Source organism: Amycolatopsis sp. NBC_00348, assembly GCF_036114655.1.
Taxonomy (GTDB): domain Bacteria; phylum Actinomycetota; class Actinomycetes; order Mycobacteriales; family Pseudonocardiaceae; genus Amycolatopsis.
The window spans coordinates 6,017,168-6,074,146 of the sequence record NZ_CP107994.1 but is presented as its reverse complement, the minus strand read 5'-3'; the positions used below and the strand labels follow the sequence as shown (position 1 = coordinate 6,074,146).

The following is a 56,979-nucleotide window of genomic DNA, read 5'->3' as shown; positions in this document are numbered from 1 at the left end:
GAGGCGCAGCCCGGCGAGGGTGGGTGACAGGCTGCCCTGGACGTCGCCGGCCGTCACGGCCAGCGGACGGGTGAGCCGCGGCTCGATCTGCCCGCGCAGCTGCTGCTCGGCGGCGGCGCGGTCCATGCCGCCGACGTCGACCCCGGCGACGGTCACGCCGCGCGGGACGCTGCCCTGGCTGACCATCAGGTCGACGCCGTAGACCACGACGAGCAGCCCGAAGACGCCGCCGGCGATCCAGCCGGCCTTGCGCAGGCTCTTCGGCCGGTTCGCCGGAGCTTCGGGTTCGGGTTCGGTGTCGGGGCGGACGACCGGCAGGACGTCCGTCTGCTCACCGTGTGACTCGGGCCAGCGCGGTTCGTACGGCAACTCTCCACCCCTTCAACGCGGCGCCCGATCGCGCCGGTGACGAGGTCAGCGTACGTGGCACCCGGACAAGCCGTACGACTCGCCCTAACGGGGGATGAACCGGTCACTCGGCCAGGGGTCGTGAGTGCGTAACAGTGTTCTAACACTGTTACGCACTCACGACCTCAGCGGGCGTCGGGCTCCGGGTTGTGGCCCGCGCGGGCCAGGAAGTCGAAGTCACAGCCTTCGTCGGCCTGGGTGATGTGCTCGGCGTAGAGCGCTCCGTAACCGCGCTCGAACGGGGGCGCCGGGGGAGTCCACGCGGCCCGGCGCCGGGCCAGCTCCTCATCGGACACCTCCAGCCGCAGGACCCGCGACGGGACGTCCAGCGTGATCAGGTCGCCGTCGTGGACCAGGGCCAGCGGGCCGCCCACGTGGGACTCCGGGGCCACGTGCAGCACGCACGCGCCGTAGCTCGTGCCGCTCATCCGGGCGTCCGAGATCCGGACCATGTCGCTGACCCCGGCTTCCAGCAGGTGCGAGGGGATGGGCAGCATCCCGTACTCCGGCATCCCGGGGCCGCCGAGCGGGCCCGAGCCGCGCAGCACCAGGACCGAGTCCGCGGTGATCGCCGGGTTCTCGATCCGCTTCTTCAGGTCGCGGTAGTTCTCGAAGACCACCGCCGGGCCGGTGTGGGTCAGCAGGTGCGGCTCGGCGGCGAGGTGTTTGATCACCGCGCCGGACGGCGCCAGGTTGCCGTGCAGGACCGCAACGCCGCCCTCGGCCGCCACAGGGTTGTCGCGCGGCCGGATGACGTCGTCGTTGTGCACCGACGCCGCGGCCAGGTTGTCGCCGAGCGTCCGGCCGGTGACCGTGAGGCGGTCGGGGTGCAGCAGGTCGGTCAGCCGCGACAGCAGCCCGGGCAGGCCGCCCGCGTAGTAGAAGTCCTCCATCAGCCAGTCGCCCCCCGGGCGGATGTTGGCCAGCACCGGGACGTGCCGCGCGATCGCGTCGAAATCGCCCAGCGACAACGGGATCCCGCTGCGCCCGGCCATCGCGATCAGGTGGATCACGGCGTTGGTCGAGCCGCCGAGGGCGAGCACGGTGGTGATCGCGTCCGCGTACGCGCGCTTGTCGAGGACCTGCCCGATGCGCAGGTCCTCCCAGACCATGCCGACGATCCGCGCGCCGCTCGCCGCGGCCATCCGGTGGTGGGCCGAGTCGACGGCCGGGATCGACGCCGCGCCCGGCAGCGTCATGCCGAGCACCTCGGCGGCCGACGTCATGGTCGACGCCGTGCCCATCGTCATGCAGTGGCCGGGCGACCGGGCGAGCCCGCGCTCCAGTTCGGACATCTCGGCGTCGCCGATCCGGCCCGCGCGCTTCTCGTCCCAGTACTTCCACATGTCGGTGCCGCTGCCGAGGACCTCGTCGCGCCAGTGCCCGCGCAGCATCGGCCCGGCCGGGACGAAGATGGCGGGCAGGCCCGCGCTCGCCGCGCCCATCAGCAGCGCCGGCGTGGACTTGTCGCAGCCGCCCATCAGCACCGCGCCGTCGATCGGGTAGGACCGCAGGATCTCCTCGGTCTCCATGGCGAGGAGGTTGCGGTAGAGCATCGGGGTCGGCTTCTGGTAGGTCTCCGAAAGCGTCGCGACCGGGAACTCCAGCGGGAACCCGCCGGCCTGCCACACCCCGCGTTTGACCTGCTCGGCGCGTTCGCGCAGGTGCATGTGGCACGGGTTGATGTCGCTCCACGTGTTGAGGATGCCGATCACCGGCTTGCCGAGGTGCTCCTCCGGGTTGTACCCGAGCTGACGGCTGCGGGCGCGGTGGCTGAAGTCGCGCAGGTCGTCGCCGCCGTACCACCGGTGGCTGCGGAGCTCCTCGGGCGTCTTTCGGGGACTCGGGTTCATGTCGACCAGTATGGCATCTGATATATGATCCGGTGGGGCTGGTTGAATGGGCTCCGACACGACCGAGGGAGCCGCGCCATGACCGGGACGTTCAGCCTGCCCGCATCCCGGACCGAAGTGGTCCTGGAGGAGATCCGCCGTGGCATCCTCACGCGCGAGCTGCTCCCCGGCCAGGCACTGGTCGAAGCCGAGCTGGCCGCGCGGCTGGGCGTGTCCAAGACGCCGGTGCGCGAGGCGCTCAAGGTGCTGTCCAACTCGGGCCTGGTGACGTTCAGCCCGTACAAGGGCGCGTCGGTCTGCGTGGTCGACGCCGATCTGGCCCGGTCCGTCTACGACGTGCGGATGGTGCTCGAGCCCGAAGCCGTCCGGCGCACCGTCGAGCGGCGCGACGCCGACCTGCTCGAAGACGCCGCGGACGCGCTGAAGGAGGCGTCGGCGGCGATCGCGGACAAGGACCAGGTCGCGCTGAGCCTGCTCAACCGCCGCTTCCACCGCGCGCTCTACCGCGGCTGCGGCAACCCGCTGCTGGTCTCGATCCTGGACGACCTCAAGGACCGCGCGGCCCTGATCAGCGTCGTCGGCTGGGAGGCCAACCCCAGCTGGAAGAAGGAGTGGACCGAGCACCGGGCCGTGCTGGCCGCGGCCAAGAAGGGCGACGCCGAGGGCGCGGCCGCGCTGCTGCGCGACCACATCGGCGGGTTCCTGGAACGGATCCTGAAGGCCATCGAGTGAAGCTCCTCCTCATCTCCGACACCCACCTCCCGGGCCGCGCCCGCGTCCTGCCCGAGCAGGTCTGGCGGGCGGTCGAGGCCGCCGACGTCGTCGTGCACGCGGGCGACTGGGTCGACGTCGCCCTGCTCGACGAGCTGGAAGCGCGCAGCAAGCGCCTGATCGGCGTCTACGGCAACAACGACGGCCCGGCACTGCGCGAGCGGCTGCCGGAGATCGCCCGCGCCGACCTCGACGGCGTCCGCCTGGCCGTCATCCACGAGACGGGTGCGAAACAGGGCCGCGAGCAGCGCTGCGACGCGCAGTTCCCGGACACCGACGTCCTCGTGTTCGGCCACAGCCACATCCCGTGGGACACGGTCGCGCCGTCCGGCCTGCGCCTGCTCAACCCGGGCTCGCCCACCGACCGCCGCCGTCAGCCGTTCTGCACCTACCAGACGGCCCGGATCTCGGAAGGTGCGCTGACGGACGTCGAGCTGCACGAACTGCCCCCGAGGGGGTAGGAAGGTCCCATGGATCCGGCGTGGGCGTTGCGGGAGATCGCGTTCCAGCTCGAACGCGCGGGGGAGCCGAGCTACCGGGTGCGCGCGTTCCGCAACGCGGCCGCCACCGTCGACAAGACCGACGCCGACCGGCTGGCCTCGATGGCCGAGAACGGCACGCTCACCGCGTTGCCCGGGATCGGGAAGGCCACCGCAGGCGTCATCGAAGACGCGTTGGCCGGCCGTGATCCGGCCTACCGCGAGAAGATCGTCGAGGCGAAGCTGCCGGACGGCGAACCGCTGCGGTCCGCGCTGAAGGGCGACTGCCACACCCACTCCGACTGGTCGGACGGCGGCAGCTCGATCGGCGAGATGGCCGTCGCGGGCCGGGAGGTCGGGCACGAGTGGATGGTCCTGACCGACCACTCGCCGCGGCTGACCGTCGCGAACGGGCTGTCGCCGGAGCGGCTGCGGACGCAGATGCAGATCGTGGCGAAGGCCAACGAGCTGATGGCGCCGTTCCGGCTGCTGCAGGGCATCGAGGTCGACATCCTCGACGACGGCGCGCTCGACCAGGAGGAGGAGCTGCTCGGGGAGCTCGACTTCGTCGTCGCGAGTGTGCACTCGAAGCTGCGGATGCCGGCGCGGGACATGACCCGGCGGATGCTCGCCGCGGTGCGGAACCCGCACGTCCGGGTGCTCGGGCACTGCACCGGGCGGCTGGTCGTCGGCCGCGGCCGGCCGGAGTCGGAGTTCGACGCCAAGGCCGTGTTCACCGCGTGCCGCGAGAACGGCGTCGCGGTGGAGATCAACTCGCGGCCCGAACGCCTCGACCCGCCGATGAAGCTGCTGCGCCTGGCCGCGGAGCTCGGCTGCGAGTTCGCCATCGACAGCGACGCGCACGCGCCCGGCCAGCTCGACTGGCAGGGTTACGGCTGCGAGCGGGCGATCAAGGCCGGGATCGGGCCCGAGCGGATCATCAACACCCGCTCGGTGGACGACTTGCTCAGCCGCTGACCGAGATGTCGGCGACCGGGTGCCGCGCAGGGTCGAGCCAGCGCATCACGGCGTCGAGGTCGGCGCCCGGGATCGAGACGCAGCCCGCGGTCGGCTTCCCGTTCGAGACGTGCAGGAAGAACGCGGACCCGGCGCCCGGCACGGCGGGCGAGCGGTTGTAGTCGAGGACGACGGCGTGGTCGTAGACCGGGCCCGCCTTGCCGAGATCCTCACCGGCGGCCTCGTTGAACGGACACGTGCCGGGAACGCAGGAGAAGTGCGTGTTGTAGTACGGGGACTTCACATCGGACACCCACCAGTCCGACGTCGTGACCTGCCGGTACGGCAGCCGGGTCCCGTTGTTCGGCTGGATCCCGAAGGCCTCGGTCAGCTTCCACACGCCGGCCGGGGTGTGCGACGTCGACTCGCTGGCCTGGCCGACGCCGTCCTTGCCGACGAACGCGCTGACCGGACCGTAGGCCCTGGACCAGCCGGTTCCGGTGCGCTGCCAGGCGGTGAGGACGGCGGTGGTCGCGCTCGCGGAGTCCGCGACGACGGTGACGACCTGGCCCGCGTCGCCGCGGAAGGACAGCGGGACCGCGTCGGCGGGGGTGGCGGCGGTGCTGGTCAGCAACGTGGCCGCGACCAGTGCGGCCACGACCAGCGTGGCGCCGAGGAATCTCCTGCCCATGCCGGAGACCCTAGCGGCGCCACGCGGGTCGCGCACCTACGTCAGTTGATGGTGTAGGAGTCCCCGTAGACCTTCCACTTCAGCGGGGTGTGCAGGTCGAAGTTGCCCGCGTTGAGGAACGTCACCTGCTCGGTGTCGATGCGCGAGGTGTCGGAGTGGGCTTCTTCCTCGTTCATGACGACCTTGCGGGCGGCGAAGAACGCCTTGAGGTAGGTCGCCTCGTCGCCACCCTGTGCCGGCGGCTTCGCCTTCTTGATCGCGGCCGAGCGGATGCCGCCGAAGCTGCTGTGGTCGGTGCCGGGGCCGTGCATGACGATGGCGTCGTAGTAGGCGAACTGGCCGAGGTTGCTGAGGCCGTCCGTCTTGCCCTGGCTCACCGCGGGGTTGAAGTAGACGCGGTCGCGCTCGTTGTTCTGCGCGGTCTGGAACGCGGTGGTGGCCGCGGCCGACTTCCACGCGCTCTCGAACGCCGAGCCGAGCCCGCTGTGCGAGTCGGTGCCGTTCACCTTCTTCAGTGCGGGCAGGTACTTCGCGAGCGGGTTGTTCGGGACGGCGTCGGTGTAGGCCTGGACGAGCTCGAGCATGTCGCCGGTGCCGGAGCAGAAACCGATGATGCCGGCGGTGTACCCGCGGCCGTCACCGATGTCCTCGATGTACTTGTACTGCGCTTTCCAGTCCAGGGAGGAGTTTTCCGCGCTGGAGACCAGCTTCATCGCGATCTCCTTCTTGGCCGCGACGGAGAGGTCGCCGGTCGCCTGCACCGAGGCGCTCTGCGCGGCCAACGGCGCGGGGGCGGCCGAGGAGAGCGCGGGCGTGGTGATCACGAGGGCCGCGACGGAGGCCGCGCCGAGCGCGCCGATCAGGACCGGCCGCAACTTCTTGCTCATGGGGGAAAACCCTTTCCGCAGAACGTGCCGTGGGGGATCACGGCGTCTCGGGCATGGCGGACAGCACCCGGAATTCGACGGCCTTCGGCTGCCGGAAACGGGTTGCTGGGTGGTGCTGCGGCGTAGCGCCACGGTAGCGAAGGGTCAGCACCGCCACAAGGGGGGACGAAGTTGTTTGCAAATAGGGAAAAAAGCCCGGGGAAAGTAGACGATTTCGGTGTGGTCAGCGGGCGCCGGCGAAGATGCGGATGACGTCCGGCAGCACGTTCACCGGGATCGTCGGGTCGATCGCCCGCTGCACGCCCAGGCCGATCCCCAGGCTGAGCAGGGCCGTGGCGGCGTCGTCGGCCGACATCGGGAGCGTGATCCCGAACCGCTCCGCGTACCCCGAGAGCAGGCCCGCGATCGTGTCGCGGATGGTCTTGTCCCGCGCGGCCAGCTCGGCCCGCACGTGCGGGTTGCGCCGGGCGTTCGTGGCGAACTCGACCTCCAGTGCCGTCCACGCCTCGTCGCCGATGCTGCGCTCGGCCCACGCCTGGAACGCCGTCAGCAGGTCTTCCATCCCGTCGGCGCCGACCAGCGCCCCGGCGATCGCCTCGACCTGCTCGTCGTGGATCCGGTCGAGCACGGCGAGGCAGAGCTCGTCCTTGTTGCGGAAGTTCGAGTACACCGCGCCCTTCGAGTACCCGGCCTCGTCGGCGACCTTCTCCAGCGACGTCACCGAATAGCCGTCACGCAGGAACAGCTCCCTGGCGGTCTCGATGAGCTGTTCGCGGGTGCGCGCCTGGCTTTCCGCGCGGGTGAGTCGGGCCATGCCACCACTGTAGCGAGTCGCGGAATCGGGGTACCAGCAGTATCGAAATACTGTTAGTCTTCGAAAATGGAACAACGCGACTTCGCGGTCCTCGTCGTCGGTGCCGGGGCGTCCGGGCTGGGTGCCGCCGTCCGCCTCGGCCAGGCCGGGGTCGACGACCTCGCCGTGCTGGAGAAGGCGTCAGAGCTCGGCGGGACCTGGCGCGACAACACCTATCCCGGCTGCGCCTGCGACGTGCCGTCCGCGCTCTACTCGTACTCCTTCGCCCCCAATCCCGAGTGGACGCGCGCGTTCGCGGGGCAGGCCGAGATCAAGGCCTACCTGCGTGAGACGGCTTCGCGGTTCGGGGTCACCCCGAAGATCCGGTACGGCGTCGAGGTGACGCGCGCGCAGTGGAACGCCCGTGCGGCGCGCTGGGAGCTGGAGACGTCCCGGGGGCCCTACACCGCAAGGATCCTGGTCGCGGGCACCGGGCCGTGGCACGAGCCGCTGATCCCGGACCTGCCGGGCCTCGGCACCTTCCCGGGTGAGGTCTTCCACTCCGCGCGCTGGAACCACGGCTACGACCTCGCCGGCAAGCGGGTCGCGGTGATCGGCACCGGCGCGTCCGCGGTCCAGTTCGTCCCGGAGATCGTGCCCGACGTCGAGCGGCTGCACCTGTTCCAGCGCACCGCGCAGTGGGTGCTGCCCAAGCCGGACCACCACGTCCCGGGCGTCGAACGGGTGCTGCTGCGGCGGTTCCCTTTGCTGCAGAATGCGTTGCGCCGCGTCGAATACGGCGCCATGGAGACGCTCGGGTTCGGGTTCCGGCACCCGTGGCTGCTGCGGCAGGTCCAGAGGCTCGGGCTCGCGCACTTGCGGCTGGCGGTGCGGGACCCGTTGCTGCGCCGGAAGCTCACGCCGGACTACACGCTCGGCTGCAAGCGCCTCCTGATGTCGAACACGTACTACCGCGCGCTCACGAAGTCCACAGTGGACGTCCACACGACGGCCGTCTCGTCGGTGTCCGGAAACCGGGTGGTGGGCGCGGACGGTTCGGTCGCGGAGGTCGACGCGATCATCTTCGGCACCGGCTTCCACATCCTCGACATGCCGGTGTCGGCCCGCGTGTTCGACGGCGACGGCCGCAGCCTCGACGACCACTGGAAGGGCAGCCCTTCGGCGTACCGCGGGACGACGGTGGTCGGGTTCCCGAACCTGTACCTGCTGCTGGGGCCGAGCCTCGGCACCGGGCACACGTCGGCGTTCATGATCCTGGAGGCCCAGCTGCGGCACACGGTCGCCGCGGTGACGCGCACGCTGCGCTCGGACTGGGCGTCGGTCTCGGTGCGGCCCGAAGCGCAGGCGACGTTCAACGCCGAGGTCCAAGCGGCCCTGCCGGGCACGGTCTACCAGTCGGGCGGCTGCTCGAGCTACTACACGGACGTCAACGGCCGCAACAGCTTCAGCTGGCCGTTCTCCACGAGCCGGCTGCGGTCACAGGTGGGCTCGTTCGAGGAAGCGGACTACGAGATCACGCCCGCGCAGGTCACCGGTCGTGAGTGTTTAGGAGGGTTAGAACCCTCCTAAACACTCACGACCGTCAGTCCCACTCCCAGACCATGCCGTAGACGCCCGGCTGTGCGTCCAGCACCGCGATGTGGCTGGTCAGGCTCGGGCCGACCGGGAGCTCCGGCTCGCCGACGACGTCCGAGGAGCCGTCGCGGGGGCGGTGGTAGCGGTAGCAGCGCACTGGCACCGCCGCCGGGTCGAAGTGCGCCTGCAGCACCAGCTGCCGCGCCGGGGCGCGGATGCCGAACTGCAGGTAGCTCGTCTCCGGCGGCTCGCCGTCGTAACCGAAGTCGAAGTCGAAGACGTACGTCTCGCCCGCGCGCAGCGGGTAGTCGAACCGCAGCTCGACGGCCAGCAGCTCGGACGACGGGTCGCGGCGGATCCGGCCGGGGCGGCAGCAGTGCGCCGAGCGCAGCGCCGGGTGGTGGGCGCCGCCGGTCTGCGGCCGGAAGAACGACACCCAGCGGTCGACGCCGTCCTCGCGGCTGGTCACCACCATCTCGGTGCGGACCGATCCCTCGGTGCGGTCCGCAGTGAGCGTCGCCCGCTGGTGCACCGACGCGATCGCGAGGCGCGCGTTGCCGTCGAGGTCGATGCCGTCGCACGAGCCCAGCTCGGTCGGCTCGGCGCCGAGCGCGCTGGCCAGGCTGACGCCGCCGGGAAACGGCTCGGCCCTGCGGGCGCGCGGGCGGGCCGGCGTCACCAGGGCGGTGAGGGCGTCGGCGGGCAGGCCGAGACAGCCTTCCGCGACCCGCACGGCGTGCAGCGAACGTCCCCCTTCAGGGTGACGGCGGCCGCGTCGCCAATAGCTCAGCGTCGCCAGGCTGACCTGGGCGCCGCGGATCGCCATCCGCCGCTGCAGGCCCTCCAAGCTCAGCCCGCGATGCCGGATCACCAGGTCGAAGGCCACGTCGAACGGCCCTTCGCGGACGGCCGCGGCCGCCTCGGCGGGCAGGTCCGCGTCGGCCGGCTCAAGCGCACTCGCCTCCATGCTCACCTCCGATCGGGTAAGCATGAGTACTCGGCGCAGCCGACGCAACGAGGCCTGCCACCAAAGTAGGGGGCAGGCCTCGCCGGTCACCGAGCGCGGATCAGCTCACGGTGAGCGCGGTGTCGTCGACGACGAACGACGTCTGCAGGGACTGGTCCTCGATCCCGGCGAACTTGAGCGTCACCGTCTGGCCGGCGTAGGACGACAGGTCGATCGTCTTCTGCGCGTAGGCCGAGTTGCGGTCGAGGTTCGAGTACGTCGCCACCGCCGTCGAGCCGGCGGACACGACGAGCTTGTCGTAGACGACGTTCTCGGTCTCGGCGGTCCCGACGCGCAGCCAGAAGGTCAGGCTCGCGTGGCAGCCCGCGGGGATCGCCACCGACTGCGTCAGCGTGTCGGTGTGGGTCACGCCCTGGCCGCCGAGCCACGACGCGTAGCTGCCCGAGCGCGCCGGCGCCTGGCTGCCCCACTGGCCGATGGTGGTGTTCGGGTCGGACCACGACGTCTTGCCCGACTCGAAGCCCGGGTTCAGCAGCTTCTGGCCGGTGCAGTTGCCCGGCGGCGGTGTGGTCGTCGGCGGTGTCGTGGTCGGGGGCGTGGTCGTCGGGGGCGTGGTGGTCGGGGTCGAGTCGGTGCACGTCGGGTCGCCCGACTGCGCCGGCACGCTGACCGCGTTCCAGGCCGCCTTCACGGCGTTGAACTCGGTGCAGCTGTTCGGGTAGAGGTTCTTCGCGGCCTGCAGCGTCCACGTGCGGTAGCGCACGTACGAGCTGCCGGACGTCTTGAGCTGGACGGCGCCGTGCATGATGTTGATCGCCTTGCGGATGCCCAGGCCGGCCACGGTGGTGTTGTTGCAGGTCGGGCTGGTCGGCTGGCCGTTCGTCGGGTTGCTGCCCTCGGCGAGCAAGTAGAACCAGTGGTCGCCGGGCCCGGCCGCCTTGTGCACCTCCGCGTTCGGGGTGGAGCTGGAGTAGCAGTTCGGGTCGCCGACCTTCGACGGGTCGTACATGTAGCGGATCGCGCCGGTGCCGACCAGGTTGACCTCTTCGCCGATCGCGTAGTCCGGCGGGTCGTACTGCGACGGCTCGTTCGCGTAGAACTCCGTCGCGGTGCCGAAGGTGTCGGCGATGAACTCCTGCGTCCCGCCGCCGGAGAAGCCGCCGGAGCCGGAGTAGTCGTCGACGCCGTGGCCCATCTCGTGGCCCAGGATGTCGAGCGAGCCGACCCATTCGCCGCTCGGGTTGTGGCCGAGGTTCACGTACGCCGGGCGCGAGTTGTAGTAGTAAGCGTTTTCGTCGTCGAGGCCGACGCGGATCTTCCAGGCGCCGCCGTTGCCGGTGAAGCCGTTGCGGCCCACCCACTCCGACAGCATCTTCTTCTCGGTCTGGGTGACGAACAAGGCGTCCGCGCAGCCGGTCTCGATGTTCGTGCCGGTGCCGTTGCCCCAGCTGTCGTCGGTCCCGGTGAGGATCGAGTCGCTGCTGTAGTTGCGGCAGTCCAGGTTGGGCGTGTTCGGGTCGGCCATCGAGTAGGTGCTGCCGGACTTCGTGGTGTTCAGCGGCAGCGGGGCCGGCCCGTTCCACTTGCCGGTGCCGGTGCCCGCGGCGACGTGCTGCACGGTCCGCAGCACCCGGCCGTCCACGGCGTCGACGTAGACGCTCAGGCTGCTCGGCTCACCGTGTTCGTCCGTGCCTTCGACGTTGCTCTCGTAGGCGAGGCGGCCACTGCCGTCGGCGACGACGACGAGCTTCCCGCCGGGCAGGCCCTTCGGCCCGCGGACCTGCTTGGCGGCGACGGCGTCCGCCTGGGCCGCGGTGAGCTTGGCGCCGCGGACGTTCAGGTCGCCGAGGGGCTGCTGCTGGGCGACGGAGGTGGTCTTCACGGTGCCCGCGGAGTCGGTGGCGATGACCAGGTCGCCGCCGATCACGGGCAGGCCGTCGTAGGTCCGGTCGTAGACGACGTAGGACAGGCCGGACGCGGACCGCACGTCCCGCTGGACGAACTTGTCGTGCGACCCGGCGAACAGGGCGGCCGGGCGGGCGTTGACCAGGCCGGCCGCCGCGCTGGTGGCGTTGGCCTGGGCCTGCGCGGCGGACACCGCCGGGGGTGGCGTGGGGTCGGGCTGCGCGGGCGCGGCGACGGCGATGCCGACCACGACCATGCCCGCCGCCGTCGCCCCGCCGAGCGCGGCGAACCGTTGGGGCAATCTCATGACGCTCCTTGGACAAACTGGGGAAAGGGGAGGTTCCGCGCAGAACCCGGTCGACGCTAGACGCGGCTCGGGAGCGGCAGAAGATCCATCACACCCGCAAAGTTTCACGCCACGGCACTGTGAAACCGCGTGAAATCCGGTCACGGCACAGATCGCCGCGCCGCGCACCCCTCGTGTGATCCAGTTCATTTCCCGGACCGGGTGATTTGTCTCATTCATCCCCCGTGCGGGCACCTGGTCCACCTGCTGGTGGGCTGACCGGAGTTCTTCGGTGGACGGCCCGCTCCGGGCCGTCCACTGAGGACGGTCAGAGCGTCTCGAAGCGGATCCCCGCCTTGGTGAGCCGGTCGATCAGCGCGTCGCCCATCGCGGCCGCCGTGGTCACCTGGCCGGCCGTCTCCGGGAGGTCGTCGGTGGCCAGGCACAGCGCCGACTCCGCGAGCATCTTCGCTGTCTCGTCGTAACCCGGGTCGCCGCCGGACACCTCGGTCACCACGCGCCGGCCGCCGCCCTCGCCGATGAACCGCACCGAGAACCACGACCGCGCCCGGCGCTCCGGGCTCGGTCCGCCGCCGGGCGCCAGCAGCCGGGACAGCGCCCGCCGGGCCGGCGGGACCTGCGCGGCGGCGAACAGCGCGCCGACGCCGACCGCGCCGCCCGCCAGCACCGGCAGGTGCTTGACCGCGGCGAAGTGCCGGTAGGTGAAGTCCGGGCCGTAACGCTCGACCGCGGCCGCGGACCGGCGGACGATCTCGGGGTCGATCGTCGGCAGCGGCACGGCCCACCAGCCCGCGCCGGCCACCCGGTGCGGCCGGCCGAGCGGGGCCCGGGCGAACCGGCCCGTCGGCCGCGGTTCGGCGGCCGCGCGCTCGCGAGCCGCCCGCGCCCCGGCCGGCATCCGGGACATCACGGTCAGCGCGCTGAGGAACGTGCCGCCCGACGGCATCCCGCTCGCCCGGACGTAGCCGTCGACGCGCAGCGGCACGCCCTCGGGCAGCTGCCGCACGGTGAACCAGGCGCCGAGGTCGTGCGGGATCGAGTCGAACCCGCACGCGTGCACCAGCCGCGCGCCGGTCTCGCGGGCGCGTCGATCGTGCTTGAGGTACATGAGGTCGGCGAACTCGGGCTCGCCGGTCAGGTCGACGTAGTCGGTGCCCGCCTCGGCGCACGCCGCGACCAGCGGCTCACCCTGGTTCAGGTACGGCCCGACCGTCGTGATCACGACCTTCGTGGCCTCGGCGACCGCGCGCAGCGACGCCGGGTCGCCCGAGTCGGCGACGAGCAGGTCGAGCGTCGCGAACCGGCCGTCGATCTCCGCGAGCTTCGCCCGCACCGCCTCGAGCTTGCCGCGGTTGCGCCCGGCCAGCGCCCAGCGCAGGTCCGCGGGCGCGTGGCGGGCCAGGTACCCGGCGGTGAGGCCGCCGGTGAAGCCGGTGGCGCCGAACAGGACCACGTCGTGCGCGCGCATGTCTCCTCCAGGGGACGTCGACGGCGGACCTGCCCAGGTTACTAGCCGGTCACTTCCGGTCGCCCGTGTAGACGACGGCCGCCGCCACGGCTTCCACCGCGGTGATCACGTCGGCGATGCGGCGCGGCAGCGACTCGTGGGTGTCGGCCATCCAGGTCCGCACCTGCGCCCGGCCGAGCTCCGGTTCGCACAGGTCGGAGACCCCCGCGGTCCACGCGAGCAGCGCCAGGCACGCCGAGTGCGGGTCGGGCCGCTCGACGCCGAACACCGCCGACCGGGCCTTGCTGCGCGCGGCCGTCGAGACGAGCAGGTCCGCGGGCGGGTAGCGGTGCGTGCGGCGCAACAGCACCCGATCCGGGGCCCGGCGCACGAGCCCGAGCGCGATGAGGTTGTCGGCGGTGATCGACGGCAGCGTCGCGCGCAGGTGGTCGATCCAGTCGCGCACGCCGTACGCGGCGGATTCGGTGAGGATTTCGGAAAAGATCCGGTCCATGGTCGGAATTCCCGGCGGCCGCCGGGTGATCGGCCGGACTTTGCGGTCCTGGACGGTGATCCGGTCGGCGAACAACAGGTCGCACAACACCGCGCCGGCGAGCCCGATGCCGAGCGACGTCCGGCCGAGCACCGCGCGCCCGGTGAACTCGTCGTGCCCGAGGAAGAAGAACGAATCGACCAAGGTGAGCCGGCGCATGACGGAAATGGGCCCCCTGGGCTGTCGGCGGGAAGGATCCCGAAGATAGCGGTAGGGCTTCCGGCGGTTTCCGGCGCCACGGGTGTTTTACCCCGATCGGCCGTACCGCGGGCGGGGGCGCTGCCCCTACTCTGTGGACCGCCGCCATGATCAGCTTCGGCTCGAACGGCGCGGGGGTAATGGGGCGTGCCCGGCGGCACCACGGGTTTTCCGAGCAGTGGGAAAGGTTCATGCGCACGCACACGCCGGAACGGCGCGGCCTCGGCACCCGGCGCCTCGGTGCCGTTCAGATAGTGTTCTTCGTGGTCGCGGCGGCGGGCCCGCTCTACGCGATCGCCGGCGGGGTTTCGGCGACTTACGCTGTGACAGGCAGTATCGGCGTGCCACTTTCGTTCGTGGTGCTGGCTCCGGTGCTCGCGTTGTTCGCCGCCGGGTACGCCGCGATGAGCCGCTACATCACGAACGCCGGCGCGTTCTACCCGTACGTCGCCCACGGAATCGGGAAATCGGCGGGCACCGGCGTCGCCTACGTCACAGTGGTCGCCTACAGCTCGATCCAGCTCGGGATCTACGGCATCTTCGGCCTTTCCGTTTCGACGTGGCTGGGCACGCTGTTCGGCGTGCACGTGCCGTGGTGGCTGATCGCGCTGCTGACGGTGCTGGTCGTCGGCGCGGCCGGGGTGCTGCGGATCGACCTCAACGCCAAGGTGCTCGGTGTCGCGCTGGCGCTGGAGGTCGCGGTGCTCGTGGTGGCGGACGCCGGGATGTTCGCGCACCCGGCAGGCGGCCACGTTTCGCTGACGCCGCTTTCGCCGTCGAGCCTGTTCACGGCGGGTGTCGGCGCGGTCTTCGCCTTTTCCATCGCGGTTTTCCTCGGTTTCGAAGGCGCCGCGACCTACGGCGAGGAATGCCGCGACCCGAGCCGGACGGTCGGCCGGGCGACGTACATCGCGATCGGCCTGACCGCCGTGCTGTTCGTCGTTTCCTCGCTCGGAATGGCGGTCGCGACCGGGCCGGACCACATCGTGGAACGGGCCGTCGCCGAAGGGCCGGGACTGCTGTTCGGGCTGACCGGGGAACACCTCGGTCCGGTGTTTTCCCACGTGGCCTACGTCCTGTTCCTGACGAGCCAATGCGCCGCGATGCTGAGTTTCCACAACGCGGTCGGGCGGTATTTCTTCGCGCTCGGCCGCGACGGGCTGCTGCCCGTCGGGTTCAGCCGCACGAGCAAGCGCACCGGCGCCCCGATCGGCGGCTCGCTGGTCCAGACGACGATCGCGTTCGTCGTCGTCGCGGTGTTCGCGCTGGCCGGGCGCGACCCGTTCACCGACCTGTTCACCTGGACCGGCGTGACGGCGTCGACCGGCGTCACGATCATCATGATCGCGGTTTCGCTGTCGGTGGTCGGTTTCTTCCGGCGTCACCCGGGGACGGAGACGCGGTGGCGGCGCCTGATCGCGCCGCTGCTGGCCACGCTGGCGCTGAGCGTGATCCTGGTGCTCATCGTCGCCCACTTCGACGTCCTGCTCGGCCCGGCGGGTGCGAACCCGCTGCTGCGCTGGGGCCTGCCGGGGCTGCTGGTGCTGGCCGGGCTGGTGGGCTTCCTGCGGGGCGAGTCGCTGCGCACCCTGCGTCCGGACGTCTACGCCGGGATCGGCGGGCCGGTCCGCGAGGTGGAGGAGCTGATGAGCCGATGAGCGACGTCCGGGCCGCTGATCCGTCCGAAGTGGACGTCGTCATCGGCATCCTCGTCGCCGCGTTCCAGGACGACCCGATGAGCCGCTGGGTCTTCCCGGGCGACGACCGCCGCCGTACCCGCGCCCACCCGGCGTTCTTCCGCGCGCTCGCCGAGCTGGGGTTCGCGACCGGGAGCGTCGATCTGACCACCGACCACTCGGCCACGGTGATCTGGACCCCCGCCGGCGGGGACGGCGACCTCATGATCCCCGGGCTCGACGACGACGAGCTGCACCGGCTGGGCGCCCTGCTCGGGCTGATGGCCGCCCACGAGCCGCACGAGCCGCACTGGCACGCGCAGTTCATCGGCGTCCGGCCCGGCCGGCAGCGGGAAGGCGTCGGCACGCGGCTGCTCCGCCACGGCCTCGACCGCTACGACGCCGCGGGCGCGCCGACCTACCTCGAAGCCAGCTCGCCGGCCGGCACGCGGCTCTACCGGCAGCTGGGGTTCGCCGACCACGGCCCCGCGTTCTCGCCACCCGGCGGCCCGCCCATGCAGCCGATGCGGCGTCTCCCTGCCTGAGCCGTACCGGCGAGTACAGTGCGCGTTCGAACGCGAGGAGGCAGACGTGACCGAACGCTTCGGCAGCTACCAGAACGAGCTCTACCTGCAGGGACTCGGTGGTCAGCTGCCGCCGTGCTCGACCGACGCGACGAAGCTCGAAGCGTCGGCGCGCGAGGTCATGGCGCCCGGCCCGTTCTCCTACGTCGCGGGCGCGGCCGGCTCCGGCGCCACCGCGCGGGCCAACCGCGAGGCGTTCGACCGCTGGCGCGTCGTGCCGCGGATGCTGACCGGCGCCACCGACCGCGACCTGGCGACCACGGTGCTCGGCACCCGGCTGCCCGCGCCGGTGGCCGTCGCGCCCGTCGGCGTTCAGTCGATCGTGCACTCCGGTGCCGAGTCGGCCACGGCGCGGGCCGCCGCCTCGGTCGGCCTGCCGTTCATCCTCTCCACGGCGTCGTCGACCGGCATCGAGGACGTCGCCGCGGCCAACGGCGACGGCCCGCGCTGGTTCCAGCTGTACTGGCCCGGCGACCCGGACGTCTGCGCGAGCCTGCTGGCCCGGGCGAAGGCGGCCGGCTACACGGCGCTGGTCGTCACGCTCGACACGTGGACGCTGGCCTGGCGACCGTCCGATCTGGACCAGGGCTACCTGCCGTTCCTCAAGGGCGAGGGGCTCGCCGTCGCGTTCACCGACCCGGTGTTCCGCGGCCTGCTGGAGAAGACGCCGGAGGAGGATTCAGGCACGGCGATCCTGCGCTGGCTCGGCATGATCACCGGCGCCGACCGGACGTGGGACCAGCTGCCGTTCCTGCGCGAGCACTGGGACGGCCCGATCGTGCTCAAGGGCATCCAGCACGTCGCCGACGCGCGCCGCGCCGCCGAGGCCGGGATGGACGGCATCGTCGTGTCCAACCACGGCGGCCGCCAGGTCGACGGCGCGATCGGCGCGCTGGAGGCGTTGCCCGGCATCGTCGCGGCGGTCGGCGACCGGCTGGAGGTGCTGTTCGACTCCGGCATTCGCACCGGCGCGGACGTCCTCAAGGCGATCGCGCTCGGCGCCCGCGCGGTGCTGGTGGGCCGTCCGTGGGTCTACGGCCTGGCGCACGCGGGCGAGGACGGCGTGCGGCACGTGCTGCGGAGCTTGCTGGCCGACTTCGACCTGACGATGGGACTTTCCGGCCACCGCACCCTCGCCGACCTGGGCCCGGACTCGCTCCAGCGGACGTGAGGTAACAAATCGGGAAATCCGGGGACAGGGTCGGGACCGGTCGTTATCGTTCGAGTCCCATTGCGGGCCGTCGGGGGCGGTCTGCTCCTGTTTTCCTTGCCCGTTGGGGGTTTTCCTTGTCTTCCATCATGATGCGGATCGGCATCCTGTTCGCCGTCCTCGGCTTCGGCACGTTCGTCCTCGAGCAGTTCGACATGGAGTTCCGGCTGCTCTCGTGGGCCGACGACATGCAGCCCACGTTCGGGATCGTGCTGGGCCTCGTCGGCGTCGCGCTGATCGTCGTCTCGCTGGTGCTCAACCGGTCCAAGGCCGCGCCGCAGCCGCAGCAGCAGTTCGCGCAGCAGCCGCCGGCCCCGGGCGCCCCGCAGGGCTACCCGGGCCAGCCGCAGCAGCAGTTCCCCGGCCAGGCGCCGCAGCAGCAGCCCTACGCCCAGCAGCAGTACCCGCAGCAGCCCGGCCAGCCCGGCTGACGCTCGTCGTCCGTGAAGGCCTCCTTACCGGCTCTTATGGCCGGTAAGGAGGCCTTCACGGCTTTCGGGGGTGCCGCCGGTCACGCCGCGGGGATATTCAGGAGCCCGCGTCGTCACGCACGGCTATCCTTGGCCCGAGTATGTCCACACCATCCCCGTTCGAAGCGCTGCGTGCGCGCCTGCCCGAGCTGATGCCGCGCGACGAGCACCGGCTGCGCAGGCGGCTCGACGGTGCCCGCAAGGCCCGCGACCGCGACTCCGCCCTCGCCCGGATCGCCGCCGACGTCGACGCCGCCGAGCTGCGGCTGCTGTCGCGCCGCGAGAGCGTGCCCAAGATCGAATACCCCGAAGAGCTGCCGGTCAGCAGGCTCAAGGACGAGATCGGCGCGGCCATCGCCGCGCACCAGGTCGTGATCGTCGCGGGGGAGACCGGCTCGGGCAAGACCACCCAGCTGCCCAAGATCTGCCTCGAGCTGGGCCGCGGCGTCCGCGGCCAGATCGGGCACACGCAGCCGCGCCGGCTGGCCGCGCGCACGGTCGCCGACCGGATCGCGAGCGAGCTGAAGACCGAGCTGGGCGACACCGTCGGCTACAAGGTGCGGTTCACCGACCAGTCCGGGCAGGACACGCTGGTCAAGCTGATGACCGACGGCATCCTGCTGGCCGAGATCCAGACCGACCGGGCGCTGCGCCAGTACGACACGCTGATCATCGACGAGGCCCACGAGCGCAGCCTCAACATCGACTTCATCCTCGGCTACCTCAAGCAGCTGCTCCCGCGGCGTCCCGACCTCAAGGTGATCATCACCTCGGCGACCATCGACCCGGAGCGGTTCTCGAAGCACTTCGACAACGCGCCGATCGTCGAGGTCTCCGGCCGCACGTACCCCGTCGAGGTCCGCTACCGGCCGCTCGTCGACCCGGAGGATCCCGAAGGGGACGACGAGCGCGATCAGACCCAAGGCATCCTCGAAGCCGTCGAAGAGCTGTGCGCCGAGGGCCCGGGCGACGTGCTGGTGTTCCTCTCCGGCGAGCGCGAGATCCGCGACACGGCGGACGTGCTCAACCGCGCCGACCTGCGGGGCACCGAGGTCCTGCCGCTGTACGCGCGGCTGTCGGCGGCCGACCAGCACCGGGTGTTCCAGCAGCACACCGGGCGTCGCGTGGTGCTCGCGACGAACGTCGCCGAGACGTCGCTGACCGTGCCGGGCATCAAGTACGTCGTCGACCCGGGCACCGCGCGCATCTCGCGCTACAGCCACCGCACCAAGGTGCAGCGGCTGCCGATCGAGCCGGTGTCGCAGGCGTCGGCGAACCAGCGCAAGGGCCGCTGCGGCCGGACGTCGGACGGCATCTGCATCCGCCTCTACTCCGAAGACGACTTCGAGGCGCGGCCCGAGTTCACCGACCCGGAGATCCTGCGGACCAACCTGGCCTCGGTCATCCTGCAGATGACGTCGCTCGGGCTGGGCGACATCGCCGCGTTCCCGTTCGTCGAGCCGCCGGACCGCCGTCAGGTCACCGACGGCATCGGCCTGCTGCAGGAGCTGGGCGCGTTCGACAGCGAGGCCGCCGGCAACAGCGACCGGCGGCTCACCGAGACCGGCCGCAAGCTCGCGCAGCTGCCGGTGGACCCGCGGATGGGCCGGATGGTCCTGGAGGCCGCCCAGAACGGCTGCGTCCGCGAAGTGATGATCATCGCGGCCGCACTGTCCATCCAGGACCCGCGCGAGCGGCCGTCGGAGAAGCAGCAGCAGGCCGACCAGCAGCACGCGCGGTTCGCGGACCCGACGTCGGACTTCCTGGCCTACCTGAACCTCTGGGAGTACGTCGCCGAGCAGCAGAAGGCGTTGTCCAGCAACCAGTTCCGCCGGCTGTGCCGCAACGAGTACCTGAACTACCTGCGCGTGCGCGAGTGGCAGGACATCTTCAGCCAGCTCCGTCAGCTGGCCAAACCGCTCGGCATCTCGCTGAACACGAACACCGACGCCGTCGACCCGCAGAAGGTGCACACGTCGCTGATCGCCGGGCTGCTCTCGCACATCGGGCTCAAGGACCCGGCGAAGGGCGACTACCTGGGCGCACGCGGCGCGCGGTTCGGCGTGTTCCCCGGTTCGGCGCTGTTCAAGAAGCAGCCACGCTGGGTGATGTCGGCCGAGCTGGTCGAGACGTCCCGGCTGTGGGCCCGGGTCAACGCGCGCATCGAGCCGGAGTGGGTCGAGCCACTGGCGCAGCACGTCGTCAAGCGCAACTACTCCGAGCCGCACTGGGAACGCAAGCAGGGCGCGGTGATCGCGATCGAGAAGGTGACGCTCTACGGCGTCCCGCTGATCGCCGACCGGCGCGTCAACTACGGGCGGATCGACCCCGAGATGTCGCGGGCGCTGTTCATCCGGCACGCGCTGGTCGAGGGCGACTGGCAGACGCGCCACCACTTCTTCGCCGAGAACCGGGCGCTGCTGGAGGAGGTCGAGGACCTCGAGAACCGCGCGCGGCGCCGCGACATCCTGGTCGACGACCAGACGCTGTACGAGTTCTACGATTCCCGCGTGCCCGCGGACGTCGTTTCGGTGCGGCACTTCGACACGTGGTGGAAGAAGACCCGCCACGAGCAGCCGGACCTGCTGTCGTTCGAGAAGTCGATGCTCATCAACGAGACCGCGGGCGGCGTCCGCGAGGGCGACTACCCCGACTCGTGGACGCAGGGCACGCAGGCCTTCGCGCTGACCTACCAGTTCGAGCCGGGCGCGGACGCGGACGGCGTCACCGTGCACATCCCGCTGCCGGTGCTGAACCAGGTCACCGAGGACGGTTTCGACTGGCAGGTGCCGGGCTTGCGGTCGGAGCTGGTGACGCAGCTGATCAAGTCGCTGCCGAAGGCGGTGCGCCGCAACTTCGTCCCGGCGCCGGACACGGCGAACTACGTCCTTTCGCGAGTGTCCCCTTCGGACGGTCCGCTGCTGGAGGTGCTCGGCCGCGAGCTGCGTGCGTTGCGCGGTATCACGATCCCGTTCTCCGACTGGGACCTTTCTTCGGTGCCGGACCACCTGAAGGTGACGTTCCGGGTGGTGGACGAGCGCGGCAAGCGCGTGGCCGAGGGCAAGGACATCTCGCTGCTGCGGCTCAAGCTGGCGCCGAAGGTCCGGGAGACCATCTCGAAGGCGGCCAACAGCCTGGAGAAGGCGGGCCTGACGAAGCCGTCGTTCGGTTCGCTGCCAAGGGTTTTCGCTTCGACGCAGCGCGGCCACGACGTCAAGGCGTACCCGGCACTGGTCGACGAGGGCGCGACGGTGGCGGTCCGGATGCTGGACACGCCGGCCCAGCAGGAACACGCGATGTGGGCGGGCACGCGGCGGATGCTGCGGCTCAACCTGAGCTCGCCGATGAAGTTCATCACGCGGTCGCTGTCCAACTCCTCGAAGCTGGTGCTGAACCGCAACCCGCACGGCAGCGTCGCGGCGCTGCTGGAGGACTGCGTCGACTGCGCGGTGGACGCCCTGATGGCCACCGCGGGCGGCCCGGCGTTCGACGAAGCCGGGTTCGCGTCGCTGCTGGAGAAGGTCCGGGCCGGCCTGCACCAGACGGTGCTGGAGGTCCTGACGGAGGTGGAGAAGATCCTGCGCGCGGCGAACGACGTCGAGGTGGCGCTGCCCTCGACCCGCGGCCCGGCGGAGTCCCTCGCGGACGTGCGCGCGCAGTTGTCATCGCTGGTGTACCCGGGTTTCGTGACGGCGACGGGCGCGTCCCGGCTGCGCAACGTCGTCCGCTACCTGCAGGGGATCTCGCGGCGATTGGAGAAGCTGGCGTCGGAGCCGACCCGCGACCTGCAGCGGACGGCGGACATCGCGTGGATCACTTCCGAGTACGCCGAGGCTCGCGCTTCCCTCCCACCGGGCACGTCGTCCCCGGCCCTGGACGAGGTCCGCTGGATGATCGAGGAGCTGCGGGTCTCGTTCTTCGCCCAGACCCTGGGCACGGCGCACCCGGTCTCGCTGAAACGCATCACGAAGGCCTTGGACGACGCCCTGGCCTGACGCCGTGTCGCCCCTCCCATCACGCGAGTTACGCCCCCAATCACGCGAAATCCGTTTCTGATCACGCGAAATGCGCGCCGGATCACGCGAGTCCGTTGTACCGGAACGGCAAACTCGCGTACCTGGACGGACGACTCACGTACTCAGAGGGTCGGCTCGCGTACCTGGAGGGTCGGCTCGTGTGTCGGGGCTCCGAACTCGCGTGATCTGCGGTGGATCTCGCGTGTTTGAAGACGTGACTCGCGTGATTGGGCGCGTGACTCGGTTATTTCGCGTCGGCGTAGGTGTCGACTGGGGCTATGTGCATCGGGAAGCGGACCGGGCATGCCTCGCCGAACAGCATGGTCGCCGCCTCCGTGATGCTGTCCACAATGGACGACGAGACCACGTCGGCCAGCTCCGCCGGGGTGTGGACGATCACCTCGTCGTGCTGGAAGAAGACCAGGTGGGCGGGGGCGGGGAGGCGACGGCGGAGCGTGGCCAGCATCACCGCCGTCATGTCCGCCGCACTCGCCTGGACGACGAAGTTGCGCGTGAACCGGCCCCAGCCGCGCGACGCCCGGCGGGCCTTCAGTTCCGCCGCTTCGTCCGACGCCAGGCCGCCGGTCAGGGCACGCCAGGCCGCGGAAGGGGCGGGGGAGGTGCGGCCGAGACGAGAACGGACGCGCTCACCGCGTTCGCCCGCTTGGGCCGCGTGCTCCACATAGGACACCGCGTCCGGGAACCGTTGCCGCAAGAGCGCGAGCAACGGCCCCGCTTCGCCGGACGTGCCGCCGTACATCGCCGACAGCATCGCGATCTTCGCGCGGGCCCGGTCGTCGCGGTCGTCGTCCGGTGACAACGGGACCCAGTGGGCGCCCGAGAACAGCGCTTCGCCCAGCCGCGCGTACAGGTCCGTCGCCGCCGCGACGTCGGCCAGGCGGCGGTCGCCCGACAACGCCGTCAGCACCCGGGGTTCCAGCTGCGCCGCGTCGGCCACCACCAGCTTCCACCCCGGGTCCGCGCGGACGCACGTGCGCAGCACCTTCGGGATCTGCAACGCCCCGCCGCCGCGGCTGGCCCACCGCCCGGACACCACCCCGCCGACGACGTAGTGCGGGCGGAACCGGCCGTCGGTGACCCACTCCTCGAGCCACGTCCAGCCGTTCGCCGTGTAGAGCCGCGACAGCTCCTTGTACTCCAGCAGCGGCCCGACCGCCGGGTGGTCGATCCCCTTGAGGAAGTACTTCCGCGCGGACGGTATCTCGATCCCGGCCCGGGCCAGTGCCCGGACGACGCTCGGCGGCGAGTCCGGGTTGACCGCCCGCCCGCCGAAGGCCTCGGTGATCTTCGCCGCCAGCTCCACCAGCACCTTCGGCCGGTGCCCGGCCGGCACGCGGGGACCGAGCCGCGAGACCAGCAGCGCCTCGTGCAGGTCCGCGCGCCAGGGCAGGCCGTCGGCCGCCATCTCCACCGCGGCCAGCGCGCTCGCCGACTCCGCGGCCAGCAGCAGCCGGAACCGGTCCGGGTGCTCGACCGCCGCGGCCCGCCGGTCCTGCTCCGCGAGCACGCGCTGGACCGCCGTGACGACCGTCACGCCGTCGGGCAGCGTCGGCGTCCGCGTGTCGAACAGCGTCGGCTGAGCCAGCTCGACGGTCGCCGAATCCGACGGCGGCTCGTCACCGTTCGCCCTGGCCCAGGCCGCGCGCAGGCTCCGCGACTGGCCCTCCTGACCCGCGTGCGCCAGCAGCAGCCCCTCGACTAGCGAGAGGTCGTGACAACGCCGCAGCCGGACCCCGGCCGCCACCAGCACCGGGTAGGTGACCTCGACGGACGGGAACACCCACCGCGGGTCGAGCGCGGCCTCCAGCTCCCGGGCCAGCGCCGCGAAACCCGCCTCGTCCAGGCCGGTCACGGTCGAGGACGGCGAGTGCACGGTGAAGCTCCCGTCCTCCTCCTGCCCCACGATCACCTGCACGGACTCATTGTGCCGACCACCACCGACAGTTTCCGCGAGACCACGTCTGGTGCGGGGGCGACGGGCTTGGTTTACTGTCGAGTAGCCCCCATACCGCCGGTACGTCGTGCCGTCGGCGTGGGTCTCTTCCCGCAGCAACGGAGGTGCCCGGATGAGTCTGGTCGCGCTCGCCACGCAGGTGGCGGACAAGGTGGCCGAGACGGCGCGCAGTGTCGACGTGATGCGGCGGGCCGGGCTGGTGCCCTTCCCCCGCGTCGACGAAGGCCTCCGGTCCCTGGTCGCGATCCGCAAGTACGGGCCGTTCGCCGGCGCCAACCACATCTCCGCGCGCCGTGACCCGACCGCCGTCGGCATCGTCGACGAGGTCGGCCCGCTCACCTACAAGCAGCTCGACGACCAGTCGAACGCGCTGGCCCGGGCCTGGTCGGAGCGCGGGATCAAGCCCGGCCAGGTCGTCGCCGCACTGTGCCGCGACCACCGCGGCCTGGTCCTCACGATGGCCGCGGCCGGCAAGCTCGGCGTGCGCCTGCTGCTGATGAACACCGGCTTCGCCAAGCCGCAGCTGGCCGACGTCGCGAAGCGCGAGAACGTCACCGCGCTGGTGTACGACCAGGAGTTCACCGGCCTGCTGGACGCCATGCCGGAGAACGTCGACCGCTACCTGGCCTGGGTGGACGCCGACAGCGACCTGTCCGACCGGGACGTCCCGGTGCTCGCCGAGATCATCGCCAGCACCGACGACCGGCCGTGGCCCGCGCCGGCCAAGCCGGGCGGGTTCGTGCTGCTGACCAGCGGCACCACCGGGACGCCGAAGGGCGCGCCGCGGCCGCACACCTCGGCGCTGGCCTCGGCGCAGTTCCTCGACCGGATCCCGCTGCGCGCCAACGAAGCCACGTACATGGGCGCGCCGCTGTTCCACGGCACCGGCCTGTCGCAGTTCATCCTGTCCTTCGCGCTCGGTTCGACGGTCGTGATGCGCCGCAAGTTCAGTCCCGAAGAGACACTGCGCGGGGTGGCCGAGCACAAGTGCACCGCGCTGGTGCTCGTGCCGACCATGCTGCAGCGCATCGTCGACCTGCCGAAGGACGTCCTCGGCAAGTACGACACGTCGTCGCTGCGGATCGTCTTCGTCGCCGGCTCGGCGCTGTCGCCGGATCTGGGCAACCGCGCCAACGAGGCGTTCGGCCCGGTCGTGCACAACCTGTACGGCTCGACCGAGGTCGCCGTGGCCACCGTCGCGACGCCGGAGGACTGGGTGAAGGCCCCGGGCACGGTCGGCCGTGCGCCGGTCGGCTGCAAAGTCGCGCTGTACGACGAAAAGGGCGGCCGGGTCACCGAGCCGCACGTCACCGGCCGCGTGTTCGTCGGCAGCGGGCTCAGCTTCGGCGGCTACACCGACGGCCGCCACAAGGAGATCATCGACGGCCTGCTCTCCAGCGGCGACGTCGGCCACTTCGACGAGGACGGCCTCCTGTTCATCGACGGCCGCGACGACGAGATGATCGTCTCCGGCGGCGAGAACGTGTTCCCGATCGAGGTGGAGAACCTCCTCGTCGAGCGCGAGGACGTCCTGGAGGCGGCGGTGATCGGCGTCGAGGACCCGGAGTTCGGCCAGCGGCTCAAGGCGTTCGTCGTCCTGGCCGACGGCGCGGACCTCGACGTCGACGCGGTCCGCGACTACGTCAAGGCGAACCTGGCTCGTTACAAGGTCCCCCGCGACGTCGAGTTCCTCGACGAGCTGCCGCGCAACGCGACCGGGAAGGTGTTGCGCACCAAGCTTTCCTGAGCCGCTACTCCCAGTCGATGCCGAAGACGCCGGGGCCGAAGTCGAGGGCCACGGCGTGCACGCCGTCCGCGCCGTCCAGCTTCAGCGGGCGGCGCGACATCGAGCCGGCGGTGTCGTTGCGCGAGTACTGCCAGCAGTGGCCGGGCGCGGTGCCCGGCGCGAACCGGACCTCCAGCAGGTATTCGCGCACCGGGCGGCGGAACTCGCGGTAGTGGGTGTTGCGGCACTCCGGGTACGGCGGGCCGCTGTTGGTCAGGGTGTACTCGATCAGGTGCGTCTCGCCGCGGTCGATCGGCTGGTCGAAGACGAGTTCGGCGACGACGAGGCCGTGCTTCTCGTCGACCTCGGCGCGCCCGACCCGGCAGTTGCGCACCGCGTGCAGCTCCGGCGGCCCGGCGGCCGGGTCGTCCTGGGTGTAGACCAGCAGCCAGCGGTCCAGGCCGTCGGTGCCGGCCTGGAAGACCGCGCGGGCGGTCACCGAGCGCTGGCCGCCGTCCTCGGCGATCTCGCAGAGGTCGTGCAGCCCGACCATCTTCAGCGGGTGCTGGCGCTCGAGCGCGTCCGGCGCCCCGACCTTCGCGAGCATCGGCAGCAGCACTTCGCGTGGGAACGACATGGGCTCGCCGCCGGCCTGGCGCTTCCCGGCGCCGCCACGGGGGCGCGGCGGGGGCAGCAGGCCGAGCAGGGACCCGGCGGGGACGTCGAGGATTTCTTCGAGGCTGCGCACCGCGGACAGGGAGCTCTGCCGCTCCGGCTGTCTTTTGCCCGACTGCCAATAACTGAGCGCGGTGACGCTGACGACGACGCCGCGGGCCCGCAGCCGGGCCTGGATGCGGTCGAGGGAGAGCCCGCTGGTGGCGATGGCCGCGCGCAGCCGGGTGGCGAACGCGGTGCGTTCACCTTCCTGACCGCCGCTCACCACGTGGTCCGCCGTGCTGCCCGCCATTGCCGATCCGACCCGCCCCGTGCCGTCCCCCGACGATCCCCGACACGGTGCACGTTAGCAGGATTCCGGGCATGATCCGCGTCCCTCTTCACCGGGGCTGTCGATCGCTCCGGACGTGCGTCCACTCGGGCGAACGGGCTAGTACTGGCAACTGTGAACCATTGCCCCGGCCTGGGCGGACGCGCTTGTATGACTTGCCTGCGCCGGTGGCACCGCCTCCCCCTCACGGCCCACCCGGGCGCAGGCGAACCGGCCGCGTGAGCGGTTCCGGCTCCGGTTCACCCGGCCGCGTTGTGCGACCGGCCGGTGTGGCCGCGCGATGACCGGTGGCCCGGCGACGCCCCCAGCGCCGGGCCACCGGTCTTATTACCACCGGGTAGCATCCGGTCCATGACGCTCCGGAAGAACATCCTGATCACGGGCGCGAGCAGCGGCTTGGGCGAGGGCATGGCCCGGCAGTTCGCGGCGAAGGGACGCAACCTCGCGTTGTGCGCCCGGCGCACGGAGCGCCTGGAGAAACTCGCCGCCGAGCTGATGGCGGCCCACCCCGGGATCAAGGTCGTGACGCGCACCCTGGACGTCACCGACCACGACAGCGTCTTCCGCGTCTTCGAGGAGTTCCGCGCCGAGCTGGGGTCCCTCGACCGGGTGATTGTGAACGCCGGGCTCGGGAAGGGGCAGCCGGTCGGCAAGGGCCGGTTTGACGCCAACCGCCAGACCCTCGAAGTCAACTTCGTCGCGGCCGCCGCGCAGATCGAAGCCGCCGCCGGGATCTTCCGCGAGCAGGGCTCCGGGCACATCGCCGTCGTCTCGTCGTTCAGCGCGATCCGCGGCCTGCCCGGCAACCTCACCGCGTACGCCGCGTCGAAGGCGGGCATCTCGACGTTCGTCGACGGCACCCGCGCCGAGCTGAAGCGCAAGGGCATCAAGGTCACCGACATCCGGCCGGGCTACATCGAGTCCGAGATGAACGACCGGATCGGCCGGAACCCGTTGCTGGCCAAGGCCGACGCCGGGGCCCGCGCGCTGGTGAAGGCCATCGAGGCCGAGGGCTCGCGGGCGTACGTCCCGGCGTGGCCGTGGGTGCCGCTCAGCCTCGCCATGCGCGTCGTGCCGGTCTGGATCCTGCGGAAGTTCGCGTGAGCATCAACAGCACCGACAGCACGGTCGACGTCCGCGCCGAGGACGTCTTCGACGCCGCCGCGGTGCACGAGTGGCTGGCGGTCCGCGTCGACGGCCTCGGCGACGAACCACCGCGGGTCCGGCAGTTCCCCGGCGGCGCGTCGAACCTGACCTACCTGCTGACCTACCCCGGCCGCGAGCTGATCCTGCGCCGCCCGCCGGCCGGGCACAAAGCCGCGTCGGCGCACGACATGCGGCGCGAGTACCGCGTGCAGCACGCCCTCAAGCCGGTGTTCCCGTACGTGCCGAAGATGCTCGCCTTCGGCGACGACCCGGCCGTGCTCGGCGGCGACTTCTACGTGATGGAGAAGCTCGACGGCCTGATCCTGCGCGGCGACCTCCCCGAGGGCATGACGCTGGCGCCGGAGCAGGCGCGCGAGCTGTCCGGCAAGGTCGTCGACCGGCTGGTCGACCTGCACGCCGTCGACGTCGAGCGCGCCGGGCTGAGCGACCTCGGCAAGGGCGCGGGGTACGTCGAGCGGCAGATCCGCGGCTGGTCGGAGCGGTTCACCGCGGCGCGCACGGACAACGTCGGCGACTTCGCCGAGGTGCGCGAGTGGCTGGCTTCGAACCAGCCTGGCGAGGTCAAGATCTGCTTGATCCACAACGACTACCGCCTCGACAACCTGGTGCTGGACGGCCCGTCGACCCTGAACATCACCGGCGTCCTCGACTGGGAGATGGCGACGCTCGGCGACCCGCTGATGGAGCTGGGCAGCATGCTGGCGTACTGGGTGGAGGCCGGCGACGACGACGTCATGCAGGCCAGCCGCCGCCAGCCGACGCACCTGCCGGGCACGTTCACCCGCGAGGAGTTCGTCGCGCGCTACGCCGATAAGACCGGGCTCACGATCGGCGACTGGCGGTTCTACGAGGTCTACGGCCTCTTCCGGCTCGCCGCGGTGCTGCAGCAGCTCTACCGGCGCTACCACGACGGCGCCACGCGCAACCCGGCGTTCAAGGACTTCTGGCAGTTCGTCGGTTACCTCGACTGGCGCTGCCGCGAGATCATCGCGAAGGGGAAGGTCTGAGTGGGCGCGATCTACCTGGTCCGGCACGGACAGGCGTCGTTCGGCGCGGCGGACTACGACGCGCTGTCCCCGCGCGGCTTCGAACAGTCCACTGTGGTCGGTGCGGAACTGCTGCGCCGCAACGTCTCCTTCAGTCAGGCCCGGTCGGGCACGCTCGCCCGGCAGCGCGACACCGCGGCGACGGCGTTGAGGGTGCTGGGCACCGACGTCCCCGTGGCCGAGGATCCGCGCTGGAACGAGTACGACCACGTCGACATCGGCGTGCACCACGCGGGCGGCGCGCCGCAGGAGGACTCGCGCGCCTACCAGGGGGTGCTGGACAAGGCGCTGACGTCGTGGATCGAGGCGGGCGCCGACGGCCCGTGCGCGGAGACGTGGCCCGCTTTCCTCGCCCGCTGCCGCGGCGCGCTGGAAGACCTGGTCGCGACGCTGGGCAAGGGGGAGCACGCGGTCGTGTTCACCTCCGGCGGCGTGATCGCCACCGTCTGCGGCGCGCTCCTGGGCACGCCCGAGGTGGGCCTGCTCAAGCTCAACCGCGTCACCGTCAACGGCGGGATCACCAAGCTGGTGTCCGGCCGCGGCGGCGTCACGATGCTGTCGTTCAACGAGCATCCGCACTTCGAAGCGGACGCGGCCCAGCTGCTCACCTACCGGTAGGAGACGTTCGATGCGGTTCGGCGAAGTCACGCTCCTCGAGGTCGGCGGCCACGGCCCGGAGGACGTCGTCCTCGACGGCGAGGGCCGGATCTACACCGGCGTCGACGACGGCCGCATCCTGCGGCACACCGCGGACGGCCGTGGCGCCGAGACCATCGCCGACACCGGCGGCCGTCCCCTGGGCCTGGAGCTGTACGGCGACGACGAGCTGCTGATCTGCGACGCGCGGGCCGGGCTGCTGGTGATGCCGCTGGCCGGCGGCACGCCGAGGACCCTGGCGACGTCGGCGCTGGGCCTGGACTTCGTGTTCTGCAACAACGCCGCCGTGGCCGCGGACGGCACGATCTACTTCACGGACTCCTCGCGCCGCTTCGGCATCGACAACTGGCGTGACGACCTGATCGAGCAGACCGCCGGCGGCCGCCTGCTGCGCCGCACCCCGGACGGCGCGATCGACCTGGTCCTCGACGGCCTCCAGTTCGCCAACGGCGTCGCGCTGGCCCCGGACGAGTCGTTCGTGGCGGTCGCGGAGACGGGCGCCTGCCGCGTGACGCGCGTCTGGCTGGACGACGGCCGTTCCGACGTCTTCGTCGACGACCTGCCGGGCTTCCCGGACAACATCTCCACGGGCACGGACGGCCTGATCTGGATCACGCAGGCGTCGCCGAAGGTGGCCGCTTTGGACGTGGTCCGCCGGTTGCCGGCTTTCGTGCGCGCGGGCGTCCGCGCGCTCCCGACGTGGCTGCAGCCCCGCCCGGGCCGCGAGGTCGGCGTGCTGGGCGTCGCGCCGGACGGCAAGGTGCACCGCGAGCTGCGCGGCGAGATCGACGGCTTCCACATGCTGGTGGGCGTCCGCGAGTGGCGGGGCCAGCTGTACTTCGGCTCACTGGAGGAGTCGAAGATCGCGGTCACCCGGGTCTGACCGGTCGTGAGTGAGAAACAGTGTTAGAACACTGTTTCTCACTCACGACGGCTTCAGCGGCCGGTCCAGCGGGGTTCGCGGCCCGCCGACCAGGCCGCGTAGAACTCCTTGTGGTCCTTCGCCGTCATCAGCAGCGCCTGGGTCATCGCTTCCAGCTCGATCGCGCTGCCCAGGTCCATGTCCAGTTCGCGGGTCAGCAGCACCTTCGTCGTCGCGTACGCCAGCGCCGGGCCGTCCGCCAGGCGGCGGGCCAAAGCGGTGGCGGCGGCGGGCAGGTCCTCATCGGGAACCACCTGTGTGGCCAGGCCGATCTCGGCGGCGCGAGAAGAGGACACCTTGTCGCCCAGGATCAGCAGTTCCGTGGCGCGGCCCAGGCCCACCAAGCGCGGCAGGAGGTACGCCGAGCCCATGTCCGCGCCGGCCAAACCGACCTTCGTGAACAGGAACGCGAACTTGGCCGACTGCGCCAGCAGCCGGAAGTCGCTCGCCAGGGCGATCACCGAACCCGCGCCCGCCGCGACGCCGTTGACCGCCGCGATCACCGGCAGCGGGCACTCGCGCAGGGCCTTCACCACCGCGCCCGTCATGCGCGTGAACTCCAGCAGCTCCGCCGTCTCGAACTTCTGCAGCTCGCCGATGATCTCCTCGACGTCGCCGCCGGAGCAGAACCCGCGGCCGCGGCCGGTGATCACCAGCACCCGGACGTCCTCGTGCTGCGGCAGCTCGATGATCAGGTCACGCAGGTCGGCGTAGACGTCGAAGGTCAGCGCGTTCAGCTTCTCGGGCCGGTCGAGCGTCACCGTGGCGACGCCGTCGGCCACGGTGAACTCGAAGTGCTCCCACTCCTTCGTGAGGGGTGCGGTCGCGCGGAACGGGCTCATAGCTGGATTCCTCCGCCGTCGAGTACGAGGGTCTGGCCGTTGATCGCGGCGGCCTCGGGGGCCGCCAGGAAGGACACCGCGAACGCCACTTCGTCCGGTTCCAGCAGTCTGCCCAGCGGAGACGCCGCCGCCAAAGCAGCTTCCGCAGAGGAAGAATCGCGCCCGGTGCGCTCCTGGATCCGCGCCACCGACGTCGCCGTCATGTCGGTGCGGACGAACGCCGGGCACACCGCGTTCGCCGTGACGCCGGTGCCGGCCAGCTCCGCCGCGACCGCCCGCATCAGCCCGGCCGTCGCGTGCTTCGACGCCGTGTAGCCGGCCGTGTAGCGATAACCGACGTGCGAGGCGGTCGACGCGACCGTGACGATCCGGCCGCTGTCCCGTGAGCGCATCCCCGGCAGCACCGCGCGGGTGCACAGGAAAGCCCCTGTGGCGTTGACCTCGATCTGCTGCCGCCAATCGTCCAAAGTGGTCCGGGAAACCGGTGCGCTGGAAGAGATCCCGGCGTTGTTGATCAGCACGTCCACCGGGCCCGCCGCCGCGAAGTACTCCGAGACGGCGTTCTCGTCGGTGACGTCGCAGTCCGCGCGGCCGGGCGCCAGCACGGTGTCGCCCGCGGCGCGAAACCGCGACGCGATCGCCGCGCCGATGCCGCGGGTGCCGCCGGTGACCACGACCAGGCGGCTCACGGGCGGGCCGCCAGCGCGCGCCGGTCGAGCTTGCCGTTGGCGGTGCGGGGGAGTTCGGTCACGAAGACCACCTCACGAGGGTATTTGTGCTTGGCCAAATGTGCCTTGGCGTGGTCCTTCAGCTCGTCCGCGGCCACCGACGCGCCCGGCGCGAGCACGACGTACGCGCGCGGCAGCACCAGGCCGCCGGCCTCGTGCCCGACGACCGCGCAGTCCATCACCGCGGCGTGCCCGAGCAGGCAGTCCTCGATCTCGCCGGGCGCGACGAACACGCCGCCGACCTTGAGCAGCGCATCCGCGCGGCCGTGGTGCCGGAAGAACCCGCCGGATCGGCTGAACAGGTCACCAGACGTCAGCGTGTCGCCGTCGAACGTCTTCGCGGACTTCTCCGCGTCGCCGTAGTACTCCAGCGCGATCGTCGGCCCGGTGACCCGCAGCGGCCCGATTTCCCCGTCGGGCAACGGGTTCCCGAGTTCGTCGACGACCTGTGCGGTGTAGCCGGGCACCTCGGTGCCGAGCGTCCCGGCCTGAACCGAGCCGGGCCGGTTCGACAGGTAGATGTGGTACGCCTCGGACGATCCGATGCCGTCGACCACCGGCACGCCGAACGCCGCGTCCCACTTCCGGTGCAGCTCCGCGGGCAGCGCCTCACCCGCCGACGTCGTCATGCGCAGGCAGCTCAGGTCCTGCTCCGCCGCGGCCGGGTGCGCGATCATCGCGCTCATCATGGTCGGCACGTTCACCAGCACGGTCGGGCGGTAGCGCGCGATCAGCTCGAACATCAGGTCCGCCGTGCTGCGTTCGGGGAACGCGATCCCGGCCGCGCCGACGCCGAACGGGAACAGCGCCACCAGATCGCGCGCGTACCCGAAGAACAGCTTGGGCACGGCGAGAACCCGGTCGTCCTCACGCAATCCGAGCACCTGGACGGCGTACCGCTCGAAGCTCTCTTTCGCACTTCGCAACGGATGGACGCACGCCTTGGGCGCGCCGGTGCTGCCGGTGGTGAACTTCCAGATCCCGACGTCGTCCAGCGTGGTCGGCGCGGCTTCGAGTTCGTCGGACGCGGCGTCGAGCAGTGTCCGGAATGGACGTTCGCCCGGCCGTAACTCGCTCTCGGGAACCCCGGTGACCAGCAGGTTCCGTGCGCTCGCCTCACGCAACGCGGGCAGCGTAACGGCGTCCGCGATCACCGCGACGGCCTCGGTGTACCCCAGGTAGTACGCGTAGTCCTTGGGCTGCAGGAACGGGTAGACCTCGGCGGTGACCGCGCCGATCTTCTGGGCGCCGTACCAGGTGGCGACGAACTCCTCGCCGTCGCTCAGGGCCAGCAGCACCCGCTGTCCACTTCGGACACCGGCATCGCGCAGCACGTTCCCGGCGCGGTTGACCAGCTTCGCCAGCGACGCGTAACCGACCTCCCGCGAGCCGACGAACAACGCGGTCCGGTCCGTTGACGCGTGCCGGTCGACGAAGTAGGACGCGAGGTTGAACGGCTCAGGCACGGGCCAGCTCCCGGATCGCTTCCACCAGCAGGTCGGTCAGGACCGAGAAGGTCTCTTCGCCCTCTTCCGCCGTCGCCTCGGCGGGCTTGCCGCAGTAGGCGTCGGCCATCCCCATTTCGACGAAGCCGCCATCGGACGGCGCCGAGGCCAGGCTGACCGGGACGTGCGGCAGCTCCCGCATGACGGCTTGGTCGACCAGCTCGGGCCGGTCGGCCAGCACCAGCGACGTCTCGTACCGTCCGGCATGGCACTCACCCGACCGGAACTCCTCGGTGAGGCGCTGCGCGTGCCGCCGCCGCACCAGGTCCAGCAGCGCGACGTGCCCGGCGTAGGCGAAGTTGAGCGTCTCCACCGCACGCCGCAGCGTGACCAGGTGCGCGGGCTCGAAGTGGTTGTTGACCAGCAGGATCCGCGGCAGGCGCTGGCCGATCAGCGCGGCACCGACGTCCACCAGCAGCGCGTGCAGCGTCTCCTCGCCGACGTGGATGCCGCCGGCGAACCCGGCCGCGAACCGCGTCACGCCGTACGGGATCTCGGGGAGGATCAGCACCCGGACGTCGTCGTCGGCGGCCAGCCGGGCGGCCGCGCGCTCGCACATGCCGCGCGAGATCAGCGGGTCCGTGCCTAATGGCGCGTGCGGGCCGTGCGGCTCGACCGCGCCCAGCGGGAGCAGCAGCACCGGGACGCGCTCGTCCGAGGCCAGCGCGCCGACCTGCCGCGAGCTGAGGTCCGCGAAGTACGTCACGCAAATCAAGCTACACCGCAGCGGCCTGAGGTGTATAGAGTTGCGCCCGTGCCCGTCGACGCCTTCGAAGCCAGCCCCCAGGAGCTGGTCGTGACGTTGCTGGGCAGCTACGTCCACCCGCGCGAGACGCGCCGGGTGTGGTCGGGCGGCCTGGTCGCGGTGCTCGCCGAGCTGGGCTTTTCCGACGGCGCGGCCCGGATCGCGCTCACCCGCCTGGTGCGCCGCGGCCTGCTCACGCGCCACCGCGAAGGCCGCACGGTGCACTACTCGCTGACCCGCCGCACGGTCGCCCTGCTCGCCGACGGCGACCACCGGATCTTCTCCCTCGGCCGCCGCGAGCGCGCCGCGGGCGAGTGGACGGTGCTGTGGCAGAGCATCCCCGAGACCCGCCGCCAGGCCCGCGAACGGCTGGTGCGGCGGCTGCGGTTCCTCGGCTTCGGGCCGTACGCGGACGGCACCTGGATCGCCCCGCACGACCGCGAGGCCGAGGTGCTCGCGCTGCTCGGCGAGCTGGACGTCACCGAGCACGCCGGGCTGCTGCTCGGCCGGCCGTCGGCCGCGCTCGACGTCCGCCGGTTCGCCGGCCGGGCCTGGGACCTCGACGAGCTGGCCGCGCGCTACACGGCGTTCGTCGAGCAGTTCGGCGGTTGCCGCGGCGAGGAGCTGACCGACAAAACCGCGTTCGACGTCCGCACGCGGCTGGTGCACACCTTCCGCGCGTTCCCGTCGCTCGACCCGGAACTGCCCGCCGACCTGGTGCCCGCACCGGATCACCGGGCGGCCGCGGTCGAGTTGTTCCACGATCTGTACACCGCGCTGGCCCCCGCGGCCCAGCGCCACTTCGACGAGGTGACCAACGGATGACCGACATCGACGCCAAGACCCAGGAAGCGCTGAGCTACACCTCGTACCTGGCGCTGGACGAGGTGCTGGGTGCCCAGCGGCCGCGTTCCGAGGAGCACGACGAGCTGCTGTTCATCGTGATCCACCAGGTGTACGAGCTGTGGTTCAAGCAGATGCTGCACGAAGCGACGTACCTGCAGGAGTGCCTCGAAGCGGGCACGACCGCGCACGCGATCCGCACCGTGCGGCGGATCCTGTCGATCCTCAAGGTCGCCGTCGCGCAGATCGACGTCCTCGAGACCATGACACCCAGTCAATTCACCAGCTTCCGCACCCGGCTGGACGCCTCCAGCGGCTTCCAGTCGGCCCAGTTCCGGGAGCTGGAAGCGGTGCTCGGGCGCCGCGACGAGCGCGTCTTCGCGCACTACCCCGAAGGCGGCGAGCAGCGGAAGGGCATCGCCGACGCGATGGCGCGGCCGTCGTTGTTCGACTCTTTCCTCGCGTACCTCAAGGCTTCTGGCTACCCGGTCGAGTGTGATCGAGACGTCACTCGACCGGTGGAGCCCTCCCCGGCCCTGCAGGCGATATTGCTGGACATGTACCGCGACGACGGCGGCCCGTCGGTCGTCGCCGAATGTCTGGTGGATCTCGATGAAGGGATGCAGGAGTGGCGCTACCGGCACGTGAAGATGGTCGAACGCACCATCGGCGACAAGACCGGGACAGGGGGCTCGTCCGGCGCGACTTACCTGCGTACCACGCTCTTCCAGCCGATGTTCCCGGATCTCTGGGCAGTACGGAGCCGATTGTGACCTCGCTCGACGACATCCGCGCGGACTCGAACGCCCTGGCCGCGCACTACACGCGGTTCTCGGTGCGGGAACGCCTCCTGCTCTCCGGGCACTCGCACCAGGCCTGGCCCGACGTCGCCGAAGAAGGGCTCCTCGAGTCCTTCGCCGACGCCGCCCGGGACGTCGACCTGAAGTGGGAGCGGGCCTTCGCGAAGGCCGACGAGCTGCGCGCGGGCTTCCGCCTGCTGCTCGGCGACCCGCACGGCGAGTACGCGCTCGGCGCGAGCACCCACGACCTGGTGCTGCGGTTCCTGTCCGCGATGGAGCTGCCCCGAAGACCACGGCTGGTCACCACCGAAGGCGAGTTCCACACGCTGCGCCGTCAGCTCGCGCGCCTCGAAGAGGAGGGCGTCGAGGTCGTGCGCGTGCCGGTCGAACCGGTGACGACGCTGGCCGAGCGCGTCGCCGCCGAGGTCGACGACCACACGGCCGCGGTGCTCGTGTCGGCCGTGCTCTTCGAGACGTCCCGGCTGGTCCCGGGCCTCGCGCACCTCGCCGACGTCTGCCGCGACCGCTCGATCGAGCTGGTCGTCGACGCCTACCACGCGCTCGGCGTGGTGCCGTTCCCGCTGCACGACCTGGGCCTGACCAACGCCTGGGTGCTCGGCGGCGGGTACAAGTACCTGCAGCTGGGCGAGGGCAACTGCTTCCTGCGGCTGCCCGCGCACGCCCAGGAGCTGCGGCCGGTGATCACCGGCTGGTACGCCGAGTTCGGCGCGCTCGCCGACGAACGGCGGCCCGGTGGCGTCGCCTACGCCATGGGCGGCGACCGGTTCGCCGGCGCCACCTACGACCCGGCGAGCCACTACCGCGGCGCCCGCGTCCAGCGGTTCTTCGCCGAGCAGGGCCTCACACCGGCGTTCCTGCGCGAGGTGTCGCAACACCAGGTGGGCCTGCTCGCCGACGCCTTCGACAAGCTCGCGCTGCCCGAGGGCGTCGTCACCCGCGACCGCGAGACGCCGCTCGGCCTGCTCGGCGGCTTCCTCTCGCTGCGGTGCGCCGACGCCGGTGCGCTGCAGGCCGCGCTGGCCGCGCAGGGCGTCCGCACCGACAGCCGCGGGCCGTACCTGCGCTTCGGCCCGGCGCCGTACCTCTCCGACACGCAGCTGGAGACGGCGATGGGCACGCTCGGCGCGGTGATCAGGGGCTGAGTTACCGGTCCGTATCGCGGGACCTGTACTGGTCCGGCGAGCGGCGGCGATCTAGGTTGGTGCCGGGAACCCGTGGGCGGACGACCTCCGCGTTCGGTCCCGTCAACCATCGAAGCGCGTCCCGGCCACGAACCGGACGCGGGAGACAAAGGAGTCACCACCGTGACCGAAGGAGTGTTCGCCCGGAGCTCCGGGCACGAACAGGTCGTGTACTGCCACGACGAAGCCAGTGGCCTGAAGGCCATCATCGGCATCTACTCCACGGCGCTCGGTCCCGCACTGGGCGGGACGCGCTTCCACACCTACGCCACCGAAGCCGACGCGCTCGACGACGTGCTCGCGCTGTCGAAGGGCATGGCGTACAAGAACGCGCTGGCCGGGCTCGACCTCGGCGGCGGCAAGGCCGTCATCCTCGGCGACCCGAAGACGCTCAAGTCCGAAGCGCTGCTGCGCGCGTACGGGCGCTTCGTGCAGTCCCTGGGCGGCCGCTACATCACCGCTTGCGACGTGGGCACGTACGTGCACGACATGGACGTCGTGGCGCGCGAGTCCCGGTTCGTCACCGGCCGTTCGCCCGAGGACGGCGGCGCCGGCGACTCGTCCGTGCTGACCGCGTTCGGCGTCTTCCAAGGCATGCGGGCCTCGGCCGAGCACCTCTGGGGCAGCCCGGACCTGGCCGGCAAGCGCGTCGGCGTGGCCGGCGTCGGCAAGGTCGGGCACATCCTCGTCGGGCACCTGGTCGAGGCCGGGGCGCAGGTGACGATCACCGACGTCTACGCGCCGGCGATCGAACGCACTCTTTCGCTGTACCCGGACGTCAAGGCGGTGTCCGATGTGGACACCCTGCTGCGCGCCGAGCTGGACGTCTTCGCGCCGTGCGCGCTCGGCGGCGTGCTGAACGACGACACCGTGCCGGTGCTGGGCGCGCGCATCGTGTGCGGCGCGGCCAACAACCAGCTCGCGCACGCGGGCGTCGACAAGCAGCTCGCCGACCGCGGCGTGCTGTACGCGCCGGACTACCTGGTCAACGCCGGCGGCGTGATCCAGGTCGACGACGAGCGCCACGGGTTCGACTTCGCGCGCGCCAAGCGCAAGACCACGGCGATCTTCGACACGACGAAGGCCGTGTTCGCGCTGGCCGACGCCGACGGCGTCCCCCCGGCGACGGCGGCCGACCGGCTCGCCGAGCGGCGGATGGCGGAGGTCGGCCGGCTGCGGTCCATCATGACCGTGTGAGTCTTTCTTCTCTGTTCGAAGCGGTGGGCGTGCGGGGTTTCCTGCACGTCCGCCGGCTCGGTTCTCCCGCTTGTGTGGGTGTCGACGCCGACGCGCCGGTCGTCCTGGCGTCGGTGGTGAAGGTGGCGCTGGCGTTCGAGTTCGCCCGCCAGGTCGAGGCGGGCCTGCTCGACCCGACGGACCGCGTGCGCGCCACGGCCGCGGACCGCCTCGGCGGCAGCGGCTCGGCCGGCTTCGCCGACGACGTCGAGTACAGCCTGCGCGATGCGGCCCAGCTGGCCCTGTCGGTGTCCGACAACACGGCCGCGGACCTGCTGTTCGACCGCGTCGGCGTGGAGAACGTCCGGTCACTGCTGGCCGAGCTGGGCCTGACCCGCACGACGATCATCGGCGCCCCGCGCGACCTGCTGCGCACGATCATCGAGGACACGTCGGCGGGCGTTCCGCTGCGAGCCCTGGATCCGCTACGCACCACGGCAAGCACCCCACGCGAGATGACCGACCTGCTGTCGGCGATCTGGAGCGACGAAGTCGCCGGCGCGCAGGTCCGCGAGTGGCTTTCGGCGCAGGTCAGCTGGCACCGCCTGACCGCGGGCTTCCCGCCCGACGTCGCGGTGGCGGCCAAGACGGGCACGATGCCGGGCATCCGCAACGAGATCGGCATCGCGACGTACCCGGACGGAGTGTCGTACGCGATCGCGGTGTTCACGGTGGGCGGAGCGGAAACGTTGCGCCGCCCGGACATCGACCGAGCCATCGGCAACGCGGCCCGAGCGGCGGTGGAGCAGCTGCGGTCGTGAGTGGTTAGGGCGGTTAGAACCGCCCTAAACACTCACGACGTGGTGGGGGCCGCCCGAGCCGGTCAGCCGCGGTCGTGAGTGTTCAGGGCGGACCTGCTTTGGTGACCAGCCGGTTCCGGCTGGCGGTCTGTGGTTGCCGAGGCGTTGCGGCTGGGGTCGTGAGTGTTTAGGAGGGTTCTAACCTTCCTAAACACTCACGACCGGTACCGGTGTGGCGCGTGTGACTTCTGGTGCGGGGGCCTGGGGCGGCTGGTGCCGGGCCTGCTCGACGCGGACAGCTGCCGGGCGGCTGTTGTCCACAGCCTCGTCGTGATGTGGACAACCCGGCTGCCCAGCGGCTTTCCGAGCGGTCTCGTCGGGGGACGCCGATAGGTTGGACAGGGGCGCCTGCCCCAGGGATGGGCGGGGTTCCCGGCGAAGTCGCCGTGCCGCCCGGTCGGCTCACGGTTCCAGGGCTGGATGAGGCGTGGCCCGCAGCCCGGCCGAGATCCCAGCGTCTGGATGACTGTTCAAGACCTCCGAGGTTCCGCATGGGTCATCCGAGACAGCGTCCCCGCCGGCTGAGTGCTGCCGGCAACGCGGCCCGGGCCGCGGTCGATCAACTGCGCTCGTGAGTGTTTAGGGCGGTTAGAACCGCCCTAAACACTCACGACGTGGGAGCCGGTCAGCCGCGGTCGTAGAAGACGTCCCACGGGCGGGCGCCGCTCGGGTCCGGGGGCACGATCCGTGAAACCCCGTCGTCCCGCAGCACCCCCGCCGCGATCTCCGCGAGCGTCGCCGCTTGGGGGTGCGGGCTCGACGACGGCCAGGCGAACGCCATCCGCGCGTCCAGCTGCTCCCGCAGCGGCCGCCAGACCACCCGTGGTTCCTTACGGGGGCTCGGTTCGAACGCGACGCCGTGCCCGGCCAGGACCAGGCCCAGCGCGAACTCCGGGTTGCGCGCGTGCCGCACCGCCGCCGGGCGGAAGCCGTGTTCCCAGCACGTGCGCAGCAGTGCGTCGTAACTGCCCGGCGCCGCCGCGCGTGGGGCGTGCACCAGACCCTCGCCCGCCAGGTCGGCCAGGGCCAACGACGAAGCGCGGGCCAGCGGCGAGTCGCGGGGGAGGAGCACGCCCAGGGGCGTGTCGATCGCGGGGCCGAGGTCGAGCCCGACGACGTCGACCGGCAGCTGCAGCAGCCCCGCGTCGAGTTCGCGGTCGGCCAGCAGCCGGGTCTGTTCGGCGGTGGTCAGCTCCTGCAGGTCGAGGCGGATGCCGGGGCACCGCTCGGCGAACGCCGTGAGGATCGCGGCCAGCACCCGGCCCGGCAGCTCCGGCGGCACGCCCGCGCGCAGGGCGTCCAGCTCGCCGCGCTCGGCCTTCGCGACCAGCGACGTCATCCGCTCCCAGCGCGCGAGGAGGTCCCGGGCCTCGGTCCGCAGCACCTCGCCGGCCTCGGTCAGCGTGACGCGGCGGCCGCGGTCGAACAGCTTCGCACCCAGCTCGGCTTCGAGCCGTTTGATCCGCTGGCTCAACGGCGGCTGCGCGATGCCGAGCCGGTCGGCGGCGTGCCCGAAGTGCAGTTCCTCGGCGACGACGAGGAAGTACCGCAGCGAACGGAGGTGGTCCACGCTGCGATGATAGCTGTTTACATATCGACATGCCGACGGATCGATCTTGGACAGTGGCGCCGGACCCGTGATCGGGTGGCGGCCATGAACACAGGACTCAGCAGACGCGGGCTGTTCGGCGCGGGCGCGGCGGCGGCCACGATCCTCGCCGGGGTATCGACGGCTTCGGCCGCCACCAGGAGGACGTCGCGGATGACGTTGCGGTGGTGGGGGAACAACAGCTGGGAGATCCGCGTGCCGGGTTCGACCGGCACGAAGACGATCCTCATCGACCCGTGGCTGACCCGGTTCAAGACCGGGACGTACACCCCGCAAGGCGCGGACCCGAAGACGCCGCTGTCGGTGAACGAGGCGCTGATCGACGGCTACCTCGACCGCGGCGAGCTGCGCGCGGACCACATCCTCGTCACCCACGGCCACTACGACCACCTCACCGACGTCCCCTACCTGGCCAAACGCACCGGCGCGACGGTCTTCGGCACCGAAACCCATTTGAGTCTCATGGCCGCCCTCGGCGCCCCGGAGGACCAGCTCGCGATCGCGCACGGCGGTGAGGACCTGACCTTCGACGGCTACTCGATCCGGATCTTCCGGTCCCTGCACTCGGCGACGGGCGACCGGGCGCGGGTGCCGTTCCCCGGCTCGCGCCCGCTGTCGCGGCGTGACAAGCCCAAGGTCATCGAGGACCTCTACGAGGGCGGCACGCTGGCCTACCAGGTGACCGGCGGCGGCGCGAGCGTCCTGGACTTCGGCGGCTCGAACTACGTCGAGTCCGAGCTGGCCGGCGTGCGCCCGGACGTCGTCCTGGTCCCGGCGGGCGGCGCGAAGGTGACGCAGTACGTGCCCCGCCTGCTGCGCACCTTGGGCCACCCGCGCTACGTGGCCCCCACGCACTGGGACGACTTCGACCTCCCGCTGGGCCAGGCGAAGGACCCCAACGGCGGGCTGGAGGTCCTGCGCGCGGCGGTGACGGCGGCGAGCCCGGGGAGCGCGTTCGTGGTGCTGGACCACCTGGGCTCGTTCACGCCCTGAGCTACTCCCCGAAGACGTGCCTGCGCAGGTACGGACTGCGGAAGGCACCCCGCGGGTCGAGTTCCCCGGCCAGCGCCCTGAACCGCGGCAGCTCCGGGTAGCGCTCGGCGGCCCACCCGTCGCCGTGGAACACCTTCCCCCAGTGCGGCCGGGCGCCGAAGGGGGCCAGCCGCTCCTGGATCAGCGGCAGCAGCGCCGCGACCGCGTCCGGCTTCGGCTGCCAGGTGAAGTGGATGCCGACGCGGTCCCCGCCGTGGCACGGGCTCAGCCACAGGTCGTCGCCGGCGACCGTGCGGATCTCGGACACGTGCAGGGCCGTGGCCAGCTGCTCGCCGAGCGCGCGGATCTCGGTCAGCGCGGCGACGGCGTCCGCGCGGGGCACGAAGAACTCGGACTGCAGCTCTTCGCCGATGCTGGGCACGGAGTCCAGCCGGAAGTGCGGCAGCCGGTGGTGCCAGGGCCCCGGCACGCCCCAGTCGGTGAAGTTCGCGCCCGGCGGCGAAGCCATCCGCGTCCCGCCGTGGAACTCACTCAGCTCGGGCACGGTCGCGGCGACACGGCGTTTGAGCAGGACCAGGCCCGCGATGTCGCCGACCCAGGGGGTGAACAGGCTCACGCTGTAGCCGGCGGCCTGCAGCTCGTCGAAGCCGTCGAGCACCGAGGACCGCGGGATCGCCACGAACCCGTCCTGCTGCACCGAGAACGACGGCACGAGGTCGAGGGTCACCCGCGTGACGACGCCGAGCGCGCCGAGGTTGACCACCAGGCCGGGGAAGATCTCCGGGTCCTGCGAGCGGGTGTAGCGGCGCAGCGTGCCGTCGGCGGTGACCAAGTCGAGGCCGGACACCGCCGCCGAGAGGTTGCGGACCCGCTCGCCGGACCCGTGGGTGGCGGTGGCGACGCTGCCGGCGACCGTGCAGTGCGGCAGCGACGCGAGGTTCTCCAGGGCGAACCCGGCTTCGTCGACGGCCTCGACGAGGTCGCCGTACCGGGTCGCCGCGCCGACGGTGACCGTGGCCGCGGCGGTGTCGACGACCGTGGGGACGTCGAGGCCGGCCAGGTCGACCAGGACACCGCCGGGGAAGTCGGCGACGTCGTTGAAGGAGTGCCGGGTGCCCAGCGCCTTGACCTTCGGCGCGTCCGCCACCAGCTTCCGGAGCTCGTCGACACTCGACGGCCGGGCGATCCGGTCCGCGGCGAAGTGGTGGTTGCCCGCCCAGTTCTTCATCTCCGCACGGTATCGGGGCCGCGTGCGGGGCGGTGCCGCTCGGAGCGAAGACACGGGAAACCCCTGAACACGCCGAAGGCCCCCACCGCGAGCGGTGGGGGCCTTCGGCGGGCAGATCTCAGCCGCTCTTGCGCCGGAACGTGCGCTTGTTCGCCGCCGGGCCGTGGGCGTGCTGGTTCTTGCCGCCACCGCTCTCGTTCGACGCACCGGAGCGCGCGTGCGCCTGCTTGCGCTCGAGCGCCTCGCGGAACTTGCGCTTGACGTCGTCCTCCTCCTCGCCGCTGGGCGAGGGATTCGGTTCACTCATGCTTACCTCCGGAACTGACGACGTGTGACCACTCCAGCCTGGCAGTGGCCGGAGCGAATGGCGAGTCGATTAGGTCACGCCGTCACCGTTTGGGCGTCGGTACTCCGCCGAACTGCACCGACTTGCGGGTCAGGGGACGGCCGCAATGGTCGCACAGGAGCATCGGCCGCAGCCGGTTGCCGCATTCGACGTGGTTCAGCGTGATGTCGGGCTCCTGGCCGGTGACCTCGAACCCACGCGACCACTCGGCGATGAACGCCAGTGCCGGGAAGAACGCCAGGCCCTTCGCCGTCATCCGGTAGTCACGCGCGTCCGTGCGCGTGGCCGCCGTGCCCGTGCGCAGCACGCCGACCTCGACGAGCTTGCTCAGCCGGGCCGAGAGCACGCTCGGCCCGATGCCCAGCTCGCGTTCGAACTCCGAGAAGTGCCGCGCGCCGAGCAGCGCCGACACCAGCAGCCCGGTCGACCAGCGGTCGCCGAGCAGTTCCATCGTGTCCGGGAAGAACATCAGCGGGTCGCCGGCCAGGCCTTCGGCGTCCTTGCGGCGGAAGCGCTTGGACGCCGTCGCGGCGGCGACGCCGGTGCTGTCGAGGCGTTCGGCGCGGACGTCGCGCGCGTCCACCCGGCGGCCGCAGGCGCCGCACCCGAGGGGCGCTGATGTAGTCAGCTCGCAGTCGAGGTGGATCAGCGTCGGCAGCACCTCGCGGCGGCCGTCGACCCACTCGCGCTCCCAGGCCCAGATGGAGATCAGCAGCGGCCACAGCTCGAGGCCGCGCTCGGTGAGCCGGTACTCGTGCCGGGTCCGGCGGGCGTCCCGGTACGGCACGCGCGTGAGCAGGCCCGCTTCCACCATGTCGCGCAGGCGCCCGGAAAGCGCGGTCGGCGAGATGCCGAGGCGCAGGCGCAGCTCTTCGTACCGCCGGAAGCGCAGGAAGAGGCTCTGCAGGATCAGCAGCGTCCACTGGTCACCGACCAGTTCGAGTGCCCTGCGGAGCGGATCCCCCGCGGGCCGCACGCGCTGTGCAGTCGCTTCAGTCACGAATCCCCCTTGTTACATCGGCGCCCAGCGTACACCTGGCTACAGGAAAAGAAGCCTATTGACACCTGGCTACACAAATCATAGTCTCGTCTCCATCAGCCAGCGCGGTGAGCCCGAGAACCAGGGAGAAGCCCGATGACCAGCACCTCCGAACAGCCGCTCATGGTGGCCCGGACGGCGGACGGCGACGAGGCCAACCCCTACCTCCTGGGCGTCTACGCCCCGGTCGGCACCGAGATCGACGCGGAAGACCTGCAGGTCATCGGCGAGATCCCGAAGGACCTCAACGGCGTCTACCTGCGCAACGGCCCCAACCCGCGGTTCGCCCCGGAAGGCCGCTACCACTGGTTCGACGGCGACGGCATGATCCACGCCGTCCACCTGGAGAACGGCAAGGCCCGCTACCGCAACCGCTGGGTCCGCACCAAGGCCTTCGAAGCCGAGTCCGAAGCCGGCAAGGGCCTCTGGACCGGCGTCATGGAGAACCCGAAGGGCAACCCGTTCGGCAACGGCCACGGCCTGGGGCTGAAGGACAACGCCAACACCGACGTCGTCTTCCACCGCGGCCGCGTCCTCGCCACCTGGTACCTGTGCGGCTCGCCGTACGGCGTCGACCCGCTCTCCCTGGAGACGCTGGGCGCCGAGGACTTCCTCGGCACGCTGGTCGGCGACATGATGGCCCACCCCAAGGTGGACGAGGCCACCGGCGAGCTGTTCTGGTTCGACTACGGCCCGCGCCCGCCCTACCTGCGCTACGGCGTGATCAGCGCGGACGGCCAGGTCGTCAAGACCACCGAGATCGAGCTGCCCGGCCCGCGGCTGCCGCACGACATGGCCATCACCGAGCACTACGCGGTGCTGATGGACCTGCCGCTGGTCCAGGACCTCCAGGCCGCGAAGCAGGGCCGCCACAAGCTGCACTTCGACCGCTCGATGCCGAGCCGGTTCGGGGTCATGCCACGCTACGGGGAAGGTAGCCAGATCCGCTGGTTCGAAGCCAGTCCGTGCTACATCTACCACGTCGTCAACGCCTGGGAAGAGGGCGACGAAGTCGTCCTCGACGTCTGCCGCGTCCAGAAGCCGCAACCGCGGGCCGACGCGCACACGCCGCTGGCGAAGATGCTGTCCTACCTGCGGCTCGACGCCCAGCTGCACCGCTACCGGTTCGACCTGCGGACCGGCGCGTGCACGGAGACGCCGCTCGACGACGCCAACACCGAGTTCCCGACCGTCGACGCCCGGGGCGTCGGCGCGCGGAACCGGTACTCCTACACGGTGCACATCTCGCCCGAGTCGACGCTGAAGTTCGACGGGCTCGTGCGCTACGACAATCTTGCCGGCTCCAAGACCGAATACCGGTTCGGTCCCGGTCGGTGGGGCAGTGAGGCGCCCTTCGCACCCCGCGATGGCGCATCCGTCGACTCGGCGGACGGTTATCTGGTGACGTTCGTGCAGGACGAGCGTGAGGGACGCTCGGAACTGGACATCTTCGACGCCGCCGATCTCGCTGCCGGACCCGTGGCCAGGGTCCTGCTACCCCAGCGGGTGCCACTCGGATTCCACGCGACGTGGGTCCGGGCGGACCAGCTGGACAGCCTCCGCGCATGAGGTGCCATCGAGAGGGTCGTGCCCGGGATCTCCGGGCACGGGGATGGTGGGGTGCGGAGACGATCGACCGGCTCGTGAAGGAGCGGGTCAGTGCCGACCCGGAGGGTCTCGCGCTGGTCGATCCACCGAACACCACCGCACTGGTCGGACGCGACCCGGTGCGGTGGACCTGGAACCGGCTCGACGAACGTGTCGACGTCCTGGCCGCGTTCCTGCTCGCCAGAGGGGTGCTAGCAGGAGACGTCGTGGCCGTGCAGCTGCCGAACTGCTCGGCCCTGGTCCAGGCGTTCCTCGCGATCGTGCGGATCGGCGCGATCGTCACCCCGTTCCCGGTGTCCTACCGGGAGCACGAGATGGGCCCGATGTGCCGGCGCACCGGGGCCGTCGGGGTGATCACCGCATCCAGATACGGCGAGCACGAGCTCGCCGGGGCGGCCCTTGGGCTGGGCGTTGCGGCGCCGTCGGTCCGGTTCGTCGTCGCCCGGGGGGACGACGAACCGGCCGGCGCGCTGGCCTGGCCCGAAGAACTACTGTCCACGGTGGACAAGTCCGCTTTGGACGAACACCTGTCCACACTGGACACCGACGTCAACGACTGCGTGACGATCTGCTGGACGTCCGGTACCGAAGCCGAGCCCAAGGCGGTCCCGCGCTGTCACGGCGACTGGCTCGCCACCGCGGGCGGCTGCGCGCAGGCCGCCGGCCTCACGAGCGACGACGTCCTGCTGTCGCCGTTCCCGATGACGAACATGGCCGGCATCGGCGGGATGTTCCTGCCGTGGCTGCAGACCGGCGCGGTGTTCGTGCCGCACCACCCGTTCGACCTGCCCGTGTTCCTCGGCCAGCTCGCGGCCGAGCGCGTCACGTACACGCTCGCGCCGCCCGCGTTGCTGACCATGTTGCTGCACAACGAGAAGATCCTGTCCGGAGTGGACGTCTCGGCGCTGCGGCAGATCGGCTCCGGCTCGGCGCCGCTCTCGCCGTGGCTGGTCCGCACCTGGGCCGAGCGGCACGGGATCGACATCATCAACTTCTTCGGTTCCAACGAGGGCACCGCGCTGCTGTCCGGCCCGATCGACCTGCCGGACCCGGACCAGCGCGCGAGCTTCTTCCCGAACTACGCCGCCGACGTCACCTGGTCGACCCCGGTCGCCGGCTGGACGTCGGTGCGGCTGCACGACCCGGTGAGCGGCGAGCACGTGACCGAACCCGGGCAGCCCGGCGTGCTGCACATCGCCGGGCCGACGGTGTTCGCCGGGTACCTGACGCGGCTGGGGGAGCCGCTCGACACGTCGGCCTTCGACGACGACGGGCACTTCCGCACCGGCGACGTCTTCGAGATCGCCGGTGAGCGCGGCGAGTTCCTGCGCTACGTCGACCGCGCGAAGGACCTGGTCATCCGGGGTGGCATGAACATCTCGCCCGCCGAGGTCGAGGGCCTGCTGGCCGGGCACCCGGACGTCGCGGACGTCGGCGTCGTCGGCGTGCCCGACGAGGTGATGGGCGAACGCGTCTGCGCGGTCGTGGTGCCGGGGGAGCGCAAGCCGTCGCTCGAAGACCTGGTGGCCTACCTGCGCGAGCGGAAGGTCGCCGCGTTCAAGCTGCCGGAACGCCTGGAGTACGCGGAGGCCTTGCCCCGCAACCCGGTGGGGAAGATCCTGAAACGGCAGCTGCGGGAGAGTCTGGAGTGAGGCCATGACGGTGTTCGTGCTGGGCGGGGCGCAGACCGACTTCGCGCGCAACTTCGCGAAGGAGGGGCGCGGGATCTTCGAGATGTTCGCCGAGGTCGTGCCCGCGGCGCTCGCCGACGCCGGTGTGTCGGCGGCGGACGTCGGCGTCGCGCACGTCGGCAACCTCGCCGCGGAGCTGTTCACCGGGCAGGCGCAGCTCGGCGGCCTGCTGGTGGCGGCCGTCCCGGAGCTGGACGGCGTGCCCAGCACCCGGCACGAAGCCGCGTGCGCGTCGGGCAGCACGGCGGTGCTCGCCGCCTGCGCCGACCTCGAGTCCGGCCGGTACGACCTCGCGCTCGTCGTCGGCGTCGAGCTGATGCGCAACACCGACGGGCAGCGCGCGGCCGAGTACCTCGGGTCCGCCGCGTGGGTCGGGCACGAAGCCGTCGCCGCGAAGTTCCCGTGGCCGGCGCTGTTCGCCGACGTCGCCACCGCCTACGACGCGCGTTACGGCCTCGACCCGGCGCACCTCGGGCAGTTCGCCGAGCACGCTTTCGCTCGTGCGGCAAGGAATCCGCTCGCACAGGCCCGCGACTGGCAGTTCCCGGCCGGCGCGTTCGGCGCCGACGACGAGCTGAACCCGGTGATCGAGGGCAGCCTGCGCAAGCAGGACTGCGGCCGGATCACCGACGGCGCCGCGGCGGTCCTGCTGGCCTCGCCGGCGTTCGCCCAGCGCCTCGGCGGTGACTTCCCGCGCATCGCCGGGTTCGGCCACCGCACCGCGCACATCGGGCTCACCGAGAAGCTGGCGACTGGCGGCGAGTACCTGTTCCCGCAGCTGCGCGGCGCCGTCGTCGACGCCTACCGGCGCGCGGACGTGCCCGGGCCGGACGCGCTCGACGTCATCGAGCTGCACGACTGCTTCACGATCACCGGGCTCGTCGCGCTGGAGCACCTCGGCGTCGCCCCGCCGGGTGACGGCGGCCGGTTCATCGCCGACGGCGGCCTCGACACGGCCGGGATCAACCCGAGCGGCGGCCTGCTCGGGCTCGGCCACCCGGTCGGCGCCACCGGCGTCCGCATGCTGCACGACGCCGCGCGCCAGGTGACCGGCACCGCGGGCGAGACCCAGGTCGACGGCGCGCGGACGGCGTTGACGCTCAACGTCGGCGGGTCGTTCACCACGGTCGTCACGACCATCGTGACGCGATGACGGCGTCGGTGCTGCTGACCGTGCGGACACCGCGCGGCAAGGCGTCCCCGCGTGGCGGGTTGGCCTCGGTGCCACCGTTGTCGCTGGTCACTTCGCTGTTGGACGCGCTGGTCGCGCGCGGCCTCGATCCCGCGGCGGTCGATCAGGTGATCCTGGGGTGCGCGTCGCAGACCGGCGAGCAGGGCGCGAACCTGGCGCGGACGGCGGTGCTGGCGGCGGACTGGCCGGTGTCGGTGGCCGGGATGACGGTCAACCGGTTCTGCTCGTCCGGTTTGGACGCGGTCGCCTTGGGGGCCGCGCTGATCCGCGCGGGCGAGGCGGAAGTCGTGGTGGCGGGCGGGGTCGAGTCCGTCTCGCGCGTCCCGATGTTCACCGACGGCGGTCCACTGTGGACCGAAGAGCGGTTCGGCGCGGGCAACATGGGCATCGCGGCCGACCTGGTGGCCGCCGACGAAGGCTTCACACGCCCGGAACTGGACGCCTACGGACTCCGGACGCAGCAGCTCGCCGCCACGGCCTGGAAAGACGGCCGGTACGACGAGTCGCTCGTCCCGGTCGCCGGGCTGGCGCACGACGAGCACGTCCGGCCTTCGACGTCCGCTGAGGCTCTGGCCGAGCTGCCGTCGTCGTTCGGCGGGCTGCACACGCGCGGGACGTCGCCCTCGCTGGCCGACGGCGCCGGGCTGGTGCTGCTGGCTTCGCCCGAGGCGGCTGCGCGGCTGGGACTGGCGCCGCGGGCGAACGTCCTGGGTTCGGTGACCGCGGGCAGCGACCCGATCCGGATGCTGCTGTCGGGGCAGCTGGCCGTGTCGCGGCTGCTGGACCGGCACGGCGTGCGTCCGTCCGAAGTGGACGTCGTCGAGTTCGCCGAGGCGTTCGCCGCGCTGTGCCTGAAGATCCGGCGCGATCTCGGCTTCGGCGACGACGTCTTCAACGTCAACGGCGGCACCATCGCGATGGGGCACGCGTTCGGGGCCACGGGGGCGATCCTGCTGGCCGGCTGCGTCGACGAGCTGACCCGCCGCGGCGGGCGTTACGGTGTCACGGCGGTCAGCGGCGCCGCGGGATCGGGGACGGCGGTACTCGTGGAGCGTGCGGCGTGAGGCTTTCGGTGTCGTTGGGGTTGTGGCAGGACCGCCCGCCGGAAGAGGCCCTGGAGACGGCGCGCGCGGCGGAGGCCGCCGGGTACCCGGAACTCTGGATCGGCGAGATGGCGACGTGGGACGCGTTCGCCCTGGGCACGGCGATCGGCGCGTCGACGTCGCTTTCCCTGACTTTCGGGCCGCTGGCCGTGACGGTCCGGGACCCGGCGACGATCGCGATGGGCGTCGCGTCGGTCGCGGCCCTGACCGGCCGCGAGACCGGCGTCGCGCTCGGGACGTCCAGTGACGTCGTGGTCCGCGGCTGGCACGGCCGGTCCCGCGACCACGCGGCGACGGCCCTGGAGGAGTCCGCGGTGGCCGTCCGCCAGCTCCTCGCCGGCGCCAAGTCCACTGTGGACGGCTCGGTCGTCGGCTCGCGGGGTTACCGGCTGCGGCTGCCCGCACCGAAGTCGCCGTTGACGATCGCGGCGTTCGGCCCGCGCGCGCTGGACGTCGCGGCCCGGCACGCCGACCGGATGGTGGTCAACCTGGTCAGTCCGGCGGCCGCGGCAGCCCTGGTCCAAGGTCTGCACGCGGCTGCGTCGCGGGCCGGGACCACGCCGCCGCCGGTGGCCGCGTGGGTCGTCGGGGCGCTGGAGCCGTCGCCGGCCGCGCTCGAGCAGCTGCGCCGGGGCGTCGTCGGCTACCTGGCGGCGCCGGGTTACGCGGACATGTTCCGCGCGGAGGGCTTCGGCGACCTGGTCGACTTCGCGCGCACCCGCCCGCACCCGCGCGAGCTGCTCGCGGCGGTCCCGGTGGAAGCGATCGCGGCGGTCGGCCTGCTCGGCTCCCGCGACGACATCGCGCGCAAGATCGCCGACTTCGCCGCGGCGGGTGTCGACGAGCTGGCGATCGTGCCCGCGACCAGCGACGAGGACCCCGGCGGGGCCCGGACTCTCGCCGCGTGTCGAATCGGCGTGAGCTCGTTCGACGTAGAGGTATGACAGAGCCGACGAAGACCAAGAACCTCGACCGGTACGGATCCGCCGCGCTCGCGTGGAGCCGGGCCCGCGACATCCTCGTCGCCGACACCCCCACGGCCGACCTGACGTTCTTCGTGGGAACGGTGCGCCCCGACGGCCGGCCGCACTCCGCCGGCGTCGGCGCGGTGTGGGTCGACGACGCGCTGTACTTCAAGGCGGGCCCGGGCACCCGCCGGGCCCGGAACCTGGCGGCGAACCCGGCGTGCACCGTATCGGTGCGGCTGCGCGGCATGGACCTCACCCTGGAGGGCGAGGCCGACCAGGTCACCGACCCGGCCGTCGTGGAGCGAGTGGCGGCGGTCTACCGCGAGGGCGGCTGGCCGGCCACCGCGGACGGCGCCGCGCTGACCGCGCCGTACAGCGCCCCGAGCGCCGGACCCGCGCCCTGGCCCCTGTACCGCCTCTCCCTGCACCGCGCGATAGGCCTGGCCTCAGCCGAACCCCACGGCGCAACCCGCTGGGACTTCACAACCTGACCCATGCCCGCCACCCCCAGCGCCCCCACCACCGAGCCCACCCGCCCCGACCCACGTCCGACCGCCTGGGTCCGCGACCCGACTCCCTGGGTGCGCGACCCGACCCTCCAGGTACGCGTGTCGACCTCCCAATCACGCGTGTCGACCTCTGAATCACGCGTGTCGACGCTCCCGTCACAGCGCTCCGGCCTTCGCACCACCACCCGCGGGCGCCGGTTCGACGAATTCGAGTGCTCAGAAGGTCAACTCGCGTGATCGAGGAGTCAACTCACGTGATTGCGCGGTCGACTCGCGTGTTTGGAGAGTCGACACACGTACCTGGAAAGTCGGCTCGCGTACCCGGAGGGTCGGCACGCGTGCCTGGGGAGTCGGGTTGTGTGCCTAGAGGGTCGGTTCGTGTGAGTGGAGGGTCAGCTTGCGTGATCGGGGGGTCGACACGGCCCGGCGGGGAACGGCGACCAGTGCGGGCCGGCGCTCGGCCACGCCCCCCGGGCGGCGGGGTGCCGGGACCCGCACTGGTGTCCGGGCGAGCAAGGCCGAAAGCCGGCCGGTGGCGAGCGACGAGGCCAGGACCAGCGCGGCTACAGCCGAGGCGGCGTCGAAGGTCAGCTCGCCGTAGTGGCCCAGTGCGAACCCGGCGTCGAGCGCCCAGGCGACCACCGACACCCCGGACGCCGCCACGAGGGTCGTCCGGTGGGCCGTCGCCAGCACCACCAGGCCCAGCGTGACCAGCGCGTACCACGGGCTCGGCCCGGCCAGGTGCGCCGCGATCACCGCCGCCACCGCGGCCACGCACCCGAACGGGAACCCGAAACCACCAGTCATGCCCGAAGTCCACCCGACCACGACAGCCGCAAGCGGACTCAGGACGCGATCCCTACGCCCGCGCCCCCGGTTCTTGACGCGCTATTGACCCGTCACGCGCCCGATCGCGTCGGCGACCTCCGGCCAGACCGCGCGCGGCAGGTTGTGGCCCATGCCCGGGATGACCAGCAGTTCCGCGCCCGGGATCGCCGCCGCCGTCGCCTTGCCGCCGCTCACGTCGATCAGCGGGTCGGCGTCGCCGTGGACGACCAGCGCCGGCAGCTCGACGGAGTGCAGCCCGGACGTCCGGTCGCCCGACGCCATCACCGCCGCCGCGTGCCGCAGCGTGCCCTCCGGGTGGCGGGCGCGGTCGAAGTGCATCGTGGCCTTGGCCAGCAGGAACGCCTCGTCGTCCGGGTAACCGGGGGAGCCGAGCCGCCGGTAGCCCTCGACGCTGTCGGCCAGCGCCTGCTCGCGCGTGGTGGCCGGCGGCCGCGTCAGCACCGCCAGCGCCCACGGCTCGGCCTGCCCGACCGCCGGATCGCCCGTGGTCGACATGATCGACGTGACGCTCAGCAGCCGGTCCGGGTGGTCGATCGCCAGCTGCTGCACGATCATCCCGCCCATCGACGCGCCCACGACGTGCGCTTTCGCGATGCCGAGCGCGTCGAACAGCCCGACGGCGTCGTCGGCCAGGTCGGCCAGCAGGTACGGCGCGCTCGACCGGTCGCCGGCGAAGAGCGCGCCCAGGTCCGGTGGCGGCAGCTCGTCGAAGTACGTCGAGAGCCCGACGTCCCGGTTGTCGTAGCGCACCACGAAGAACCCGCGGCTCGCGAGCAGTTCGCAGAAACCGTCGTCCCAGGTGATCATCTGGGCACCGAGGCCCATCACCAGGACCAGGGGCGGAGCGGCCGGATCGCCGAAGGTGCCGTACTCGAGTTCGAGACCGTTGGCCTGTGCGCGTGCCATGCCCCGATCTTGCCCCAGACTCGCGGCGCTGGCACCGGCCCGGTCCGTGCGGATACCGTATCGCCCCATGCCGACCTCATCCTCGGGCACCGGAGCACGTCCCCGGTCGCGAGCCGCAGCGGGACTGCCGGCGATCACGGCCGAACGGGTCGTCAGCGCGGCCACTCAGCTGACCTCCGACGTCGGTCTCGACAACTGGACGCTGCGGCAGCTCGCCCGCGCCGTCGACGCCTACCCGGCGGTGATCTACCACCACGTCGGCGACCGGGACGCGGTGGTCAACGCCGTGGTCGACCGGGTCGTCGGGCTGCTGGAGCTGCCGGACCCGGACCTGCCGTGGCAGGTGTGGTTCACCGAGCTGCTCGCCGGGCTGCGCTCGGTGCTGCGGACCTACCCGGGCTGCGCGCGGCGCCTCGCGCTGTTCGGCCCGTCGGTCGACGCGGCCACCCTCAGCATCGACGCCGGGGTCGGGGTGCTGCTGACCGCCGGTTTCGGCAGCGAGAGCGCGCTCGCCTACAACCTGATGGTGATGACGGCCTGCCAGTTCGTCGCCATGGAGGACGACCGCGAGGGCGCGCTGGCGCTGCGGATCGAGAACACCGAGGCGTACGCGACCTATCGCGAGCGCTCCGACCTGCCCGGCATGGCCGAGCTGGGCTCGGCGATGCACGACCTGATGGGCGATCCCGACCTGGCGGCGAACTATTACGCGCAGCTCTACGACTACGCCGTCCAGCGGTGCCTCGACGGGCTCGCCCACCGCCTCGAAGAGCTGCGTGACCAGGGCTCCACCGGGTTGACAGCGACTTGACAGTGCTCCGGCGTACCGTGAGCGTGCGTCGGTGGTTCGTCCATCGACCCGAAGCTCCCGGCGCCCTCCTCCCCCTCGTGGCGCCGGGGGCTTCGGTCTGTTCGAGGCACTAGGCCAGGTCGCCCTGCCGCGGCGCCGGCGGCGCTTGCTGGATGGCCGGGAAGATCTCGCCGACCAGCGTGACCAGCGACTTCGACAGCAGCAGGTGCACCTGCTCCCGGGTCAGCGAACCGCGCACCAGCCACTCCCGCCCGGCCGACTTCACCATCCCGCCGAACGCGCGCACGAGCGCGTTCAGCTCGCGACCGTGCTCGCTCTCGCTGGACAGGCCGACGGCTTCGAGCACGCGATCGGCCGACTCCCGGTCGGCCTCTTCGAGGATGCGCTCCACTTCGAGGTCCCGGCCGATGCCTTCGGGCGCGATCGCGGCCAGCCACATCCGCTCCTGGCTGGTGACCATGTCGAGGAACCAGTCGATCGCGACGTCGGCCCGCAGTTCGAGCGGGCCTTCGGGCAGGATCTCGATGGCCAGCCGCGGCACGGTCAGCGCGCGGCGGATGATTTCCAGGTACAGCTCGCGTTTGGTGCCGAAGTAGTGGTTGATGAGCCCGCGCGCCACGCCCGCCGCGGCCGCGATGTCCGAAGTGGACACTTCCGAGTAGGGGCGGTCACCGAACAGCCGCGCCGCGCAAGCGAAGATCTGTTCCTTCCGTTCGTCCGGTTCCAGTCTTCGCCATCGCGGCGCCGGCTCGGTGTTCATGCGGCCTATCGTCGCATGGCCCGTTGCGCCAGGCAGTTCAATCTCCCGCGATGGCAGACGGGGTACCACGATCGGGGCACGGCTCAGTCCGGCAACGCGATGGGCGCGATGTCGGCGAATCCGTCACCCGGGCCGGGGTTCGCGGGATCCGTCTCGCCGCCCAGGTGGTGCAGCACGCCCCACACCGCGTTGAGCGCCGTCTGCACCGCGCCCTCGGCCCAGCCCGCCGTCCACGAGACGTCGTCGCCCGCGAGGAACAGGCCGCGGTAGCGCGGCGGCAGCGAGTCCTGCACGAAGTGCGTGAAGAGCCGGTGCTGGTAGCGGTAGTGGCCGGGCAGGTTGGCCTTGAACGCGCCCATGAAGTGCGGCTCGGCCTCCCACGACACCGTCACCGGGTCGCCGATGATGTGGCGCCGGACGTCGACGCCGGGGTAGATCTCGCGCAGCGACTGCAGCATCACCTCGACGCGCTCGCCGACGGTCAGCGGCAGCCACTTCAGCGAGTCGTCGGCCCACGTGTAGGACAGGCAGATCACGGCGGGCGCGGCCGGGTCGTCGCCGAGCAGGTAGGTGCCGCGTGGCATCCGGTCGGTGAGCGTCATGCTCATCGTGTCGCGCCCGGTCACCGGGTCCGGGTCCAGCCAGAACGGCCGGTCCACCGGCACGAACACCTTCGACGACTCCATGTAGTGCGTGCGCTCGATCGCCGTCCAGTGGTCGATCGGGAACAGCGCTTCGTCGCATTCGATCTTCGACAGCAGCATCCAGCTCTGCGCGGTGAACACCGCGGCGGGGAACGTCCGGATGCGGCCGTGGGCGTCGGTCACCGTGATGTTGTTCGGCGCGGTGCGGTGCAGCCGCGTGACGCCGGGGTTCGGCCGGCCGCCGTGCAGGGTGCTCAGGCTCGTCCCGGCCGGCCAGAACGCCATTTCGGCGGGCGTGTGCTCCCAGAGCCGCTGCGGCAGCTGCTGGCTGCCGCCGACGATGCTGCGGTGCTCGTCGTCGGCGCCGGTGTAGACCACGCGCAGGATTTCCAGGATGGAGTTGGGGAAGTCCGTGTCCCAGCCACCGGTACCGAAGCCGACCTGGCCGAAGATCTCGCGGTTGCGGAAGGAGGCGAACGCGGGCGAGTCGCAGAGGAAGCCGTAGAACGTCTGGTTGTCCAGCTTCGGGACCAGCTCGTTCCACAGCCGTTTGATCGTCTTCGCGTCGCGGTCGCGGATCGCCGTCTGCATCTCGGCGAACGACGCGTGCTCGCCCAGCGTCCGGTCCCACGCGGCGGCGACCTCGGCGAACACCGCGGGCAGGTCGGCCGGCGTCCGCGCGTAGTGGCTCTCGCCCTTGAGGTCGACGACGGTGCTCGGCGTCTCCGGCGCGAGGGGGTTCGGGAACGGCGTCGTGGCCAGCCCGACCTTGTCGATGTAGTGGTAGAGCGCGGTCGACGCGGGCGGGAAGCGCATCGCGCCCATCTCCGCGACGACGTCGTCCGGGCAGCCCGGGAAGCGCACGCTGCGCAGCCGGCCGCCGATCTCGGCGATCTCGTAGACGACCGGGCGCAGGCCGAGCTTCATCAGCTCGTACGCCGTGACGACGCCGGAAAGGCCGCCGCCGATGACGGCGACGTCGGTGCCGTGCCGCTCGGGCGGCACCGAGCCGAGGCCCGCGGGGTGGGCGAGGTAGTCGTCGTAGGCGAACGGGAAGTCGGGGCCGAACATCGTGATCGGGCGGCCCGCCGGCTCGTCGTGGTGGATCGCGGTCGGGACAGCGGAGGTCATGCGGTGGTTCCTCGGTACAGTTCGGGCCGGCGGTCGGCCAGGTGGGTGTTCTCGAGCCGGGACGCGACGAGCGCGTCCCGGGTGACGTCGGCGTGGATCAGCCCGGGTCCGGCGCCCGCGCGGGCCAGCACTTCGCCGGTCGGCGCGACCACGCAGGACCGGCCGCAGTAGGTCAGCTCCCGCTCGGTGTCGCACCGGTTGGCGTAGGCGACGAACAGCTGGCTTTCGTAGGCCCGCGCGGGCACCAGCGTGTCGGCGACCAGCTCGTACGGGCTCATCAGCGCGGTCGGCACGACCAGCAGCTCGGTGCCGGCCAGCGTGTGCGCCCGCACCATTTCCGGGAACTCGACGTCGTAGCAGATCAGCAGCCCGACGCGGACGCCGTCGAGGTCGGCCTGCACCACGGCTTCGGTGCCCGGGGTGAACCAGTCCTTGTCGATCTCGCCGAACAGGTGCGTCTTGCGGTAGTTCGCCAGCCGTCGTCCGGTGCCATCGATCAGCTGGACGCTGTTGTAGACGTGCTCGCCCGCGGACTCCGGGTAGCCGTAGGCCAGCGCGACGCCGGTTTCCCGGGCCAGCGCGGACATCCGGGCCGCGGTCGGCCCGTCGGCCGGCTCGGCGAGC

51 protein-coding genes (2 of these 51 only partly in view) are annotated in these 56,979 nt (G+C 71.5%); 27 read left to right on the top strand and 24 right to left on the bottom strand.

Features of this window, described 5'->3' with window-relative positions; translation table 11 throughout:
* Positions 1-369, bottom strand: the 5' end (the start) of a protein-coding gene (locus OHS58_RS26145) for a VanW family protein (protein WP_328644316.1). It extends 1,422 nt beyond the left edge of the window; only the first 369 of its 1,791 coding nucleotides appear in the window; its start codon is at positions 367-369; its stop codon lies beyond the left edge, outside the window.
* 164 nt (positions 370-533) lie between these two features.
* A complete protein-coding gene (araD, locus tag OHS58_RS26140; protein WP_328644315.1) occupies positions 534-2,261 on the bottom strand; it encodes an L-arabinonate dehydratase in 1,728 nt (575 codons plus the stop codon).
* Positions 2,262-2,339: 78 nt separating this feature from the next.
* Here araD and OHS58_RS26135 point away from each other — a divergent pair, with 78 nt between their 5' ends.
* From OHS58_RS26135 to OHS58_RS26125, 3 genes are read left to right on the top strand one after another with little or no spacing between them, the layout of a single operon-like run.
* Positions 2,340-2,993, top strand: coding sequence for a GntR family transcriptional regulator (locus OHS58_RS26135; RefSeq protein ID WP_326943588.1), 654 nt, complete (start codon positions 2,340-2,342; stop codon positions 2,991-2,993).
* Positions 2,990-3,493: a metallophosphoesterase family protein gene (locus tag OHS58_RS26130; RefSeq protein ID WP_328644314.1), complete on the top strand. Its 504-nt coding sequence runs from the start codon at positions 2,990-2,992 to the stop codon at positions 3,491-3,493. Before OHS58_RS26135 ends, OHS58_RS26130 begins: the two co-directional genes overlap by 4 nt.
* 9 nt (positions 3,494-3,502) lie before the next feature.
* A complete protein-coding gene (locus tag OHS58_RS26125) occupies positions 3,503-4,489 on the top strand; it encodes a PHP domain-containing protein (RefSeq protein ID WP_328644313.1) in 987 nt (328 codons plus the stop codon).
* Here OHS58_RS26125 and OHS58_RS26120 read toward each other — a convergent pair.
* From OHS58_RS26120 to OHS58_RS26110, 3 genes are all read right to left on the bottom strand, one after another.
* A complete protein-coding gene (locus OHS58_RS26120) occupies positions 4,479-5,159 on the bottom strand; it encodes a L,D-transpeptidase family protein (protein ID WP_326943585.1) in 681 nt (226 codons plus the stop codon). The two genes, OHS58_RS26125 and OHS58_RS26120, sit on opposite strands and share 11 nt — an antisense overlap.
* A 41-nt stretch (positions 5,160-5,200) precedes the next feature.
* A complete protein-coding gene (locus OHS58_RS26115) occupies positions 5,201-6,046 on the bottom strand; it encodes a chitosanase (protein WP_247055779.1) in 846 nt (281 codons plus the stop codon).
* Between the two features lie 223 nt (positions 6,047-6,269).
* Positions 6,270-6,860, bottom strand: coding sequence for a TetR/AcrR family transcriptional regulator (locus OHS58_RS26110; RefSeq protein ID WP_247055777.1), 591 nt, complete (start codon positions 6,858-6,860; stop codon positions 6,270-6,272).
* A 66-nt stretch (positions 6,861-6,926) separates the two neighbouring features.
* Between OHS58_RS26110 and OHS58_RS26105 the strand changes: the two genes are divergently transcribed.
* Positions 6,927-8,429: a flavin-containing monooxygenase gene (locus tag OHS58_RS26105; RefSeq protein ID WP_328644312.1), complete on the top strand. Its 1,503-nt coding sequence runs from the start codon at positions 6,927-6,929 to the stop codon at positions 8,427-8,429.
* 13 nt (positions 8,430-8,442) lie between these two features.
* On the opposite strand, the gene OHS58_RS26100 is transcribed toward OHS58_RS26105, so the two are convergent.
* From OHS58_RS26100 to OHS58_RS26085, 4 genes are all read right to left on the bottom strand, one after another.
* Positions 8,443-9,402 (bottom strand): hypothetical protein, encoded by a 960-nt coding sequence (locus OHS58_RS26100; RefSeq protein ID WP_328644311.1) that lies wholly within the window; start codon positions 9,400-9,402, stop codon positions 8,443-8,445.
* A gap of 100 nt (positions 9,403-9,502) precedes the next feature.
* Positions 9,503-11,614, bottom strand: a complete 2,112-nt coding sequence (locus OHS58_RS26095; RefSeq protein WP_328644310.1) for a M4 family metallopeptidase — start codon at positions 11,612-11,614, stop codon at positions 9,503-9,505.
* 307 nt (positions 11,615-11,921) lie between these two features.
* Positions 11,922-13,082: a saccharopine dehydrogenase family protein gene (locus OHS58_RS26090; protein ID WP_328644309.1), complete on the bottom strand. Its 1,161-nt coding sequence runs from the start codon at positions 13,080-13,082 to the stop codon at positions 11,922-11,924.
* Between the two features lie 49 nt (positions 13,083-13,131).
* A complete protein-coding gene (locus OHS58_RS26085; protein WP_328644308.1) occupies positions 13,132-13,773 on the bottom strand; it encodes a GOLPH3/VPS74 family protein in 642 nt (213 codons plus the stop codon).
* Positions 13,774-13,952: 179 nt separating this feature from the next.
* On the opposite strand from OHS58_RS26085, the gene OHS58_RS26080 reads away from it, so the two are divergent.
* From OHS58_RS26080 to hrpA, 5 genes are all read left to right on the top strand, one after another.
* The gene (locus OHS58_RS26080; protein ID WP_328649860.1) at positions 13,953-15,470 is read left to right on the top strand and encodes an APC family permease; all 1,518 of its coding nucleotides are present in this window, start codon (positions 13,953-13,955) and stop codon (positions 15,468-15,470) included.
* A complete protein-coding gene (locus tag OHS58_RS26075; RefSeq protein ID WP_328644307.1) occupies positions 15,467-16,033 on the top strand; it encodes a GNAT family N-acetyltransferase in 567 nt (188 codons plus the stop codon). The genes OHS58_RS26080 and OHS58_RS26075 overlap by 4 nt, the downstream gene beginning before the upstream one ends.
* 46 nt (positions 16,034-16,079) lie before the next feature.
* Positions 16,080-17,243, top strand: a complete 1,164-nt coding sequence (locus OHS58_RS26070; RefSeq protein WP_326943575.1) for a lactate 2-monooxygenase — start codon at positions 16,080-16,082, stop codon at positions 17,241-17,243.
* A 116-nt stretch (positions 17,244-17,359) separates the two neighbouring features.
* On the top strand, positions 17,360-17,713 hold the full coding sequence (locus OHS58_RS26065; RefSeq protein ID WP_328644306.1) for a hypothetical protein: 354 nt from the start codon (positions 17,360-17,362) through the stop codon (positions 17,711-17,713).
* Positions 17,714-17,853: 140 nt separating this feature from the next.
* Complete coding sequence (gene hrpA / locus OHS58_RS26060) at positions 17,854-21,747, top strand: ATP-dependent RNA helicase HrpA (RefSeq protein WP_328644305.1); 3,894 nt, start codon at positions 17,854-17,856, stop codon at positions 21,745-21,747.
* Between the two features lie 265 nt (positions 21,748-22,012).
* Here the strand turns inward: hrpA and OHS58_RS26055 are convergent, their stop codons facing one another.
* On the bottom strand, positions 22,013-23,704 hold the full coding sequence (locus OHS58_RS26055) for a bifunctional 3'-5' exonuclease/DNA polymerase (protein WP_328644304.1): 1,692 nt from the start codon (positions 23,702-23,704) through the stop codon (positions 22,013-22,015).
* A gap of 151 nt (positions 23,705-23,855) precedes the next feature.
* Here OHS58_RS26055 and OHS58_RS26050 point away from each other — a divergent pair, with 151 nt between their 5' ends.
* On the top strand, positions 23,856-25,490 hold the full coding sequence (locus OHS58_RS26050; RefSeq protein WP_326943571.1) for an acyl-CoA synthetase: 1,635 nt from the start codon (positions 23,856-23,858) through the stop codon (positions 25,488-25,490).
* Positions 25,491-25,494: 4 nt separating this feature from the next.
* Here OHS58_RS26050 and OHS58_RS26045 read toward each other — a convergent pair whose 3' ends face one another.
* Complete coding sequence (locus OHS58_RS26045) at positions 25,495-26,436, bottom strand: hypothetical protein (protein ID WP_326943570.1); 942 nt, start codon at positions 26,434-26,436, stop codon at positions 25,495-25,497.
* A gap of 390 nt (positions 26,437-26,826) precedes the next feature.
* Between OHS58_RS26045 and OHS58_RS26040 the strand changes: the two genes are divergently transcribed.
* Genes OHS58_RS26040 through OHS58_RS26025 form a run of 4 tightly spaced genes read left to right on the top strand, consistent with a single transcriptional unit; the run spans position 26,827 to position 30,228 of the window.
* Positions 26,827-27,579 (top strand): SDR family oxidoreductase, encoded by a 753-nt coding sequence (locus OHS58_RS26040; protein WP_328644303.1) that lies wholly within the window; start codon positions 26,827-26,829, stop codon positions 27,577-27,579.
* Complete coding sequence (locus OHS58_RS26035; RefSeq protein ID WP_328644302.1) at positions 27,576-28,649, top strand: phosphotransferase family protein; 1,074 nt, start codon at positions 27,576-27,578, stop codon at positions 28,647-28,649. Before OHS58_RS26040 ends, OHS58_RS26035 begins: the two co-directional genes overlap by 4 nt.
* Positions 28,650-29,306, top strand: coding sequence for a histidine phosphatase family protein (locus OHS58_RS26030; RefSeq protein WP_328644301.1), 657 nt, complete (start codon positions 28,650-28,652; stop codon positions 29,304-29,306). It begins immediately after the preceding gene.
* Positions 29,307-29,316: 10 nt separating this feature from the next.
* Entirely contained in the window at positions 29,317-30,228 is a 912-nt protein-coding gene (locus OHS58_RS26025; protein ID WP_328644300.1) for an SMP-30/gluconolactonase/LRE family protein, read from the top strand.
* Between the two features lie 53 nt (positions 30,229-30,281).
* Here OHS58_RS26025 and OHS58_RS26020 read toward each other — a convergent pair whose 3' ends face one another.
* Genes OHS58_RS26020 through OHS58_RS26005 form a run of 4 tightly spaced genes read right to left on the bottom strand, consistent with a single transcriptional unit; the run spans position 30,282 to position 34,048 of the window.
* Positions 30,282-31,109, bottom strand: coding sequence for an enoyl-CoA hydratase family protein (locus tag OHS58_RS26020; RefSeq protein ID WP_326943565.1), 828 nt, complete (start codon positions 31,107-31,109; stop codon positions 30,282-30,284).
* Positions 31,106-31,798 carry an SDR family NAD(P)-dependent oxidoreductase gene (locus OHS58_RS26015; RefSeq protein WP_328644299.1) on the bottom strand — a complete coding sequence of 231 codons (693 nt, stop codon included), beginning with the start codon at positions 31,796-31,798 and terminating at the stop codon, positions 31,106-31,108. The genes OHS58_RS26020 and OHS58_RS26015 overlap by 4 nt, the downstream gene beginning before the upstream one ends.
* The gene (locus OHS58_RS26010; protein WP_328644298.1) at positions 31,795-33,303 is read right to left on the bottom strand and encodes a benzoate-CoA ligase family protein; all 1,509 of its coding nucleotides are present in this window, start codon (positions 33,301-33,303) and stop codon (positions 31,795-31,797) included. The genes OHS58_RS26015 and OHS58_RS26010 overlap by 4 nt, the downstream gene beginning before the upstream one ends.
* On the bottom strand, positions 33,296-34,048 hold the full coding sequence (locus tag OHS58_RS26005) for a creatininase family protein (RefSeq protein WP_328644297.1): 753 nt from the start codon (positions 34,046-34,048) through the stop codon (positions 33,296-33,298). The genes OHS58_RS26010 and OHS58_RS26005 overlap by 8 nt, the downstream gene beginning before the upstream one ends.
* Before the next feature lie 48 nt (positions 34,049-34,096).
* Between OHS58_RS26005 and OHS58_RS26000 the strand changes: the two genes are divergently transcribed.
* The 5 genes from OHS58_RS26000 to OHS58_RS25980 all read left to right on the top strand — a co-directional run bounded on the left by OHS58_RS26000 (position 34,097) and on the right by OHS58_RS25980 (position 38,929).
* The gene (locus tag OHS58_RS26000; protein ID WP_326943561.1) at positions 34,097-34,912 is read left to right on the top strand and encodes a PaaX family transcriptional regulator; all 816 of its coding nucleotides are present in this window, start codon (positions 34,097-34,099) and stop codon (positions 34,910-34,912) included.
* Positions 34,909-35,703, top strand: a complete 795-nt coding sequence (locus OHS58_RS25995; RefSeq protein ID WP_326943560.1) for a tryptophan 2,3-dioxygenase — start codon at positions 34,909-34,911, stop codon at positions 35,701-35,703. The genes OHS58_RS26000 and OHS58_RS25995 overlap by 4 nt, the downstream gene beginning before the upstream one ends.
* Positions 35,700-36,893 (top strand): kynureninase, encoded by a 1,194-nt coding sequence (locus OHS58_RS25990; RefSeq protein WP_328644296.1) that lies wholly within the window; start codon positions 35,700-35,702, stop codon positions 36,891-36,893. Before OHS58_RS25995 ends, OHS58_RS25990 begins: the two co-directional genes overlap by 4 nt.
* A 162-nt stretch (positions 36,894-37,055) precedes the next feature.
* The gene (locus OHS58_RS25985) at positions 37,056-38,129 is read left to right on the top strand and encodes a Glu/Leu/Phe/Val dehydrogenase dimerization domain-containing protein (protein ID WP_328644295.1); all 1,074 of its coding nucleotides are present in this window, start codon (positions 37,056-37,058) and stop codon (positions 38,127-38,129) included.
* On the top strand, positions 38,126-38,929 hold the full coding sequence (locus tag OHS58_RS25980) for a serine hydrolase (RefSeq protein WP_328644294.1): 804 nt from the start codon (positions 38,126-38,128) through the stop codon (positions 38,927-38,929). The genes OHS58_RS25985 and OHS58_RS25980 overlap by 4 nt, the downstream gene beginning before the upstream one ends.
* A 664-nt stretch (positions 38,930-39,593) precedes the next feature.
* On the opposite strand, the gene OHS58_RS25975 is transcribed toward OHS58_RS25980, so the two are convergent.
* Positions 39,594-40,538 (bottom strand): LysR substrate-binding domain-containing protein, encoded by a 945-nt coding sequence (locus OHS58_RS25975; protein WP_328644293.1) that lies wholly within the window; start codon positions 40,536-40,538, stop codon positions 39,594-39,596.
* Positions 40,539-40,622: 84 nt separating this feature from the next.
* Between OHS58_RS25975 and OHS58_RS25970 the strand changes: the two genes are divergently transcribed.
* Positions 40,623-41,570, top strand: a complete 948-nt coding sequence (locus OHS58_RS25970; protein WP_328644292.1) for an MBL fold metallo-hydrolase — start codon at positions 40,623-40,625, stop codon at positions 41,568-41,570.
* A 1-nt stretch (position 41,571) separates the two neighbouring features.
* On the opposite strand, the gene OHS58_RS25965 is transcribed toward OHS58_RS25970, so the two are convergent.
* The 3 genes from OHS58_RS25965 to OHS58_RS25955 form a co-directional block, all read right to left on the bottom strand.
* Complete coding sequence (locus OHS58_RS25965) at positions 41,572-42,798, bottom strand: FAD-binding protein (RefSeq protein WP_328644291.1); 1,227 nt, start codon at positions 42,796-42,798, stop codon at positions 41,572-41,574.
* Positions 42,799-42,916: 118 nt separating this feature from the next.
* Positions 42,917-43,105, bottom strand: coding sequence for a DUF5302 domain-containing protein (locus tag OHS58_RS25960; protein ID WP_247055714.1), 189 nt, complete (start codon positions 43,103-43,105; stop codon positions 42,917-42,919).
* A gap of 82 nt (positions 43,106-43,187) precedes the next feature.
* A complete protein-coding gene (locus OHS58_RS25955) occupies positions 43,188-44,144 on the bottom strand; it encodes a winged helix-turn-helix transcriptional regulator (RefSeq protein ID WP_247055712.1) in 957 nt (318 codons plus the stop codon).
* Between the two features lie 135 nt (positions 44,145-44,279).
* Here OHS58_RS25955 and OHS58_RS25950 point away from each other — a divergent pair, with 135 nt between their 5' ends.
* The 6 genes from OHS58_RS25950 to OHS58_RS25925 all read left to right on the top strand — a co-directional run bounded on the left by OHS58_RS25950 (position 44,280) and on the right by OHS58_RS25925 (position 51,236).
* Entirely contained in the window at positions 44,280-45,752 is a 1,473-nt protein-coding gene (locus OHS58_RS25950; protein ID WP_328644290.1) for a carotenoid oxygenase family protein, read from the top strand.
* Positions 45,753-45,826: 74 nt separating this feature from the next.
* A complete protein-coding gene (locus OHS58_RS25945) occupies positions 45,827-47,443 on the top strand; it encodes a class I adenylate-forming enzyme family protein (RefSeq protein ID WP_442875469.1) in 1,617 nt (538 codons plus the stop codon).
* A gap of 4 nt (positions 47,444-47,447) precedes the next feature.
* Positions 47,448-48,635, top strand: coding sequence for an acetyl-CoA acetyltransferase (locus tag OHS58_RS25940; RefSeq protein ID WP_328644288.1), 1,188 nt, complete (start codon positions 47,448-47,450; stop codon positions 48,633-48,635).
* Positions 48,632-49,738 carry a thiolase family protein gene (locus OHS58_RS25935; RefSeq protein ID WP_328644287.1) on the top strand — a complete coding sequence of 369 codons (1,107 nt, stop codon included), beginning with the start codon at positions 48,632-48,634 and terminating at the stop codon, positions 49,736-49,738. The genes OHS58_RS25940 and OHS58_RS25935 overlap by 4 nt, the downstream gene beginning before the upstream one ends.
* On the top strand, positions 49,735-50,721 hold the full coding sequence (locus tag OHS58_RS25930; protein ID WP_328644286.1) for an LLM class F420-dependent oxidoreductase: 987 nt from the start codon (positions 49,735-49,737) through the stop codon (positions 50,719-50,721). Before OHS58_RS25935 ends, OHS58_RS25930 begins: the two co-directional genes overlap by 4 nt.
* Positions 50,718-51,236, top strand: coding sequence for a pyridoxamine 5'-phosphate oxidase family protein (locus tag OHS58_RS25925; protein ID WP_328644285.1), 519 nt, complete (start codon positions 50,718-50,720; stop codon positions 51,234-51,236). The genes OHS58_RS25930 and OHS58_RS25925 overlap by 4 nt, the downstream gene beginning before the upstream one ends.
* A 381-nt stretch (positions 51,237-51,617) precedes the next feature.
* On the opposite strand, the gene OHS58_RS25920 is transcribed toward OHS58_RS25925, so the two are convergent.
* Both OHS58_RS25920 and OHS58_RS25915 read right to left on the bottom strand, forming a co-directional pair.
* On the bottom strand, positions 51,618-52,061 hold the full coding sequence (locus OHS58_RS25920; RefSeq protein WP_328644284.1) for a hypothetical protein: 444 nt from the start codon (positions 52,059-52,061) through the stop codon (positions 51,618-51,620).
* An 81-nt stretch (positions 52,062-52,142) separates the two neighbouring features.
* A complete protein-coding gene (locus OHS58_RS25915; RefSeq protein ID WP_328644283.1) occupies positions 52,143-53,009 on the bottom strand; it encodes an alpha/beta fold hydrolase in 867 nt (288 codons plus the stop codon).
* A 67-nt stretch (positions 53,010-53,076) separates the two neighbouring features.
* Between OHS58_RS25915 and OHS58_RS25910 the strand changes: the two genes are divergently transcribed.
* Positions 53,077-53,820, top strand: coding sequence for a TetR/AcrR family transcriptional regulator (locus OHS58_RS25910; RefSeq protein WP_326943544.1), 744 nt, complete (start codon positions 53,077-53,079; stop codon positions 53,818-53,820).
* A 109-nt stretch (positions 53,821-53,929) separates the two neighbouring features.
* Here OHS58_RS25910 and OHS58_RS25905 read toward each other — a convergent pair whose 3' ends face one another.
* From OHS58_RS25905 to OHS58_RS25895, 3 genes are all read right to left on the bottom strand, one after another.
* Positions 53,930-54,580: a TetR/AcrR family transcriptional regulator gene (locus OHS58_RS25905; protein ID WP_247055695.1), complete on the bottom strand. Its 651-nt coding sequence runs from the start codon at positions 54,578-54,580 to the stop codon at positions 53,930-53,932.
* Between the two features lie 83 nt (positions 54,581-54,663).
* The gene (locus OHS58_RS25900) at positions 54,664-56,355 is read right to left on the bottom strand and encodes a flavin monoamine oxidase family protein (RefSeq protein WP_328644282.1); all 1,692 of its coding nucleotides are present in this window, start codon (positions 56,353-56,355) and stop codon (positions 54,664-54,666) included.
* On the bottom strand, positions 56,352-56,979 hold the 3' portion of the coding sequence (locus tag OHS58_RS25895; protein ID WP_328644281.1) for a carbon-nitrogen hydrolase family protein. Its footprint extends 128 nt past the window's final position; the window shows 628 of its 756 coding nt (coding positions 129-756); the start codon falls outside the window, past its right edge; its stop codon occupies positions 56,352-56,354. The genes OHS58_RS25900 and OHS58_RS25895 overlap by 4 nt, the downstream gene beginning before the upstream one ends.

Excerpts from the sequence above, each read along its gene's own strand:
- araD (WP_328644315.1), bottom strand. The coding sequence starts at position 2,261 with ATGAACCCGAGTCCCCGAAAGACGCCCGAGGAGCTCCGCAGCCACCGG.
- OHS58_RS26135 (WP_326943588.1), top strand. The coding sequence starts at position 2,340 with ATGACCGGGACGTTCAGCCTGCCCGCATCCCGGACCGAAGTGGTCCTG.
- OHS58_RS26125 (WP_328644313.1), top strand. The coding sequence starts at position 3,503 with ATGGATCCGGCGTGGGCGTTGCGGGAGATCGCGTTCCAGCTCGAACGC.
- OHS58_RS26120 (WP_326943585.1), bottom strand. The coding sequence starts at position 5,159 with ATGGGCAGGAGATTCCTCGGCGCCACGCTGGTCGTGGCCGCACTGGTC.
- OHS58_RS26115 (WP_247055779.1), bottom strand. The coding sequence starts at position 6,046 with ATGAGCAAGAAGTTGCGGCCGGTCCTGATCGGCGCGCTCGGCGCGGCC.
- OHS58_RS26110 (WP_247055777.1), bottom strand. The coding sequence starts at position 6,860 with ATGGCCCGACTCACCCGCGCGGAAAGCCAGGCGCGCACCCGCGAACAG.
- OHS58_RS26105 (WP_328644312.1), top strand. The coding sequence starts at position 6,927 with ATGGAACAACGCGACTTCGCGGTCCTCGTCGTCGGTGCCGGGGCGTCC.
- OHS58_RS26100 (WP_328644311.1), bottom strand. The coding sequence starts at position 9,402 with ATGGAGGCGAGTGCGCTTGAGCCGGCCGACGCGGACCTGCCCGCCGAG.
- OHS58_RS26095 (WP_328644310.1), bottom strand. The coding sequence starts at position 11,614 with ATGAGATTGCCCCAACGGTTCGCCGCGCTCGGCGGGGCGACGGCGGCG.
- OHS58_RS26090 (WP_328644309.1), bottom strand. The coding sequence starts at position 13,082 with ATGCGCGCGCACGACGTGGTCCTGTTCGGCGCCACCGGCTTCACCGGC.
- OHS58_RS26085 (WP_328644308.1), bottom strand. The coding sequence starts at position 13,773 with ATGCGCCGGCTCACCTTGGTCGATTCGTTCTTCTTCCTCGGGCACGAC.
- OHS58_RS26080 (WP_328649860.1), top strand. The coding sequence starts at position 13,953 with ATGGGGCGTGCCCGGCGGCACCACGGGTTTTCCGAGCAGTGGGAAAGG.
- OHS58_RS26075 (WP_328644307.1), top strand. The coding sequence starts at position 15,467 with ATGAGCGACGTCCGGGCCGCTGATCCGTCCGAAGTGGACGTCGTCATC.
- hrpA (WP_328644305.1), top strand. The coding sequence starts at position 17,854 with ATGTCCACACCATCCCCGTTCGAAGCGCTGCGTGCGCGCCTGCCCGAG.
- OHS58_RS26050 (WP_326943571.1), top strand. The coding sequence starts at position 23,856 with ATGAGTCTGGTCGCGCTCGCCACGCAGGTGGCGGACAAGGTGGCCGAG.
- OHS58_RS26045 (WP_326943570.1), bottom strand. The coding sequence starts at position 26,436 with ATGGCGGGCAGCACGGCGGACCACGTGGTGAGCGGCGGTCAGGAAGGT.
- OHS58_RS26040 (WP_328644303.1), top strand. The coding sequence starts at position 26,827 with ATGACGCTCCGGAAGAACATCCTGATCACGGGCGCGAGCAGCGGCTTG.
- OHS58_RS26025 (WP_328644300.1), top strand. The coding sequence starts at position 29,317 with ATGCGGTTCGGCGAAGTCACGCTCCTCGAGGTCGGCGGCCACGGCCCG.
- OHS58_RS26020 (WP_326943565.1), bottom strand. The coding sequence starts at position 31,109 with ATGAGCCCGTTCCGCGCGACCGCACCCCTCACGAAGGAGTGGGAGCAC.
- OHS58_RS25995 (WP_326943560.1), top strand. The coding sequence starts at position 34,909 with ATGACCGACATCGACGCCAAGACCCAGGAAGCGCTGAGCTACACCTCG.
- OHS58_RS25970 (WP_328644292.1), top strand. The coding sequence starts at position 40,623 with ATGAACACAGGACTCAGCAGACGCGGGCTGTTCGGCGCGGGCGCGGCG.
- OHS58_RS25965 (WP_328644291.1), bottom strand. The coding sequence starts at position 42,798 with ATGAAGAACTGGGCGGGCAACCACCACTTCGCCGCGGACCGGATCGCC.
- OHS58_RS25960 (WP_247055714.1), bottom strand. The coding sequence starts at position 43,105 with ATGAGTGAACCGAATCCCTCGCCCAGCGGCGAGGAGGAGGACGACGTC.
- OHS58_RS25950 (WP_328644290.1), top strand. The coding sequence starts at position 44,280 with ATGACCAGCACCTCCGAACAGCCGCTCATGGTGGCCCGGACGGCGGAC.
- OHS58_RS25940 (WP_328644288.1), top strand. The coding sequence starts at position 47,448 with ATGACGGTGTTCGTGCTGGGCGGGGCGCAGACCGACTTCGCGCGCAAC.
- OHS58_RS25935 (WP_328644287.1), top strand. The coding sequence starts at position 48,632 with ATGACGGCGTCGGTGCTGCTGACCGTGCGGACACCGCGCGGCAAGGCG.
- OHS58_RS25925 (WP_328644285.1), top strand. The coding sequence starts at position 50,718 with ATGACAGAGCCGACGAAGACCAAGAACCTCGACCGGTACGGATCCGCC.
- OHS58_RS25920 (WP_328644284.1), bottom strand. The coding sequence starts at position 52,061 with ATGACTGGTGGTTTCGGGTTCCCGTTCGGGTGCGTGGCCGCGGTGGCG.
- OHS58_RS25915 (WP_328644283.1), bottom strand. The coding sequence starts at position 53,009 with ATGGCACGCGCACAGGCCAACGGTCTCGAACTCGAGTACGGCACCTTC.
- OHS58_RS25910 (WP_326943544.1), top strand. The coding sequence starts at position 53,077 with ATGCCGACCTCATCCTCGGGCACCGGAGCACGTCCCCGGTCGCGAGCC.
- OHS58_RS25905 (WP_247055695.1), bottom strand. The coding sequence starts at position 54,580 with ATGAACACCGAGCCGGCGCCGCGATGGCGAAGACTGGAACCGGACGAA.
- OHS58_RS25900 (WP_328644282.1), bottom strand. The coding sequence starts at position 56,355 with ATGACCTCCGCTGTCCCGACCGCGATCCACCACGACGAGCCGGCGGGC.